The organism is Bradyrhizobium sp. Pha-3, assembly GCF_042258325.1.
Classification (GTDB): domain Bacteria; phylum Pseudomonadota; class Alphaproteobacteria; order Rhizobiales; family Xanthobacteraceae; genus Bradyrhizobium; species Bradyrhizobium elkanii.
On the sequence record NZ_CP170151.1, the window covers coordinates 5378476 to 5432941 of the forward strand.

A 54466-nucleotide genomic window follows, 5' to 3' on the forward strand; every position below is an offset into this window, starting at 1 on the left:
CGGGAGACCGCTGGTCGTCGCGCCTCCAATCATTGAACGGACCAGGCAGCCGTCTCGGGCGCAAGATCTTGCGTTCGGTGTCGAATAGCCGCCCGTTCGCACGGCGCCGGCCGAGCCGCTTCGGCACAGTGCTTCGAATGCGCAGCCTGCTCCGCTCTCAGCCGCTCGGAATCTTCCGCCGCACCGCCTCCACGCCGGCATCGGTCACGTTGTATCGGCGTCCCATCTCCGGGACAATCCAGCCCTTCTCGATCATTCCGGCAATGGTGCTCGGGCCGACGCCCGCGGGAAACGGACGGCGGTTGCGGATCGCGTCGATCGCGACCCGCTCGAGATGGGTGGCGACATGCGAGGGGCGCGCGCGAAACGCCTTTGCCATGATCAGGACCGACAGGACCTCGGCGCGCCGGCGCACGGCCGAAGCGCTGCGGGTCAATTCGTTGCTGATCTCGAGAGCGTTCTTGCCGGCCCTGGCGAGTTCCCTGAGCTTCTCGTCCTCGTCAGGGCTCCAGCGCCGCACGATCCCCATCTGCCCCTCACCGCCTGGATACCCATCTCAAACCGATGCATACGCAGGCGGCGCTGATTTGCCATGTGACTTTCGGCACCTCTTGATGCGACGTCGGGGCTGTCGCCATCAGGACGGCCGATCGCGGGTGCCGCGCGAGCAGCACAAAGAGCATGATCCGATTGAATCGGATCATGCTCTCAATCCCCTTGCTTGGTGGCGTTTTGCTTGCGCGAACCGGTATCCACTTCGCGCTGGAACGCTTCAGTGCTTGCTGGGTTCAAGCGCGATGAGCACGCCGGTCGGCTCGGGCTCGTGCGGCCGAAGCGACGTCAGCTCCGGATCGCTCCACTCGGCGAGACTGACGACCTCGCCGGTCTGCCCCGGCATGTCGGAGGTCTGGGCCGGTTCGAGCACCTTGAGCCCGCTGGTGTCGACGAAGAATGTGTGCTCACCGAACACGCTGTTCAGTTGCGCCACGGCCGGGTGATCGTCCGGAAGCACCTGGGCATTCAGTTGCGTCATGGTCTGCTTGACTTGCGTGGAATTGAGTTTCATCCGCTGCTCCTTCTCGTTGGTTCCGGCCGCGATGGCTTCCTTGACAGGTTTCCTTGACAAGTTTCCTTGGCTGGTTCCTCCCCGCCCGCACCCCGCATCGGGGGCTTCAAGGTCTCGAACCAATCAGGCAACGAAACGTTCCGCACGCGCGACGCATTGACCGCCTGCGCACTGGTTCCCCGCGGATCAGATGTGAAGTGCGGCTCTGAAGTCACGCCCGTCGCTACGAGACGGGAGGCTTCTTCCTTGCGAGCCCTTCCAGATGCACGCGGCGTGCGGCGGATTTGCGCGCGCGCTCTCTGGTGCGGCAGGCCCGGCAGCGCACCGCCGCGGTAAATACATCGCCCTTGGCGGTCTCGTACCACCATTTCTGCTGCAACGGCGTCCAGACCTCGGCAACGCCGCAGTCCTTGCAGACGAAGGGCTCCGGTCGATAGGTTCCGCGCAGCACGAAATCGGGAGTCGAATAGCTGTTCGATGGCGCGAGCCGCGTCGTATCCACGGCAACCTCGTCGCGCGCCAGGGCAATCTTGTAGTCGCGAAGCCGTTGCCGTTCAGCGGCGCGTTGCGTCTGCAGGCGGCGCCATTCCTCCGCCTTGCGCCGCCTGGCTTCGATCTCTCCGTGCGTCTGCTTGCTGCGTTTCACGTCGGCACATCCGTCTGGGTCGAATGCCTTCGGCGCATCGACGAAGTCAACACCGGGCAGCACGACTCGTCGATGATGACGTCATTGATACGCTGCTGTTCTGCCGCCAGCCTGTCATATTTGCCGTAACATTGCGCCACGACAAGATCGCGTGCGGAAAACACATAGTGGCGTTGGCCGCCGTCCGAGGCGGATGACTTCGGGATGCCCTCAGCCGAGTTGCGCCCGCCCCTGCTCCGCCGGCCGCATGTGGATCAGCGCGTCGAGCAGGAGGACAAGAACGGGGCGCTGCTCGTCGTTGACCAGCTCCGTCTTGAGGATCACGACGGCGTCGCGCCGCTCTGGCCTGATGGTGATCTTCTGGATCCGGGATTGACCGGTGAGCGTGGCGCCGGGCCGAACCGGGCTCGGCAGGCGAATCTCGAAGCTCCGCCCGACGATCCCCGCCACCTTGGTCCAGATCGCCTCCACGACGAGCCGCTGATAGATCGCAATGGTGTTGAAGCCGCTTGCGATCAGGCCGCCGAACGGGCCTGCCGCAGCCGCGACGGGATCGGTATGGATCGGCACCGGATCATATTTCCCGGCGAACTCCAGGATCTCGGCCTCCCCGATGGTGTAGCTGCCAAGCTTGAACGTCTGGCCCTCGGTGAGATCTTCCGCATACAGCATCGCGCGCCTCCATCTGTCGCGCGACGATAGACCAACGATGCGGGCTTTCCATTACCCCGGACGTCATGAACTTCGCGCGCGATACGCGAGCGACACCCGCCGCGCGCGTATCGCCGCAGGCATCCCGCGCTATTGCAGCCGGGCCGCCCTCGCCTTTGCGGCCTTCACCGTGTTTTCCATCAGGCAGGCGATCGTCATCGGGCCGCCGCCCCGCGGCACCGGCGTAATCGCGCCGGCGACCTGCACCGCCTCCTCGAACGAGACGTCGCCGCACACCGCATAGCCGCCGTCCGGCTTCTCGACGCGCGTGGTGCCGATGTCGATGACGATGGCCTGCGGCTTGATCCAGTTGCCGCGCACGAGGCCGGCCTTGCCCACCGCGCTCACCAGGATGTCGGCCTCGCGGCAGATCGTGCTGATGCCGCGGGTGTGGATATGGGTCTGCGTCACGGTCGCGTGCTCCTGCAGCAGCAGCGCGGCCATCGGCTTGCCGACGATGTTGGAACTGCCGATCACCACGGCATGGGCGCCGGTGAGGCCTGGCAGGGTCGATTTGATCAGCCGGAGACAGCCGAGCGGCGTGCACGGCACCAGCGCATCGTCGCCGTGAAACAGCCGGCCGGCGTTCAGGGCGTGCAGGCCGTCAACGTCCTTGGCGGGATCGACCGCCGCCATCACGCGCAAGGCGTCGATATGCGCCGGCAACGGCAGCTGCACGAGGATGCCGTCGATATCGTCGCGCGCATTGAGCGCCTCTACTCTGGCAAGCAGATCGGCCTCGCTGGCATCATCCGGCAGGCGTGCGACCTCGCCGCGCAGGCCGAGCCGTTCGGCCATCCTGACCTTGCTCTGCACATAGATCTGGCTCGCCGGATCACAGCCGACCAGCACGACCGCAAGCCCCGGTGCGCGGGGCAGCCGGTCGAGTTCGCCAGCAATCTTGTCGATGACAATTTGGGCATGTGCATGCCCATCGAGAATGTTCGCCGTCATGGCACCTCCGTTTCGAAGCGGTGCCCAGGCGCGCGGCGTTCAGTCTCTGCGCTCCCCGATGGTGGTCCATCCAAGCGCCAGTCGCGCAGATAGCCTCGTCATAGCCGCCCCGCCGGGCAAAGGCAATTCACGCTCACCCGCGGGTCGAACGGCGACGAATTGCCCTCACTTTTGCCGGTGGATCGGTGCCGGGCGGGTCACCTCTGGGGGTAGGATTCGGGCAAGACTTGCGTTAAGTCTCGGCGCTTGCCGGGCTTTTCCGATCCCCGGCGCCATCCTTCCGGTCATCACGCCATTTCGGACATTTTCGACATGAGACATATCATCCTCGCGCTGGCGCTCTTCTGCCCGGCTGCCGCGCTTGCCCAAGGAACCACGCCGGCCCCCGCCGACGCAGACAAGCCGGCGGCGGCGACCTCGCAGCCGATGGTCGGCGACAAGCCGCTGGTCCAGGTCGGCAAGAAGTCGGCCGCCAAGAAGGGCGAGAAGCCTGCCGCGCCCGGCAAGCCGCAATCGGTCGCCCAGAAGCTTCAAGCCTGTCAGGACATCGACGACGCCACCAAGGAACGGCTGATCTGCTACGACGAGATCTTCAAGCCGCAGCCGAAGCCGAAGGCCACCCCGGCCAAGGGCGTCAACGATTGCCGCTTCGTGAAGGAAGAGGACGAGCGGCTGACCTGCTACAACGGCTTCGCGGACAAGATTCCGCGCCTGCCGCGCTAAAGGTAGCGAGCAGCGCTCGGACGCCGTCCCGGATCCGGCCACCCGCCTGATCGCGTACATGAAAATGCCGCCGCAAGTGTTTGCGGCGGCGGACCGATTGCCGGCTGCGGCGGCCCCTTGTTACCAGGTGCCGAAGCCGCCGAAGAAGCCCATGCGCGGCTGCTGCTGCGCGACGCGGTAGGGCTGATACATGCCGGGCTGTGCCAGCCGCATCGGCTGCTGGGGATGGGCATGGTAGCGCGCGACCTTGCGCTTCTTCGGCGCCTGAGGCTGGGCCTGCGCCGGCTGCTCGGCCGGCTTTGCCTCGGCCGCGACCTTCTGCGCATCAGCCTTCTCCGGCGGAATGAACTGGGCGAACGTATTGCGGACACGGGCTTGCGCCGACGCGTCACCCGTAGCCGACGGGACGGCCGCGGCAACCGCGTTGACCTGCGCCGGAACAATGGTCGGCAAATTGGTGTCGTAGACCACCCGCTCGGGCAATTTCTGGATCGACTTGATGCGCACCATGGTCTTGTCGACACCCGGCGACGACAGGCCCTGGTTCTGGCCGGCGACCACGGCCTCCTGCGGCACGATGGCATTGACGACGAAGAGCAGCGCGAGCAGCACTCCACCAACGAACAGGAAATAACGCGCCACAGGCATTTTGGTAGCTCCCCCCGCGCAGCGGGCGCGGTTCATCTCGGCGAGACGACATCAGTCATCGCGCGGGCGATTTCATCGTCTGCGCATGATCACCCGGACGCGGTCCGCGCTCCCGGGTCGTTCACTAACGGCTGGTTTATTAGTTAGTTCCTGTCCGGCCGTTACGGTTCACCCGACAAGTCAATTCGCGGTCACTTTTTCGAGATGCCGGGAATTAAAGGCGGCTCGCCGTCACGACCGAGCATTTCGCCTTGTTTGCGTTCACATTGACGAACCCGACCAACATCTGCGAGTAGGTCTTGCGGCTTTTCATGGCGATGGTGTCGGAGATCAGCCGCTTGCGCTCGGTCAGCGGCCGACCGTCCCGGCGGATGAAGGCGCAGGCGATCTCGATATCCTTGACGGCAAAATCATTGGCATTGCGCAGCGTCAGGGTGACAAGCGCCTTTGAACCCAAGCCGCCGCGCCGCCACGATTGCGAGGCGATCCGCAGCTTGTCCAGCGGCGACCTTTCAGCGCCAGGCCCGGACGGCCTGGCCTCCTCTGCCGCCTGTGGGGCAGTGGCCACGCCGACGGTGGTCGGCTCGTCCGCCGGTGCGGCCAGCGCATCCCTCGCGGCCTGATTTGTGATTTGGGCGGGTTGCGCGCCGATCGAGGCGTTCTGCGCGGTGCGGACGATGCTGGACGACACCGGCCAGACATCCTGGTCTCCGGCGTCGCTCGGCTCGGGGAGCATGAACCAGGCGGCGATCCCGGCGAGCGCAATCAGCGGCAGCAGCAGGCTGGCGTAGAAGCCGCCCTCACCGAGACGTCCGGCGGCCAACCTCCGAAACGACGCCAAGCCGATCCGCATCGTCGTGCCCTCACCCTGGCGACCTGATCGGGCCGCCCCCACACAGAGAAGGAAGCCGCACCGCGCGGCTTCCGGGGCGGCCGCAGGTCGAGCGGCCACGCGAGGACAATCGCCGACGGCCGCAATGGTTTCATTCCGGGACGACAATCTTGCGGCCCGCAGCACGGAGGGATGGCCTCACGGCCGGGCGCTCGCTAAGTTCGCGTCGCCTGAGAGCGAGTGCCGCGCGCCGAAGCGGCGCGAGAACAACAAGGAGATCGCAATGCCTGTCGTCACCTGGGACCACGTCCACCTGCGCAGTCCCGATCCCGAGGCCACCGCGACCTGGCTGCGCGACATTCTCGGCGGCGAGATCATCCGCGGCCCCGGCCGCATCGACGTCCAGCTCGGCGGCGCCAAGGTGTTCATTGCGGAGGTGGCCCAGGGCGACGGCGTCAACGCCGCGCCGGTGACGCCCTATCAGGGGCTCGATCATTTCGGGCTCACGGTGAAGGACATCGACGCGGTCGCGGCCGAGATCAAGGCCAAGGGCGTCGAATTCACCAAGGAGCCGACCACGATCCGTCCCGGCGTGCGGATCTGCTTCATCCGCGGCCCGCAGGGCATCTCGATCGAATTGCTCGAGCGCGACCAGAAATACGTGTGAGCCACGCGTGCGGCGCTAAGTCATGCTGCCTGGCATGAAGCAGCGGATCGTCACGCCCATGTAGCTCGGAATCGGCCAGACCATGGCGCGACCGACCCGGTTGGGCTCGGTGACCACGGCCTCGTCGGGGACATCGATCCACGCCCCGTCGAGGCGGACACGATAGTGCCCGTCCTTGGATTCCCAGTCGACATCGCTGACCGCTGTGCCGTCCGCATCCGAACAGCACGGCCCTTTGCCGCTGCGCAGGCCGTCGAACCATTCCTTCAGCGGCGAATTGGCGTAGCGGCCGTCGGGATCGCGCGCCTGCGCGATTCGCGCGGCCGCGACCAACACCAGCGTTATCAACCCGAGGAATACGATGACGTGGCCCGCATGACGGGCCGAAGTTCCATTGAGCCTGCGAGGGCGTGCCCAATGGCCACCGGATTCAATCCAGTCAGACATGTGTTTGCTCCAGCACTCACCGGCCAGTGCAACCAGAGCTATGCATTTCGCGGGCCACTTTGATTCGCGCGTACGGTCCGCTGTCATCGCGCCGTCACACTGCCTGGCAGGAACCGAGGGTGTCACCCGAACGCGGGACACCCGGGAATCAACCTGCCGCATTGCACGAGGTTGCTCGCTTTGGCATAAAAAACCAACTGGCTTGCCGTGGGCGCGGCGGCCAGCAATCGGGACGTCATGAAGAACGGACTTTACTCAATTCACGTCACCCTGCTGGACGGTCGCGTCGGTAAGGGCAGCGGCGTCATTCTCTTCCGCGACGGCCAGATTCTGGGCGGCGACGCCTATCTCTACTACACCGGCAGCTACACGGTGAAGGGCGATGCCTTCAAGGGCGAGGTCCTTGTGCAACGCCACACGACGCCGCGCGACACCGACAACCCGCTGTTCGGCGGGCCTGCGCCCGTCGGCATCGGCGTCTCCGGCACCTTCACCGACACCCGCGGCACCATGAGTGGGACCGCACTGGTCGGCAAGGCGAGCCTGATCTTCGGCGCCACGCTGCACAAGCTCGCGGATATCAATTAGCGGTGTGAAGCTAGCTGCTAGATCCGTCACCCCCGCGCAAGGCGCGGGGATGACGGATCGAGAGCAAACGCGCGCTTGGCACTACGCTTCGTGCCTACTCCGCGGCCTGCTCCAGCGGTGCGACGCGCGGCAGGATCATCTGGATGCGGGTGCCGTTGCCCGGTGCGGAATCCAGCGAGAGCCGGCCGCCGAGCCGCGTGGTGACGATGCTGTAGACGATGTGCAGGCCGAGCCCGGTGCCGCCCTGATCGCGCCGCGTCGTGAAGAACGGATCGAAGGCGCGGCGGCGCACGTCGAGGCTCATGCCGCAGCCATTGTCGGCGAAGATCACCTCGACATTGTCGCCGCCGGCGGCGTGGACCTGGATCTCGACCTCGCCGGCCTTGCCGTCCGGGAACGCATGCGCGACCGCGTTGAGGAACAGATTGGTCAGCACCTGGCCATACGGTCCCGGATAGGAGTTCATGATCAGGTTCGGCTCGCAATCGATGTTGAGCGTCAGGTTGTGCTTGCGCAGGCCAGGCCGCAAGCTCATCACCACCTGCTCGGTGAGATCGCCGAGATCGAAGGTGCGCTGGTCGGAATAGTTGCGGTCGGCGGCGACCTGCTTGAACGACTGGATCAGCTCCGCGGCGCGGTTGAGATTGGCGACGAGTTGCGAGGAGGCATCGCGCGCCGTGTTCAGGAAATCGTTGAGGCTGGAGCGGCGCAGGTCGCCGCGCTCGACCTGGGTGGCGAAATTCGCGGTCTTGCGCTCCAGCGCGGACGCCACCGTCAGGCTGATCCCGACGGGATTGTTGACCTCATGGGCGACGCCGGCCACCAGGCGGCCGAGCGCGGCGAGCTTCTCGGCCTCGATCAGCGAATTCTGGGTTTCCCGCAGATTGCGCAGCGCGGCCTCCGCGGAATCCCGCGCCTTGCGCATCTCCTGCTCGGAGCGCTTGCGCTCGCCGATGTCGAGCGCGACCGTGACGATGTTCTCGATGTCGCCCTGCGCGTCGAGGATCGGCAGCTTGTTAACCAGCCACTGCCGCATGTTGCCGGCGACGTCCTTGTACTCCTCTTCATAGAAGCCGAGCTCGCGGCGGGCCGACAGGACGCGCTTGTCGTTCTCATCAGTCTTGGCCGCGCCGTAGCGCGACATCAAATCGCCGGTGGTCTGGCCGATCGCGTCCTGCGGCTCGATGCCGAAGATCCCCGCCATGTAGCGGTTCATCAGCACGTAGCGCAGGTCGCGGTCCTTGACGTTGATGACGGCGGGCACCGTGTCGATGACCATCTGCAGCAGCCGCCGGCCTTCGGCGATCGCGTCTTCGGCGCGCTTCTGGTCGGTGATGTCGCGCACCGTGCCTTCGTAGCGGACCACCTCGCCCTCGTCGTTGCGGACGACGGTCGCCGAATCGGACAGCCACAGCACCGTGCCGTCGCTCGCGCGCACCTGATACTCGTAGTCACGCACCATGCCATCGCGCTGCATCAGCTGCTGGTACTGCTCGCGCGCCGCCGGATCGACATAGACGGTGGTGGCGATGTCGTCGATGCCCTTGATCAGGTCTTGCGGCGTGCCATAGCCCATCATCCGCGCCAGCGCCGGATTGGCGTTGAGCAGCGTGCCGCCCGGCGTCGTGACGTAGATGCCCTCGACCGATGCCTCGAACAGCTTGTGGTAGCTCTCCTCGGCAAGCCGCTGCTCGGCGAGCGCGCGCAGCGCAGCCTCGCGCGCGCTGTCGGCGTCGACCAGGGTCTGGCGGAACACTTCGGCAGCGCGTGCGATGTCGCCGATCTCGTTGTCGAGGTCGGCGCCGGGAATGAACGCGCTCTTCTCGCCGCCGGCGACCTTGCGGATCGAGCCCGCGATCCTGGCGAGCGGACGGACGGTGCGGCGAACCACCAGCACCGACGCGAACAGGCCGATCAGCACGCCCGCCGTGCCGAGCACGATGCTCTGCCATTTTGCTTCAGCCAGCGTCCGGGCAAAATCGCGCGACAGCACGTGGCCGCGGCGAGAGCTGAGCTCGCGGAGCAGCTCGGTGACCTTCTGGATCAGCCGGCCTTCGGCGCCGAGCACCTCCTTGTCGATGTCGGCGATCTGGCCCTCGCGCACCGAGACCGCGATGATCGCCTCGGCATAATTGTCGACGGCGCCGCGCAGCGCGGGATCGGAGATGGTCATCGCCCGCATGCTCTGCGCGGCCTGCTCGGCGGCGGACGTGTTGTGTGCCAGCAGCGCGGTGGCAATCCGGCTCTGGGATTGCGACAGCGCATTGGCCAGCGCCGCGTCGTTGCTCGCGGCGATCGCCTTGTCGAAGACGTCGCGCAGCGGCGGCAGCCCGGCGACCAGCTCGGCTCGGCGACTGAGCAGCGCCGAGATGCGCTCGATGCCGTTGCGATAGGTCGCCAGACGCTGGGTGACGCCGTCGATCATGTCCTGCTGCTCGGGCGCCAGCTTGATACGGGTCTTTTTCAGGATCTCGCTCAGCGACTGGGCCGCCTCCGCGACCTGGACCGACTGGCTGCCCGGCTCGGTGACGAAATCGCGCGCCGCGAGCCGCAGCTCGTTCATGCGGCGGTCGATATCCTCGGCGATGTCGCCGACGCTCTGCAGCCGCTGCAGCTCGGCGAAGGTCGTATCGATGTGACGGATCGCGATCACGCTGGCGGTCGATGTGATGATGATCACAGCCAGGACCAGCAGGAAGCTGCCGAACGTGAGCTGGCCAATGGAGAGGGAGAACGCACGCGGCGCTTGCGAATTCGGCGGCAATTCAGCGGTCATGTCATCAAGGCCGGGGTCCAATGGGCCCCAATATACGGGAAATTACGGGCTTTGGGGAAACATGCTGCAGGCCGGTGTGACCGGTGTCACCCCGGGGCGGTCGCTGGCCTAATCCGGCACAGGGCGGCGGGGCTCAGTCCGGCGGGATGCCGGCCTCCTTGACCACCCTGGCCCACAGCGCAACGTCCGCCGTGATGGTGTCGGCGAACTGCTTCAGCGGCGCGCTCCGGGCGTCGCAACCGGCGACATCCAGCTTCTTGCGCACCTCGGCGGAGGCCAGCGCGGTTTCCAGCGCCGCGCTGATGCGTTCGACGACCGGCTGCGGCGTGCCCGCCGGCACCACGAAGCCGAACCACGGCGTCACCTGCGCCTCGGCAAAGCCCTGCTCGGCCACGGTCGGCACGTCGGGAAAGTATTTCGAGCGGCCGTCGCTGATCGCGCCGATGATCCTGATGCTCCCGGACTGCACCTGGGCCAGCGCCTGGTTGGCCGACAGGAAGCTCGAGGTGATCAGGCCGCTCGCGATATCGGGCACCATCTGCGGATAGCCGCGATAGCCGATCGCGGTGACGTCGATCCCGGCGAGCCGCTTGAACAGCTCGAAGCCGAGATGGCCGGTCGAGCCCTTGCCGGGATGGCTGTAGTTCAGCGTGCCCGGCTTGGCCTTGGCCAGCGCGACATAGTCGGCGACGGTCTTCACCGGCAGCGAGGTCGGCACGATGAAGAAGTTCGGAGCGAGACAGATCTGCCCGACCGGCACGAAGTCCCTGACCGGATCCCAGCGCAGCTGCGTGTTCAGTGCCGGGCTTGCGGTGAAGAAGGTCGTCACCAATAGCCATGTGTAGCCATCGGGCGCGGCGCGTGCGACCTCCTCGGCCGCGATCGAGCCGTTGGCGCCGGACTTGGCCTCGACGACGATCGTCCCCTTCCACTGCTCCTGCATGTCCTGCGCCATGATGCGCGCGAACACGTCGGCGACGCTGCCCGGCGCGTAGGGAATGACGATGCGGATCGGCCGGCTCGGGAAGTCCTGCGCGCGCACTGTGCCAGCCATCGCCAGCAACACCATGCACACACCGGCAATGAGGCTGATCCGCCGCAACATCGTCCCGTTTCCCGCCCTGTGATTTCTTTGCGGGCAGCATGCAGGGATTGCCTGACGGCAGCAAGGCGCCGGTTTCAGCGGGCGAAACTTCAGGCGGTGGCGACGATCTTACGCGCAGGAATCGTCATCGCGGCGATGACGTCAGGCTGTGGCGATCCTTCGTGCAGGAATCGTCATCGCGGCGACGCCGATCACGACGCAGGCGAGCCCGATCCACGCCGTCGGGCTCAGCCGTTCGCCCAGCAACATGACGCTGAGCGCAACCCCGATCGGCACCCGCAAGTAGGCTTGCGCGGTGGTGCCGACCGAGCCGAGGGTCTGGATCAGGCGGAAGTAGATCACGAAGGCGATCGCGGTCGAGAACACCGCCAGCGCCAGCAATGGGGCGAGCGACGTCGTCGACGGCGACAGCGTCCAGGGCCGCTCGACGACAAGGCTGAGCGGAACGAGGATCGCGGCGCCCGCGATCAGCGAACCCGCCGCCGGCGCCATCGGATCGAGCCCTTTGAAGCCGCGGCTGAAGATCGCGGCACAGGCGTAGCAGATGGTGGCGGCGACGATCGCGACCTCGGCCACGATCCCCTGCCCGAGATCGCGGAACGCATCGACGCCGACGATCAGGCAGATTCCGGCCATGCCTGATATCACCCCGAACAGCTTGCGCGGGCTCGCGGCCTCGTGGCGGGTGATCGCGGCGGTGAACAGGAAGGTGAAGATCGGCGAGGCCGAATTGAGGATGGTGGCGAGCCCGGCGTCGACGAAGCGTTCGCCCCAGGCGATCATCGTCCACGGGATCACGCTGTTGAGGCAGGCCTGGAGGATGAAGCGGCGCCAGGTCGCGCGATCGGTCGGCATCGTCACACCGCGCATCCGCATGATGACGAGCAGCAAGAGCCCCGCGATCGCGGTGCGCGCCGCGATCAGCGTCATCGGCGGGATGGTCGCGACACCAAGCTTGATGAAGCTATAGGAGCCGCCCCACAGGGTGGCGAGCGCGAGCAGCAAGGCGAGCTCGAAGCCCATGTTGGGCTGGTGTGGGGTGGTAGTCATTGGCGGGATTCCGTCTCGATGGTTGAGACGGACTCTACATCGCCGCAACGTGATGATCCTTCGGTGCAGACCGAAGTGTGGTGAGAAAGCGATCCTCCTTCCCATCGTCGTCCCGGCGAAAGCCGGGACCCATTACCACAGGGTTGTGTTGTTGGAGGAAGGTGCGGCCACAGCGTCGCGCAACGATGAAGATCGGTGGTTATGGGTCCCGGCTTTCGCCGGGACGACATCGAGTATGTTGCGCCGCCTGCAAATCATGCACTCGCCGTCTCTCAGGATAACACGCTACCCCAGCGCCCCGACGTCGAACACCTCGCCGTCGTAGCCCGCTTCCTTGGGGATGCGCAGCTGGCGGCCGGTGGCGGTCTTGGTCATCACGGGCATCACGGCGACGATCGGCTTGCCCTTGCTGTCGGTAAGCGCGGCGCCGACGTTCGGCTGCTTGCCGAGCCGGATAAGGTTGCGCGTGGTCGGGAACGGCAGCTTAAAGCGGCCGGTCTCGCCGCCCTCCAGCGCCTCGCGGGTCGACACCCAGATCGAGTCGGTCGATTCCTTGCCGTCATGAGCGCCGAGCTGCTCGGGTGGCGCGGCGGCGAGGAAGAACCAGGTGTCGAAGCGCTTCGGCATGCCCTCCGGCGTGATCCAGTGCGCATAGGGCACGAGCTCGTCGAGCGCGAGCACCATGCCGTTGTCGGTCAGCACCTTGAGGAAGCTGATCTTGCCTTCGTTCAACGCCGCGCGATGCGCGGTCGCGATCTCGTTCGCACGCTTTGCATCGACCAGGTCCTTCGAGCCTACCGGCCGCGCCAGCAGGATGCCGCTCTCCTCGAAGGTCTCGCGGATCGCCGCGATACGGAAGCCGAGCGCGTCGCCGTCGAGCCCTTCCCCGCCGGAATAGAGCGCGGGATCGGCCGCGATCTCCTTGTCGTTCTTGTCGACGCTGCCGCCCGGAAACACCAGCGCACCCGAGTTGAACTCGATCTGGTGATGGCGGACCATCATGAAGACTTCGATTTCACGTGACGCCGTGCCGTCACGCAGCAGCAGCACGGTCGAAGCAAGACGCGGGGCAACGATCTCGGTCATGATTAGCCTGCTGCACTGGATTGCGGTTGCAGATTGGCGCGGCGGTCGACGCGCGCCACACGGGACAAGAGATAGTCGACCTCCGCCCTTGCCTGCGGCGTGATGACAGCTCCGGGCTTGCGCTGCGCGCTGGAGGAGATGATGCCGCGCTTCTGCAGCACGTATTTGCGCACGGTGAGACCGACGCCGGGCTGCTGCTCGTAGCGGATCAGCGGCAGATGCGCGTCGAACAGATCATGCGCCGCATCGCGTTTTCCTGCCTTGGACAGGTTGACGACGTCGATCAGGAGCTCGGGGAAGGCATAGCCGGTCATGGCACCGTCGGCGCCGCGCTCCATCTCGAAATCGAGGAACAGGCCGCCATTGCCGACCAGGATCGACAGCGGCCGCAGCGAGCCGTCCTTCTGGAAGTTGCGCAAGGTCGAGATCTTCTCCAGGCCCGGCCAGTCCTCGTGCTTGAGCATCACGCAGGACGGCGAATCCATCACGATCTTGCGGATCACCGCCGGCGTGAACACGACGGTCAGCGTCAGCGGATAGTCCTGCAGCACCCAGGGAATATCGTCGCCGATCGCTTCCTGCGCCTGCTTGAAGTAGCCGATGATCTGGTCGTCGGTGCGCAAGTGCGGCGGCGGCGCGATCATGACGCCGGCGGCGCCCGCATCCATCGACTTCTTCGCCAGCGAGCGCATCGTGGCAAAGCCCGGCGCCGAGACGCCGACAATGACCTGCAGCTTCTTGGCACGCTTGACGAAGCGCAGCGCGACCTGCTCCGCCTCGGCGGCATCGAGCTTCGGCGCCTCGCCCAGGATACCCAGCACCGTGACGCCGTCGCAGCCGACATCGGTGTAGAAATCGGTCAGCCGGTCGATCGACGCCTCATCGATGCGGCCGTCATCGTGGAACGGGGTCGGCGCGATCGCAAAGGTTCCTGCGGCCTGGGCTGTGAGTTTGGTCATTTGGCATCTATCCTCTGGTCCGTCGTTCCGGGATGGTGCGCCAGCACCAGACCCGGAACCTCGAGATTCCACAATGCGCAATTGCGCATTGGGGTTCACGCTTCGCGTGCCCCGGAATGACGGTATACATCAGAACCGGCGCGCGCCCATCTTGATCTGCTCCTCGGAGAAGAAGATGTCCTTGGCGTGGGTGACGATGTCCTCGGCCTTCCAGCCGGCAAATGGCGGCTTCCAGCCCTCCATTTCCATCATCCTCATCTCCCGGACGCCGCGCGGGCCCGAGACGCCGAGGACCTTGCCGGTCTGGTCGCCCGACAAATCGCTGACCATGTAGAGCACGGCCGGCGCGATGCCGTCCGGGCCGAGCGCCGCCCCCGGGTTCTCCTTGTAGCGGGGCAGGTCCGCGGTCATGCGGGTCAGCGCGCCCGGCGCCAGGGTCCAGATGCGGATGTTGTACTTGCGGCCCTCGATCGCCAGCACGTTGGACAGGCCCCAGATGCCGCCCTTGGCCGCGCCGTAATTGGTCTGGCCGAAATTGCCGATCAGGCCCGAGGTCGAGGACGTGTTGACGATGACGCCGCCGCCATTGTCGCGCATCCATTTGAACACCGGCTGGGTGCAGCAGAAGGTGCCCTTGAGGTGCACCTTCATCACCCTGTCCCAGTTCGCTTCCTTGGCCTTGTGGAAGGTCTCGTCGAGCAGGATGCCGGCATTGTTGACCAGGATGTCGGCGCGGCCGAAATGCTTGATGGCATCGTCGAACACCGACTGGCCGCCGGCCAAGGTCGAGATGTCGGCGCCGTTGGCGACTGCACGGCCGCCTTCGGCCTTGATCGCGTCGACCACCTTGTCGGCCATCGACTTGTCCGAACCCGAGCCGTCGCGCGGGCCGCCGAGATCGTTGACCACCACGGCCGCGCCCTCGCGCGCGAACAGCTTCGCATAGGCTTCGCCAAGTCCGCCGCCGGCGCCCGTGATCAGCGCCACCTTGCCGTCGAGTAATCCCATGGTTGTTTTCTCCGTTTTGTTCTTTCTTCTTCACCTCTCCCCGCCTGCGGGGAGAGGTCGGATCGCCCTTGCGATCCGGGTGAGGGGGTACAGGTCTGTCCGCAAGACCACCGTTGCGGAGAAGGCCCCTCACCCCCACCCTCTAAGCGCGAGCTTCGGTCGTCTCGACCCCGCAAGAGCGGGGCGAGGGAGCCGACGGCCGTCGAGCGTTGCTACGCCAGCACCGTCTTGCCGCTCTTGATCACGGTGACGCCGCGCGACTTCACCTTGGCCTCGAACGACACCACATTGCCGTCCTTCCACAGCTCCATGGTCACGGTCTCACCGGGGAACACCGGCGAGGAGAACCGCGCCACGTGCTGCTTGAAGGCCGACGGATCGTAGTCGGCATAGGTCTGCAGCACGCCGCGGCAGGTGATGCCGTAGGTGCACATGCCGTGCAGGATCGGCCGCGGGAAGCCGGCCTTCTTGGCGAACTCCGGATCGGAGTGCAGCGGGTTGCGGTCGCCGCACAGCCGATAGATCAGCGCCTGGTCGGGCCGCGTCGTGATATCGACGATCTTGTCCGGCGCGCGCTCCGGCACCTTGTGCGGCTCGGGTTGGCCGTCGGACGGGCCGCCGAAGCCGCCATCGCCGCGGGCGAAGCGCGAGGCGACCAGCGTGGCGAGCTTCTCGCCCTTCTCGTCTTTCAGCACGGTCTGGTGGCGGATCACCGCGCCCTTGTCCTTGCCCTTGTCGAACACGTCGAGCACGGTCGAGTCGGCCGTGATGTGTGCCGCGGTCGCGAACGGCTTGTGGAAGGTGATGTCGCGCTCGCCGTCGACCACCATGACGCGGTTGAGGTTCATCTCGCCGGGACCGGCGCCCCACGCCGCGACCGACGCAAACGTCGGCACCACCTTGAGCGGGCGCGGCGTCAGCACGCCCTCATTGACGAAGGCGAGCTCGTTCTCGTCCATCGGATCGGCCCCTAGGCCGATGCCATAGGCGTAGAGCATCACGTCGCGGTCGGTATAGCTGTATTTCTGGCCAAGATTCTTCAGGGCCATCAGCTGTTCGTACACGATCGGCATTGTTGTTTTCTCCCCGAACTGTTGTCTCTTCAGCGCTGCCCGTTATTGCGCCCTCTCCCCTTGCGGGAGAGGGCCACATCGGTTGCGCAACAAACTCACTTGGGAGAGGGGTTGCTTCCGCAGAGAGACTCGATCCGTGGAGAGACACCCCTCTTCCGGCAGCTGCGCTGCCACCTTCCCCCGCAAGGAGGGAAGGTACTTTTGAGGCTAGGCCGGCGTGAAGAACGGCAGCGGGGCGCCGTCGGTCGGCTTCCACACCACCTTGACCTTCTGGCCGATCTTCACCTTCTCAAGATCGCAATCGACGATGTTGGTCTGCAGCGACGGACCTTCCTTCAGCGTCACATAGGCGATCGCATACGGACCGGTCGGCGACTTCCGCATCAGGCTGTAAGTGTAGACCGTGGCCTCGCCGCTCGACTCTTCCCACACCGTCTTGTCGGAGAAGCAGAACGGGCAGATCGCGCGCGGGAAGTAATGTGCCTCGCTGCAGGTGTTGCAGCGCTTGATCATGAACTTGCCCGCCTTCGCCGCTTCCCAGAACGGCGCGGTCTCCGGGTTGGTCACCGGGGCATTGTACTTCTTCGCTTCAGACATCACGCACGCTCCAGAATGCAGGTTGAGGCGGCGTGGCGAACGCCGAGCAGACCGCCGGTGCCGTGGGCGATCGCGAGGTCGCAGTTCTTCACCTGCACCTTCGGATGCGCCTCGCCGCGCAACTGGCGCACAGCCTCGAGGATTTTCGTCATGCCGCCGCGATTGACGGGATGGTTGCTGCACAGGCCGCCGCCATCGGTGTTGAACGGCAGCTTGCCGACGCCCGAGATCAGATTGCCGTCGGCGACGAACTTGCCGCCCTCGCCCTTCTTGCAGAAGCCGAGATCCTCGAGCTGCATCAGCACCGTGATGGTGAAGCTGTCATAGATCGAGGCGTATTTGATGTCCTTCGGCGTCACGCCCGCCTCCTCGAAGGCACGCGGACCGGACCACACGCCGGCGGAGTAAGTCAGATCGAGATCCTTGCCGCCGCGCGGGCCCTTCATCGCCTCGCCATGGCCGATCAGGCGCACCAGCGGCTTCTTCAGGCTCTTGGCGATCTCGGGCGTCGTGACGATCATCGCGCCGCCGCCGTCGGTGACGACGCAGCAATCCATCCGGTGCAGCGGATCGGAGATCATCGGCGAGTTCAGCACGTCCTCGACGGTGACGACCTCTTTCAGCATCGCATGCGGATTGTATTGCGCATGATGCGAGGCCGCGACCTTGATCCAGGCGAGCTGCTCGGAGGTGGTGCCGTAGTCGTGCATATGGCGCATGGCACACATGCCATAGGCATTGTGCGTGGTAGCCCCGTAGGCGGATTCGAAATCGGCCTCGGCGCCCGAGGCGCGCAGCGGCATCGGGCCGGTGCGCGGTTTGCCCGCCAGCGTGACCAGCGCGACCGAGCATTTGCCCGCGGCGATCGCCTCGGCGGCGTGGCCGAGATGGATCAGATAGGAACAGCCTCCGGTCTCGGTTGAGTCGACGTGACGCAGCTTCCTGGTGTTGAGGCCGAGATAATCGACCATCGGCCACAGCCCGCCCGGCGCATCGCCGGCGCAGAAATAGCCGTCGATATCGTCCTTGGTGAGCCCGGCGTCCTCGATCGCGCCCTTGGCGACCTCAGCGTGAAGCTGTGCTGTTGATTTATCGGGTGCGTGCCGGGTGGGATGTTCGTAGATCCCGGCAATGTAGGCCTTGCCCTTGATGGTCAAATCGCTCTCCGCTGGCGTTTCTTCGCTCGAGCGTTTTTCTGAACCGGACGCGCGACCTTGGCAAGCGCGGAAATATTCCGTCAGGCGAGACTGCAGCATGTGCACAGTGCGCGCGCCCAAAACACAGATGTCGTCCCGGCGAAGGCCGGGACCCATAACCACAGGATTGTGTTGCGAGGCCAAGCTGCGGCCACGGCCTCGCGCAACAACGAACAACGGTGGTTATGGGTCCCGGGTCGCGCTTCGCTTGCCCGGGACGACACCGAACTTGTGGCTACACTACTCCGCCGCCATCTGCCGCGGCGCGGGCGGCGGGTTGGCGAGGTCGGCGGCGAGTTGCGCGTAGCGAACCTTCGCCTCCTTGATCGCCTTGTCCTTCACCGGCCCGTAGCCGCGGATGCGATCGGGCAGCGCCAGCAATTCGACCGCAATATCGTGGTTGAGTGGCGACAGCAGGTTCAGCACGGTCGCGACATCCTTCTCGTAGCCCGCGATCAGATCGCGCTCGAGCTTGCGGTCGGCGTTGTAGCCGAAGATGTCGAGCGGCGTGCCGCGCAGGAAGCGGAATCTTGCCAGCACCCTGAAGGCCGACATCATCCACGACCCGAAGGCGCGCTTTTTCGGCCGGCCCTGCGCGTCGAGCCCGCCGCCGAGGATCGGCGGCGCCAGATTGAAGTTGAACTTGAACTCACCCTCGAACTGGTCGCGCAGCTGCTTCTCGAAGCGGCCGTCGGTGAACAGCCGCGCCACCTCGTACTCGTCCTTGTAGGCGAGCAGCTTGGCATAGTTGATCGCGACCGCACGCGGCAGCGCCTCGCCATAGCCGCCCTTGGCGGCGGCCTCGCGGACCTGGTCGACCAGCTTGCGGTAGCGTTTTGCCAGACGCGCGCTCTGATAGTCCGTCAGAAGCGCGATGCGGTGGGTGATGATCTCGTCGAGCGACATCGCATCCAGCGCCTTGACCGGGGCTGCGTCGTCATCCTGCCCCTTCATCATCTCGGCGAGCCGCGCCGGATCGGCCGCGGCCAGACGCCCGAGCTGGAACGCCTGCGTGTTCATCTTGATCGAGACGCCGTTGACCTCGATCGCCTGCTTGATCGATTCCGCCGACAGCGGCAGCAACCCGCGCTGATAGGCAAAGCCCATCATCATGATGTTGGTGGCGATGGAGTCACCGAGCAGCGCCTCGGCCGGCTTGGTGAAGTCGAAGAACGCGGAGTCCTTGCGCAGCTCGGTCTCCAGCACGCTGTTGACCTTGCGGCTCTGGAAGTTGAAGTCGCGGTTCAGGATGAAGTCCGCGGTCGGGATCACGTGGCTGTTAATGATGCCGACGGTGCGGCTCGCATCGCACAGCGTGATGGTGTCCTTCGACGCCGCCACGACCTCGTCGGCCGCAAGTACCAGATCGGCCGTTCCGGTCACGATGCGCGAGCAGGTCACGTCGGCGGTGTGCTCGGAGAGCCGGACGTGGCTCAGCACAGCGCCGCCCTTTTGCGCGAGACCTGACATGTCGAGGATCATCGAGGCCTTGCCCTCGATATGGGCGGCCATGCCGAGCAGCGCGCCGATCGTCAGCACGCCGGTGCCGCCGACGCCGCCGACCGCGATGTTGTAGGGCCGGTCGAGCGCGGGCTTGGAGGCTGGCTCCGGCAGATTATCGATGCTGCCGAGCTCGGGCGGCGCGCGACGCCTGAGCTTGCCGCCATCGACCGTGACGAAGGACGGGCAAAAGCCCTTCACGCAGGAATAATCCTTGTTGCAGGTCGACTGGTTGATGGTGCGCTTGCGCCCGAGCTCCGTCTCCAGCGGCTCGACCGAGATGCAGTTCGACTGCACCGAGCAGTCGCCGCATCCTTCGCAGACGGCAGGATTGATCAGCACGCGACGCTGCGGATCCTCCATCAGGCCGCGCTTGCGGCGACGGCGTTTTTCGGCGGCGCAGGTCTGCACGAACACGATCGCCGACGTGCCCTTGGTGTCACGGCACATCTTCTGGACGTTCTCGAGCTCGTCGCGATGGAACAGCTTGACGCCGGGCGCGATCGTATCGGCCGGATAGGCGTCCGGATTCTCCGAGACCAGATAGATCTCGCGGATGCCTTCGGCATGGAGCTGGAAGGTGATCTGCTGCGGCGAGAGATCGCCGTCGTGGCGCTGGCCGCCGGTCATGGCGACCGCGTCGTTGTACAGGATCTTGTAGGTGATGTTGGCCTTGGAAGCGATCGACTGGCGGATCGCGAGAATGCCGGAGTGGAAATAGGTGCCGTCGCCGAGATTGGCGAAGACGTGGTTCTCGTTGGTGAACGGCGCGATGCCGACCCACGGCACACCCTCGCCGCCCATATGGGTGAAGGTCTCGGTCGAGCGGTTCATCCACAGTGCCATGAAGTGGCAGCCGATGCCGGCCAGCGCGCGGCTGCCTTCCGGCACCTTGGTCGAGGTGTTGTGCGGGCAGCCCGAGCAGAAATACGGCGTGCGGCTGACGGGCGCGGTCGCCTGCATCTGCGTCGACTGGCGGCCGTTGAACCAGTCGGCCTTGGCGCGCAGCATCTCGGCGATTTCAGGATTGAGATTAAGTCGAAGCAGCCTTTCGGTGAGCGAGCTCGCAAGCGAGGCCACGCTGAGCTCGGCGGCGAAGGTCAGGAAGCGCTTGTCGTGATCGTCCATCTTGCCGACGATGCGCGGGCGCACGTCGTCGCGCCAGTTGAACAGCTCCTGCTTGACCTGGTTCTCGACGATCTCGCGGCGTTCCTCGACGATGAAGATCTCCTCGAGGCCGACGGCGAAGTTGCGCACGCCTTCCGGCTCCAGCGGCCATGGCATGCCGATCTTGTAGAGGCGGATGCCGATCTTGGCGGCGATCTCTGGCGTGACGCCGAGCTCGCGCAGCGCCTGACGGATGTCCTCGTAGCTCTTGCCCGAGGCCATGATGCCGTAGCGCGCGTTCGGCGAATCCATCGTGATCCGGTTGACTTTGTTGGCGCGGGCGAAGGCGATCGCGGCAAAGCCCTTGTAGTCCTGCAGCCGGCGGTCCTGCTCGAAGCGGTCGTCCGGCCAGCGGATGTTGAGGCCACCAGGCGGCAGCTCGAAATCGGTCGGGATGATGAACGGCGTCATTTCGTCGGTGAGGTCGATCTCGGCGGTCGTCTCGACCGTCTCGGTGATCACCTTCATGCCGACCCAGCAGCCGGAGTAGCGCGACATCGCGATACCCAGGAGGCCCATCTCGATCATTTCATGGATGCTGGAGGGGTAGAGGTAGGGCATCAGCGCGGAGATGAAGGCGTGGTCGGACTGATGCGGGACGGTGGAGGATTTCGCGCCATGGTCGTCGCCCGCAAGGCAGAGCACACCGCCATGCTTGGCGGAGCCCGCCGCATTGCCGTGGCGGAACACGTCGCCGCAGCGGTCGACGCCAGGGCCCTTGCCGTACCAGATGCCGACTGCGCCATCATACTTGGCGCCCGGCGACAGGGCGAGTTGCTGCGAGCCCCAGATCGCGGTGGCCGCGAGGTCCTCGTTCACGCCGGGCTGGAATTTGATGTTGTACTGCTCGAGATGCTTGCGGGCGGCGAACAGCTGCTGGTCGTAGCCGCCGAGTGGGGAACCGCGATAGCCGGAGATAAAGCCTGCCGTGTTAAGACCCGCGGCGCGGTCGCGCCTGATCTGCGCCATGGGCAGGCGGACCAGCGCCTGGATGCCGGTCATGAAGACGTGGCCGGTGCCTTGGGTGTATTTCTGGTCGAGGCTGATAGGCCCTTGGTTGATTCCCATTTAGCCCTCTTTTCGCTGGTCGCGACGACTGCTTTTTAGCTAGTCATCCGAGCTTGTTAGAACCAGTCTATGTCGGATTTTCCGGCCCGCGCAGCACAATTCTGGGCGACCAGGCCCATCGCTCAAAAATCGCAATTTCGTGCCGGGAATATTGCAGGGCCGTTTCGGTTTCTGTCGCAGGACAGGCCCGCGGCGAAATGGCGTAACGCGTCTTGTGGACCGGAAGGTGATTGGATGCGGCGACGATTTCGAGCGACGGGTGCGATTCTGGTCGCCGCGCTGTTGTGCGGTGCGCTCACGCCAAGCGAATGTGCCGCCGCGCCGGCCGACGACGTCATCGCCCGCGGCAAGGCGCTCACGATCGCCGGCGACTGCGCCAGCTGCCACACGGCTGATCCGGCAAAGCCCTTTGCCGGGGGCAAGCGGATCGACACGCCGTTCGGTGCGGTGTTCTCGCCGAACCTCACCCCCGACCGAGATACCGGCATCGGCGGCTGGAGCGACGACGATTTCCTGCGCGCGCTGCGGATGGGCGTCTCGCCGAGCGGCGCGCATTATTATCCCGCCTTCCCCTACCCGTATTTCACGAAGCTGATCCGCGACGACATCCTGGCGATCCGCGCCTATCTCGCGACGCTGGCGCCGGTCAGCAACAAGGCGCCGCCGCCGGAGTTGCGCTGGCCTTTGAACTACCGCGTGTTGATGCGGGTCTGGAACGCGCTGTTCTTCACGCCGGGCATCATCCAGCCGGATCAGGGCAAGGCTTCGGAATGGAATCGCGGCCGCTACCTGGTCGAGGCCCTCGCCCATTGCGGCGCCTGCCACACGCCCAAGAACGCCTTCGGCGCCGACAGGCGCGACCAGGCGCTCAGTGGCAGCGTGGTGCAAGGCATGTTCGCGCCCAGGCTCGATGGCGCCGCGCGCAGCGGGCTGAAATCATGGAGCGTAGCTGACATCGCCGAATATCTGCAGAGCGGCCGCAACGGGCACAGCCATGCCGGCCCCCTGATGTCCGAGGTGGTGCTCAATTCGACCTCGAAGATGAGCGACGCCGATGTGCGCGCCATCGCGGTCTATCTGAAGGGCCTGCCCGCCGGCGCGCCGGAGCCGGAGGTCACCCCGCCCTCGCCGGCGCAGATGAGTAATGGCGAACGCATCTATCGCGGCGCCTGCATCGCCTGTCATGAGCTCGACGGCTCCGGCGCGCCGCGGATCTATCCGCCGCTGCCCGGCAACGCCAATCTGCAATCGGCCAATCCGGCGAGCACGCTGCGCATCATCCTCGACGGCGCGCAGACCGTGACGACGCCGCGCGCGCCGAACGGCGGCTCGATGCCGGCCTATCCGAAGCTCACCGACCAGGAGGTCGCGGACGTTGCGACCTACATCCGCAATGCCTGGGGCAACGCGGCGCCGGCCGTCACCGCGCACGAGGTCGCGAAGGCGCGGACGGCGAAATAGCCGTTTAGCGCCCCTCGTCGCTGAACACGAATTTCGGCATCTCCCATCGGTAGCGGATCGCAAACATGCGGAACGTCAGCCCGAGCGCGAAGGTCAGCGCGGTCCAGAGCTGGGCGTTCACCTGTAGCCCGGAGCCGGTCACATAGAACAGTCCGGTCACCACGGAGACGCTGGCATAGAGCTCGCTGCGAAACAACAGCGGCACCTCGTTGCAGAGGATGTCACGCAGCACGCCGCCGGCGCAGCCGGAGATTATGCCGGCGACGATCACGATCGGCAGCGGGACGTCGACTTGCGAGGCCACGTCGCAGCCGGCCATGGTGAACACCACAAGTCCGATCGCATCGAGCACCAGGAATGCGAGGTTGAGCCGGTGCACCAGCCGCGCCAGCAGGATGGTGGCGAAGGCGCCCGCGGCTGCGACCGCAAGGTAGATCGGGTGCGCGACCCAGAGCAGCGGATAATGCCCGAGCAGCACGTCGCGGATGGTGCCGCCGCCGAGGGCGGTGATCGCGCCGAGCATGCAGACGCCGGCCCAATCCATGCTGCGCCTGCCGGCCGCCAGCGCCGCCGTCATTGACTGCGCCGCAACCGCAATGAACGAGAGCACTTGCAGCACCGAATCGGTGGGCGGCATGGTCCACATTGAAAAGGCCTCATGAAACAGATTGGAACCCAAGGAATCGACGGTTCCTGCATGAACAGGTTGCAACATTGGCGCGGAACATCCTTGCGCGCCAGCCATTGTCCCATGCGTTTAGCTTTGAGGTGCTAACGGAGGAACTTTGCAATGGCCCATCAACCTGACGATCCGTATCGCGCCAACCTGACCGAGGACGAAATGCGCCGTCAGGCGCGCTTCAACAGCCTGGACAACGAGCTGCAGCCGGATCCGGAACTCCAGGAGGGACCGGCCAGCACCACCAAGATCGCGATGTTCGCAGTCGCGGTGGCCGTGGTGCTCGGTGCGTTGTTCTACGGCTTGAACAATACGTCGGTGCATGAGGCGGGCACTACGCCGTCAGCGCAGACCGCGCAGCAGCAGCCGGCCAATCCGGCCGCGCCGCCGGGCATGCGCGACGTGACGCCGAAGCCGAACAGCCAGCCCGGCATGACGACGGGCGCAGCGCCGGCACAGCCGGCCTCTCCGTCGGCCAACAAGCCGACCGGGCAGGAGATCGACCGTTCGGCGAACCCGTCCGACTCGACCGGCGACAAGAACAAGTAATCCGCGTCCGTCCCCGGAGTGGTGAAGCAGCGGGCCCGGCGGCCCGCTGCTTTTTGTGACGTCTACTTGAACATCTTGTTGAGCTCGCCGCCGGGATAGCCGTTGGCGAACTCGGAGAAGGTGCCCTTCTCGGCCATCTCCTTGGCCGCCTTCATCACGCCGGCCCAGGCCATCCGCGCCAGTGCCCCGCCGACGCTGATCCGCCGCACGCCGAGATCGGCGACGGATTGCAGCGTCAGCTCGGACGCCCCGCCGATCAGAAGATTGACCGGCTTTGGCGCGACCGCCTTCACGACCGCGGAAATCTCCTCCTTGGTCGCGATGCCCGGCGAATAAAGGACGTCCGCTCCTGCTTCCGAATAGGCCTGCAGCCGTTCGATCACCAGATTGAGGTCCTTCTTCCCCCACAGGAATGCCTCACAGCGGCCGGTGAGCAACACGCCGCTGTTGTCGGCATCGATGGCTTTGCGCGCCGCCTTGATGCGCTCGACCGCAAGCTTGTGCTCGAACAGCGGGTTGGCGGCGTCTCCGGTGGAATCCTCGATCGAGAGCCCGGCGACGCCGGTCTTGACGCCGCGCGCGACATTGACCGCGACCTTGTCGGGCTCGACCGCGAAGCCGCCCTCGAAATCCGCATTGACGGGAATATCGACCGCCGCACACAGCGCGGTCAGGTGGTCGCAGACGTCATCGACGGTGACGCGGTTGTCGGCCTTGGCGATGGTCCAGGCAAAGCCCGCACTGGTCGACGCCAGTGCCTTGAAGCCGAGATGTTGCAAGGCGCGGGCGCTGCCGACATCGAACGGATTCGGAATGATGAAGCACCCGCTCTCATGCAGCTTCTTGAAGGCGGCGCGTTTGTCAGCAGTTGGCAGTGGCATTGGTCGCTCCCTGGATTCGTTGGCCGCGCACAGATAGGCACCCACGCATCCGCCCGCTAGTGCGGCTCATGCACCGCGCGGCTGTCCTTCGGCGCCTGATCGCGTTCGTTCAGGCCGTAGTCACGGATCACGCTCGCCACCCGCAGCCGGTAGTTCTCGAAGATCCGCGCGCGGCCCTTGGCCTGGGTACGGCGATGCTCGATCGTGTTGCGCCAGGCTTCCACCGCGGCCTCGTCGCGGAAGAATGACAGCGATACGAACTTGCCCTTCTCGGTGATGCTCTCGAACCGCTCGACCGAGATGAAGCCGTCGATCTCCTCCAGGATCGGCTTCAGCTCGGCGGCAAGGTCGAAATAGAGATCCCGGTGCTCGGGCTTCGGCCAGACTTCGAAGATCACGCCGATCATGGGCGCCTCCCGCACATTGCTGTTGTGGCCCCACTATAACTCGACCTTGCGGAGAAATGTCCGTTCCTCGGCGAGGATGAAACGGTTTTCTTCCGCGAAGTTGAAGTTCGCGACGCCCTCCTTGTCCTGGCGCAGCCGCGCGCGATAGGCCTCATAGGCGGCAAGGCTTTCGAACGAGATCAGCGCGAAGGCGATGTTGTTGGTTCCCTCATGCGGCATCCAGTAGCCGATGAGATCGCCGCCGCAGCGCGGGATGATCGAGAGCCAGTTCCGCGAATACTCCTCGAACATCGCGCGCTTGAACGGATCGAGCTGGTAGCGGATGAAGACGGTGACGGTCATTGATAGCCTCCGGTCATGTTTCCGCCATTGCGAGCGTCAGCGACGCAATCCTCGCAATGACGGCACGGTGAACAATAGCGGCTTGTCCGACCTCGATGCTTCGGCTATCATCGAACTATGAAAGCAGGACCCGACATCTCCCGGATCGCCGCTCTGGTCGGCGATCCCGCACGCTGCAACATGCTGACCGCGCTGATGACCGGCCGGGCGTTGACCGCGAGCGAGCTGGCGCAGGAGGCCGGCATCACGCCGCAGACGGCGAGCTCACATCTTGCCAAGCTCGAGGCCGGCGGGCTGATCGAGCCCGAGAAGCAGGGCCGCCACCGCTACTACCGCCTCTCTGACCCCGACGTCGCCGACGTGCTCGAAGGCCTGCAGGGCATCGCCGCCCGCGCCGGCCATATGCGGGTGCGGACCGGGCCGAAGGATCCGGCGCTGCGCCGCGCCCGCATCTGCTACGACCATCTCGCCGGCGATCTCGGCGTGCAGATGCTCGACAGCATGAAGCGGCAGAAGCTGGTCCGCCAGAGCAAGCAGGCGATCGAGCTCACCGGCGAAGGCAAGCGCTTCATGGCCGAGGAGCTGCAGATCGACGCCGATGCGCTGACGCATCCGCGCCGTCCGGTGTGCAAGGCCTGCCTCGACTGGAGCGAGCGGCGGCATCATCTCGCCGGCACGCTGGGCGCTGCCATGATGGACCGCTTCACCGAACTGAAATGGGCCGCGCGCGATGCTGCGCCGGGCAGCCGCGTGGTCAATTTTTCGCGCAACGGCGAGAAGCGATTCGCCGCGCTGTTCGGCCCGGGCCAATAGCGGCGCGCCTTCCGGCAAGCGTCGATGAACCGCCGGTCTCGCTTGCCTCGTCTTCCGATGCATTTTCATTCACATGCTCGCCATTAGCGCGCGGCTGTCGCGTCTGCGAAATATTTCGAAGTGATGCTGAGCCGACTTGCGGCGCGCTGACGCAGGTGTGAGCTGCAACATTCATGTCGCATTCAGGCCGCAACATTATGGTCGGCGACATCGGGCACGGCTTCTGCAATGATCCGGCCGGGCGAATCGGTAGACGAAAGTTTGTTGCGGTGCCGCAGCGCGGCCCAAATAAAAAGGAGAAGACATGAAGTATCTTTTTGCTGCAGCAGTTTTGCTGACGACCGCATTCGCCGGCATCAGCGCCGCTGATGCGGCCGGTGGCTGCGGCCCCGGCTGGCACCGTGGCCCCTATGGTGGCTGCGTCAGGAATCGCGGCGTCGTCGTCGCGCCGGGCGCCGTCGTCGTGCGTCCGCCGGTCGTGGTCGAGCGCCCCGTCGTGGTGGCGCCGCGTGTCCGCGCCTGCCCTTACGGCTTTGCCTGGCGCTACGGCCGTTGCCGCCCGATCTGATCGCGGCACATTTCGAACTAACAAAACCCCGCCTGGTGCGGGGTTTTTCTTTTCGTCATGGAGTCGGTATCACCAGCGGCGCCAGTGATGACGGCGCCAATGGTGGCGGCGCCAGCCCCAATGCCTGCGGTGCCAGTGCCAGTGACGCCAACCCCAGTGGCGATGATGCCAGCGTACTTGCTCGGGCTTCATGCGGCCGACCTCGTCGCCCGTGGTGACGGCCGGATGCGCTTCGCCAGCCGCTGGTGCGCGTGCATCCTGGTCGAGGGGAAGCGGCGCGAGCGGCGCCGCCTGCGCCGTCGCGGCGAAGGTGACGGCTCCGGCGGCGACACCGAAGGCCATCTTCAGAAAATCCCGGCGTTCCATGAGCGTTTCCCTTTGTTGCTGAGCTGGACCAACTGCGGCAGCGAGTTTTTGCCTCGCGACCTGAACGCTCGCGGAACCGCGCGTTCACGTTTCATGGAACTCGAGGGTCGTCGACGTCGTGACGTCACGCAACCATCATGCCGCCGTTGCCTCCTCCGCCAGCACCAGGAGATCGCGCGTACGCGTCACCTCCGGCCAGTCGCGGTTGAAGTCGGCGACCAGCCGCTTCATGTCATCGCTGTTCACCGCGCGCTCAAGCGCCTTCTCGTCGGCGAACTGATAGGTCGCCTGGTGCAGCGACGGATCACTCAGGCTCCAGCATCGCCAGGCGCGCTCGGCGCCGAACGATTTCATCGCGTCGGGTAGATGCTCGCGCGAATACCAGGCATCGAAGGCGGGACGCCTGGCGGCATCCGTGACGGTGGCGCGGACGACGAAATAGGCTGCCGGCATTGTTTCCTCCATGGTTTCAATTTCGTACACGCGGCCGGTCCATGCTCCGTGATATGTCGGTCTGCTGACAATGCCTGATCAGGGGGATCACCCATGCTTGCCCGTCACCGCGCCGCCCTGCTCGCGTTCCTGTTCGCCCTCGGCTCCGCGCTGCCGGCTGCCGCCGGGGAGATCGCGCTGCCGCGCGAGGCGCAGCTCGGGCCGCGCCCGTTCTATCTGGTCGACAAGATGAAGGACGGGCCCCTGAGGCAGCAGCTCAGCCAGTGCACCGGGCCGTTCCACAAGACCGACTTTTCGATCGGCCACCGCGGCGCCGCGCTGCAATTCCCCGAGCATAGCCGCGAATCCTATCTCGCCGCCGCGCGGATGGGCGCCGGCGTGATCGAATGCGACGTCACCTTCACGCGAGATCGCCAGCTGGTGTGCCGGCACTCGCAATGCGACCTGCACACCACGACCAACATCCTGACGGTGCCGGATCTCGCCGCAAAATGCACGCAACCCTTCAGCCCGGCCGATCCCGCCACCGGCAGGAAGGCCTCGGCTAAGTGCTGCACCAGCGACATCACGCTCGCCGAATTCAAGCGGCTCACCGCGAAAATGGACGGCTTCAATCCGGATGCGAAGACGCCGGAGGACTACCAGAACGGCACGCCGCGCTGGCGCACCGACCTCTATGGCAATTCCGGCACGCTGATGAGCCACGACGAGAGCATCGCCTTGATCAGAAGTCTCGGCGCAAAATTCACGCCCGAGCTGAAGGCGCCGGAGGTGGCGATGCCGTTCGACGGCGACTACACCCAGGAGACATATGCGACCCAGATGCTCGCCGCCTACAAGGCCGCCGGCATTCCGCCGAGCGACGTGTTCCCGCAGAGCTTCAGCCTCAAGGACATCCTCTATTGGGTGAAGACCGAACCCGATTTCGCGAGCCAGGCGCTCTATCTCGAGGACCGCTACGAGAAAGCAGGCCTCGATCCGAACCGGCCGGAGACCTGGAAGCCGTCGATGCAGGAATTGAAGGCCTCCGGCATCGCGATCCTGGGGCCGCCGATCTTCGCGATGCTGGCGCTGAACGACAAGGGCGAGATCGTCCCGTCGGCTTACGCCAGGGCGGCGAAGGCGGCTGGCCTCGATCTGATCGGCTGGTCGCTGGAGCGCGACGGCCCGCTGAACAAGGGCGGTGCGTTCTACCACAAGTCGGTGAAGGCGGCGATCGACCGCGACGGCGACACGTTGGCCGTGCTCGACGTGCTGGCAAAACAGGTCGGCGTCCGCGCGATGTTTTCCGACTGGCCGGCGACGACCACATTCTATGCGAACTGCATGGGGATGAAGTGAGGTCTTGCCGGGCGCGTTACGGCCGCCCCGCCCTACGCACCGTGCGCGCCCGCCATGACCATTCCGGCCGTTCCGCGCGCGGCAGAACAGGACTAGCATCATCGCCTTCCCGCCCGACGGGACAACACCACAGGGAGGCCGCCATGAAGCCAGGACAACCGGTCAAGGACGCCAGCCATCTCTACGAAGTCGAGCGCCGCGCCCAGCACGCCGCCCGCCCCGGCTTCCGCATCATGGAGCTGCAACTCTCGCCGACCCAGAAGGTGCCGTGGCACACCCACAGCAACATCTCCGACACCTTCTATGTGCTGGAGGGCCAGATGCGGCTGTTCCTGCAGGAGCCGAAGGAGGAAGTGAACCTGAAGGTCGGCGAAGTCTATGCCGTGAAGCCGACCCGTCCTCACCTCGTCACCAATGCCGGCACGACGTCGCTGACCTTTTTGATCCTGCAAGGCGTCGGCGAATACGACTACGTGCCGCTGGCGTCGGGCTGAGGACACGCGTCGCTTGCTGCGCCGTCGTCCCTGCGGAAGCAGGGACCCATAACCACCGCGTTACGTTGTTGAAGCAAGCTGTGGCCCCAACGTCGTGCAACAAGATCGAGCTGTGGTTATGGGTCCCGGGTCGCGCTCCGCTTGCCCGGGACGACGTGGGTGAGATTCCGATTCACATCTCAAACAGCCTGTACGGTGTCAGCACCCGTGCATGCGGAATCCAGTTTCCCAGAGACGCCGGCGTTTGAGTCGAGAAGCCGCTGTCTTCCTGGCGAAAGCCAGGACCCATATGTGGACGGCCCCCGTGGCACAAGAGCTGTTTGGTGAGATCGGATCGCTTGCATCCATATGTCCGGCCTGTTGGGTGCGATCGAATGGATCGCTGGCCAAGATGGTTTGCGCGATGCGAGTTCCAAACAACCACGCGGCCTTTTGCCGATGGGTCCTGCGGACTGTCTCGCATCGTTGCTCGATCGTCGCTCCATCTGCTCTTGCAGCTCCGGGTCGGCTGACGAGCGAGCCCGCCGGCCGGCCAATCGATTAGGCGGCGGCTGTCATGGGCTTGATCCGTGCCGCCTCGTAACTCTCGCCCGTCGCCATCAACTTCCAGGCGATACGGGCTACTTTGTTGGCAAGCGCCACGGCCGCAAGCTTCGGCGGCTTGCGCTGGATCAGGGCCAGCAGCCAGCGCGAGTGATGACCGCGTCCCCGCCTGGCCTGCTGGATCACCGCTGTGGCCCCGATGACCAGCAGACGGCGCAGGTCCTCATCGCCCGCCCGCGTGATCTTGCCAAGCCTGGTCCTGCCGGCGGTAGAGTGGTCCTTGGGTGTCAATCCCAGCCAGGCCGCAAAATGACGACCAGAACGGAACGCGTGCGGATCAGGTGTCTTCATCACCAGCGCGGTTGCAACGATCGGACCGACCGAGGGGATCTCAGCCAGGCGCCGGCCCGTGGCATCGCCGCGGTGCCAAGCCATCAGCTTGGCCTCAACCGCCTTCAACTCACCCTCGAGCCTGGCGCGCTCCCGGCCCAGCACCACAAACAGCTCGCGCGCCAGGGTGGGAAGCGTCTCGTCCTGCGCAATCCGCGCCAGCAGTGGCTCGATCGCGTCCAGTCCTTTGGGTGCGATCAGGCCATACTCCGCCGCATGGCCGCGGATCGTATTGGTCAGCTGGGTGCGCCGGACGATCAATCCGTCGCGGACACCCATCAGCATCAGCGCAGCCTGCTGCTCGGCCGTCTTCACCGGCACGAAGCGCATGCTCCGCCGGCTCATCGCTTCACACAGACCCTCTGCATCCCGCCCGTCATTCTTGTTCCGCATCACGTAGGGTTTAACCAATTGCGGTGCCATCAGCTTCACTTCGTGACCGAGCTTGGAAAGCTCCCGCGCCCAATGTTGCGAAGCCCCGCAGGCCTCCATCCCGATCACGGTCGGCGGCAATTTGGCGAAGAACTCCAGCACCTGTTTGCGCGACAGCTTCTTGCGCAGCACCACCTGCTCCGCCGCATCAACCCCATGCAGCACAAAAATATACTTCGACGTATCAATCCCAATGCGGATAATCTGGTTCACGGACGGCTCCCATGTATGAGATCTAGACAACCTCATTCTGGCACACTGATGCCGTAGGGGGCCGTCCACACCATCAACCACCGCATTTGATGATGAACGGGATCGCGGCCCCAGCATCGCGCAACAATTGAGATTTGGGGTAATGGGTCCTGGCTTTCGCCGGGACGACACTGAGTTTGTGGCGCCGCTTTGCGCGCCCGCTGCCCCCTCACATCAGCTTCAGCGGCGCATCGTGAACCAGCCGCAGGTCGATATCGCCGATCAGACGCGCGCGGCGCGCCTCGGCGGTGCTGATCGCAGCCTCGGTCTGCCGCAGCGTGCTGACATTCGATCCGAGCGACACGATGCCGCCGAGCACCAGTGCGATCGATCCGAGTGCCGCAGTCTGACCAGCGCCTAACAGCCCAAGCAGCGCGACGGCCAGCAACGCAAACCCGCCTGCGATCGCGACCTTCGACCCGAGAATGATCCGCCGGGAGCGCTCGGCGCTCTCGGCAAGCTCCTCGATCTGCGCCTCGATCTCGGAAATCTCGTCGGTCGGATCGTCTTCGGTCATCAGGCTCGAACCTGTCGGGCGGGTTAGCGAAGCCGTAACCCGCCGCGCTCGTCGCCACAAGATGGTTTACGTTTTGCCCGTCCGCCTTGCGCGTTGTTCTGCAAGCTCAAGCGCCAGTTTGAGTCGACGGCGTCCTATTTTCATAAGGTGCTCCCGAGTGTTCAGGTCCTCCTCAATACCAAATATCTCGAACACAACCTCTTCGGTACGCGCATCGCGTGGCAGCTCGATATGGACGACCAGCTTGCCATCGACGAGGACGTCAAACAGGCCCTCAGCCTGTTCGGGGATATGCCGAACTATGTAGATGTTTTGAGTGATGGATTGCAGTCTGCGCCGCAAACTCATCAAGAGCCTTTGTGACGCGGGCTCCAGCAGTAAATGTTCGCGCCCCGTCTCTAACTCAGCAATCGTCAGCTTGTCGGATAACGAAAGCCGGGCCACGATCACACTCCAGTGTCGTCCTACACGCTACCGTTCACTTTATTCATCACGGCGAGCCAGTCTGAGAATTCAAATGACCACCGCATCCGCGAAGGGCTCGCATGCAGATCGATGAATCGCTTGCCGTCAGCACCCGGCGCACTTCCGCAACCAACTGCTCATTCTACCAGACTTCAGTCACCAACTCATCACGATCGGAAGCGCTGGCAACTTGCAGGACGAAGCTCATGGTCTTGGTCCAAAAGTCGGATGGGTTGTAGGGCGGGTTAGGCGACGGCGTCCGCCGTAGCTCAACGAGCGAAGGCGGAAGCCGTAACCGCCGCGGATCATGAACGAAGATGGTGGGTTGCGCTTGCGCCAACCCACCCCACGCTCTCCTCACAACGGCAAATTGTCGTGCTTCTTCGCCGGGATTTCCACCTTCTTGTCCTTCAGCATCGCAAGCGCCCGTGCGATCCGGCGCCTTGTCGAATGCGGCATGATGACGTCGTCGATGTAGCCGCGTTCGGCGGCGATGAAGGGGGACAGGAAGCGGTCTTCGTATTCCTTGGTGCGGGCGGCGATCTTGTCGGGGTCGCCGATGTCACTGCGGAAGATGATCTCCACCGCGCCCTTGGCGCCCATCACGGCGATCTGTGCGGTCGGCCAGGCGTAGTTCATGTCGGCGCCGATCTCCTTGGACGCCATGACGTCGAAGGCGCCGCCATAGGCCTTGCGGGTGATGATGGTGACGAGCGGCACCGTGCACTGCGAATAGGCGAACAGCAGTTTCGCGCCATGCTTGATCAGGCCGCCATATTCCTGCGCGGTGCCCGGCAGGAAGCCCGGCACGTCGACGAAGGTGACGATCGGGATGTTGAAGGCGTCGCAGAACCGCACGAAGCGCGCGGCCTTGCGCGAGGCGTCCGAGTCGAGCACGCCGGCCAGCACCATCGGCTGGTTGGCGACGAAGCCGACGGTGCGGCCGGCGATGCGGCCGAAGCCGGTGACGATGTTCCTGGCGAAGGTCTCCGAGATCTCGAAGAAGTCGCCCTCGTCGACGACCTTCAGGATCAATTCCTTCATGTCGTACGGCTTGTTCGGATTGTCGGGGATCAGCGTGTCGAGCGACATATCGACCCGGCCGATATCGTCGAAGCTCGGCCACTCCGGCACGCCGTCGGTGTTGTTCGAGGGCAGGAAGTCGATCAGGCGGCGCATCTGCAGCAGCGCGTCGACGTCGTTCTCGAACGCGCCGTCGGCGATCGAGGAGCGCGTGGCGTGCACCGAGGCGCCGCCGAGTTCCTCGGCGGTCACCACCTCGTTGGTGACGGTCTTCACCACGTCGGGGCCGGTGACGAACATGTAGCTGGTGTTCTTCACCATGAAGATGAAGTCGGTCATGGCGGGCGAATAGACGTCGCCGCCGGCACAGGGGCCCATGATGACGGAAATCTGCGGGATCACGCCCGAAGCCTGCACGTTGCGGCGGAACACGTAGGAATAGCCCGCGAGCGCCGCGACGCCCTCCTGGATGCGCGCGCCGCCGGCGTCATAGAGGCCGATGATCGGCGCCCTCGCCTTCATCGCCATGTCCTGAAGTTTCGTAATCTTCAGCGCGTGGGTTTCGGAGAGCGAGCCGCCGAACACCGTAAAATCCTTGGCAAAGACAAACGTCTTGCGGCCGTTGACGGTGCCCCAGCCCGTGACGACGCCGTCGCCCGGGATCCTGGTCTTCTCCATGCCGAACTCGATCGAGCGGTGCTCGACGAACATGTCGAACTCCTCGAACGAGCCCTTGTCCAGCAGGAGCTCGATCCGCTCGCGGGCGGTCAGCTTGCCGCGGGCGTGCTGCGCCTCGATGCGCTTTTCGCCGCCGCCCAGCTTGGCGCCGGCGCGCCGCTCTTCGAGGGTATCGAGGATATCTTTCATTTGTTTCCGCCCGTGTTAGCTACAGTCCGCGTCCCGGCGCGAGCCGAGGTCCGCTTCGTTCGGAAATGGCTTTAGCACGGCCGTTTCGGAACCGGAAAGCCGCTTGTGAGCGGGTTCGGGCGCAAAAACGGTAGGATTTTCCGACATCTGGGGAGACAGCGATGACAGATACGACCACGGCCGAGACCGGTGCCGCGACCGGCGGGGTGCGCACCCTGCTCCGGCTGGAGGGGCTGGTGCTGTTCCTCGGCATGACCGTGCTCTACTACAAGTGGGAGGGTTCCTGGCTGGTCTACGTCCTGCTGTTCCTGGTACCGGACATCAGCTTCGCCGCTTACTTGATCAGCCCGCGGGCCGGCGCCATCGCCTACAACGCCGCCCACACCTATCTGGCGCCGGTGGCGCTGATGACGCTGGGTTTTGCCGGCGAAGGACCGCTGGTGCTCTCGATCGCGATGATCTGGCTCGCCCATATCGGGATCGACCGCGCGCTCGGCTACGGGCTGAAATATTCTGTTGGTTTTGGCTTCACCCATCTCGGGCGGATCGGGAAGGCGCAGGAGCCCGCCTAGCGCCGGCTTTCTGACGTCACGCACGGCCGGTCAAATTGACAGCGTGCGCGTCGATTGCTGTAGTCGCGGCCAATCAAGACAACCTCCGGGGGAATCGATGCTGACAGACTGGCGCCTGGCCGCGACCGCGATCCTGTTTTGCTGCGCCGTGCTGTTCACCTGCATCGAGACCAGCGCGCAGCAGATTCCGAAGGAGATCGCGGCGCGCACCGAGATCTACGGCATCCCCTCGCTGACGATCTCCGACCAGCAATTCCTGAACGGCGACGGCAACGGCAAGGCGGTCACCGTCGGCGGCGAATTCCGCATCGCGCAAGGCAGCGGCCGGCTGCCGGTCGTGGTCTTGATGCATGGCTCGAGCGGCGTCGGCGCCGGGATGGACGGCTGGGTGCGCCATTTCAACGGCATGGGCATCTCGACCTTCGTGATCGACGGCTTCTCCGGCCGCGGCCTCACCGCAACCGGACCGAACCAGGCGCTGCTCGGCCGCCTCAATTTCATTGTCGACATCTATCATTCGCTGGAGATCCTCGCCAAACATCCGCGGGTCGATCCCGAGCGCATCGTGCTGATGGGATTTTCGCGCGGCGGCCAGGCCACGCTCTATGCCAGCCTCGACCGCTTCAACAAGCTCTGGAACAAATCCGGCGTGCAGTTCGCGGCCTACATCCCGTTCTATCCGGATTGCTCGACCGGCTATCTGACCGATACCGAGGTCGCGGCGCGGCCGATCCGGATCTTCCACGGCACGCCCGACGACTATAATCCGGTGGCGAGCTGCAAGGCCTATGTCGCGCGGCTGCAAGAGGCCAAGCGCGACGTGGTGCTGACGGAGTATCCCGATTCCGCGCACGGCTTCGACGCCGGCCTGATCGGCAACAACACGGTGGTGGAAGCGACGGGATCGCAGACCGTGCGCCACTGCACCATCAGGGAAGGCGAAGGCGGCGTGCTGATGAATGCATCGACCCAGGCGCCGTTCAGCTACAAGGACGCCTGCGTCGAGCTCGGCCCGCATGTCGGCGGCAACCCGACCACCGCGCTCGAGGTCCGCAAGGCGGTCAGCGATTTCCTGCAGGCGCTGTTCAAGCTGAGCTGACGAGGCCCGAACTCTATGTCCTCATCCTGAGGAGCCGCGAAGCGGCGTCTCGAAGGATGCAGGCCCGCCTGTGGCCTCATGGTTCGAGACGCGCGTTCCGCGCTCCTCACCATGAGGAGAGACAGACGTCAGGCGAAGCGGCGCGCGAACACCACGCAGACCACGACCAGCAGGGTCGCCGCGATCATCGACCATGCCACCTGCTCGTGCAGCAGCAAGCCGGCCAGCGCGAGGCCGAAGAACGGTTGCAGCAGCTGCAATTGGCCGACGCTGGCGATGCCGCCGATCGCAAGGCCGCGATACCAGAACACGAAGCCGACCAGCATGCTGAAGATCGAGACATAAGCGAGCCCGAGCCAGGCCGGCGCGCCGATGCCCTGCCAGCTCGGCGGCAGCGTCATGATCGTCATCAAGAGCACCACCGGCGCCGAGAGCACCAGCGCCCAGGAGATCACCTGCCAGCCGCCGAGCCGCCGCGACAGCGCAGCCCCCTCGGCATAGCCGAGGCCGCAGACGATGATGGCGGCGACCATCAGGAGGTCGCCGGTCAGCGACGCCGATCCGTCGCTCGACAGGGCGAACGCGCCGACCGTCGCGCTGCCGATGCAGGAGAACAGCCAGAACAGCGGCTGCGGCCGCTCGCCGCCGCGCAGCACGCCGAACACGGCGGTCGACAGCGGCAGCAGCCCGATGAACACGATCGAGTGCGCCGAGGTGATGTGCTGGAGCGCGAGCGCAGTCAGCAGCGGAAAGCCGATCACGACGCCAAGCGCGACGATCGTCAGCGACACCAGGTCCTTGCGCTGCGGCCAGGGCTGCCGCAGCACCGCCAGCAGCGCGGCGCCGAGCAACGCCGCGATCGCCGCCCGCGCCGAAGTCAAAAACAGCGGCGAGAACCCGGCGACGGCCACGCGGGTCGCCGGCAGCGAGCCGCTGAAGATAATCACGCCGAGCAAGCCGCTGCCCCAGCCGTCGATCGAAGCCTTGTCCATTGTACCTCACCTTCGGGACGCGTCGCGAGTTGAGGTCGAGCCGCGAACTGCTCCCTCTCCCGCTTGCTTGCGGGGGAGGGTTGGGGTGGGGGTTTCTCCACGAAGAGACTATCTCTACGTGACAAGAGCCCCCACCCGCATCGCATCTTCGATGCGATGCGACCTCCCTCGCAAGCGGGAGAGGTGCAGCGAGATTGCGGCCGGACCGATTCAACCGAATCTCACGCGGCCTTCGCACCGACCATAGCCAGCGGAGGCTCGCCAAGGCAGCTACAGATCAGTACAATATCGCAAAACTGTATGGGCAAAGGTAGGCATACACTTGCAACAGCAATCCGATGCACCAAAGGCGACGCGGACCACCGACGTGATGAACGCGATCCGCGCCAAGGTGGCGAGCCGCGCGCTGGTCGCCGACGACCGCCTGCCCTCGATCCGCGGCCTGGCCGCGACCATGGGCGTGTCGCCCTCCACTGTCGTCGAAGCCTATGACCGCCTCGTCGCCGAGGGCCTGATCCGGGCCCGGCCCGGCTCCGGCTTCTACGTCTCGTCCGCGGCGCTGCCGCCGCTCGCGCTCGCCAAGGACCAGCCACAGCGCGACCGCGCGGTCGATCCGTTCTGGGTGTCGCGGCAATCGCTCGATGCCGAGACCGGCGCGCTCAAGCCCGGCTGCGGTTGGCTGCCGGCCGAGTGGATGCCGACGGAGGCGCTGCGGCGCGCATTGCGCGGCCTGGCGCGGGCCGACGACGCCGTGCTCTCCGACTATGGTGCGACACGCGGCTCGCTCGCGCTGCGGCGGATCCTGATGGCACGGTTTGCCGATGAGGGAATCGAGGTGCCGCCCGAGCAGCTCTTGCTGACCGCATCCGGCACGCAGGCGATCGACCTCGTCTGCCGCTTCCTGCTGCGGCCCGGCGACACCGTGCTGGTCGACGATCCCTGCTACTTCAATTTCCGGGCGCTGCTGCGCGCACATCAGGTGCGCATCGTCAGCGTGCCCTACACGGCGTCGGGACCCGATGTCGCGAGCTTCGAGGCGACACTGGCCGCCGAGCGGCCACGGCTCTATGTCACGAACTCGGCGCTGCATAATCCGACCGGAGCGACGCTGTCGCCGCAGACCGCGCACCGCGTGCTGAATGCGGCGGCGGCCTACGATCTCACAATCGTCGAGGACGACATCTTTGCGGACTTCGAGCCGGAGCCTTCGGCGCGGCTCGCTGCGCTCGATGGCCTGAGCCGCGTGATCCGGATCGGCAGCTTCTCCAAGACGCTGTCGGCATCGGTGCGCTGCGGCTTCATCGCCGCGCGCGCGGGCTGGATCGAGGATCTCGTCGATCTCCAGGTCGCGACCGGTTTCGGCGGCCCGAGCGCGGTCGCGACCGAGATCATCGCCAGCGTGCTGTCGAGCGGCTTCTATCGCAAGCATGTCGAGGAGCTGCGCCGGCGCCTTGCCCGCGCCCGCCGCGACGTCGGCGACAAATTGCAGCGCATCGGCGTCACACCCTGGCTGATGCCGCGCGGCGGCTTCTATCTGTGGTGCCATCTGCCCGACGGGTGCGATTCCGCCGACGTGGCGCGCGCCGCGCTTGCCGACAACATCGTGCTGGCACCAGGCAACGTGTTCAGCGCCTCGCAGACGGCCGCCGCCTTCATGCGCTTCAACGTCGCGCAATGCCGCGACCCGAAACTGATGCCGACCTTGCAGCGGGCGATCGGGCGCTAGACTAAGGATGAGTTGGGATGAAGGTCTCGAGGCAGAGTGGTTCCACCTCTCCCGCCTGCGGGGGTCGAGACGAGCGAAGCTCGCTCTTAGGTCGTATTGCATCGAAGATGCAATTCGGGTGGGGGCTCTCTCCACGATGTGACTCCTGGAGAGAGCCCCCACCCCAACCCAACCCTCCCCCGCAAGCGGGAGAGGGAGCACACCGCCTTCGTGACTGTGCTGGCAGTCACCCGACGCAGCGGCGCCCTACTTCTCACCCACCTTGAACGGCTCCTCCTTGCCCGGCGGCACGGTCTCCTCCGCCATCGCCAGGATCATCGCCACCATCACGTAATTGCCGGCGACCGCGGTGAGGTCGACGATCTGCTGATCGTTGAAGATCTTCCTGGCGCGCGCATAGGTCTCGTCGGAGACCTTCTTGGTCGTGGTCAGCTCGGTGACGAAGTCGTACACGACCGCCTCGTCGTCGGCCATCTTCGACGGGCGGTTGCCGGCCTTCAGCTCGGCGATGACGTCGGGCGGCAGGCGGCCTTGGCTGCGAGCGGCGCATGCGCGAACCACTCGACCTGCGAGCGCCACTGCCGGCCGATGATCAGGATCGCGAACTCGTTCAGCCTGGTCGGCACCGAGGTCTGCCAGCGCAGATAATAGAACAGATCGTAGAGGCGCTGGCCGAGCACCGGGCTCCTGATCATCGGATTGTAGGGTCCGCCGATGCCGACGCTCGACACCTTCATGATCTGCTCGCCGAGCGGTTTTTGCAGGTCGCTGAGCTGCTCCATCGTGAGCTGCGGGAAGCGCGGCTCCTTGCTGGTGGCCGGCGCCGAGAACACCGTCGCCGCGAGCCAGCCGCCGGCCGCGGCCAGCGTGAGCGACGAGAGCCAGACTGTTGCTGAATGCATGATTCCTCCGCTTGATTTTATCGGAGGATGCTAGTCGAGCTACGTAGCGCCAGCCAGCGATGAACACGCAGATCAGCTCATCACAGCGCGACGATATCGGTGAGGCATTGCTGCGTGACGCTCATCCGCGCATCGATCTGCGCCTGCGTCTTGCAGTCCATGTTCATCGCGAACACCGTGATGTCGGTGCCCTTCTCGGCCCAGCCGACCAGCCAGCCGAGCGAGCCGTGCTCCTTGTCGGTCAGGCCGGTCTTGGCGCGGATGACGGTCTCGCCGACCTTCGTGACGGGGAGGATGTCGCACACCAGCTGCTGGCTGTGCTTGCCGACCGGCAGCACGCCGCGGCGCAGCCGGTCGAGGAAATCGATCTGCTGCACCGGATCGATCCGCAAATTGCCGGTCACCCAGAACTGGTCGATGCCGCCGCCGATGTCGCGGTTGCCGTAGTCGATGATCTCGAGATATTTCTTCATCCGCTCCTCGCCGATGCGGCGGGCGATCTCCTGGAACACCGGAAACGCCGACACGGCGAGCGCGGAGCGCAGCGTGTGATCCTTGTTCCAGGCCTCGATGCTGCGGGTTGTGCCGTCCCACTTGAAGACGTCCTTGTCGGGGTCCTGCACCACCCCCGTCTCGAGCGCGATCAATGCGTTCGGGATCTTGAAGGTCGAGGCCGGCAATTTGCCCTCGCCCGAGCGGACCTTGTCGCTGGCGATGATTAGATAATCGTCGACCTTGTAGCCGACGAAGGTGCCCTCGGTGCCGAGATCGAAGAACCGCTTTTGCAGCTCCTCGCGAAACTCGCTGCGCTGGTAGGACACGTTGGCGAAGCTGCGCGACGGCAGGATCGTAGCGGCAGCAAGCAGACCGAGCGCATGGCGGCGATGGATCACGACAAGTCCTGGGCAGGTTCGGATTGACGACGATGCTGATGCCATCGTGGTGAAAGGATGGCAATAAGACTCCGTTCTTGACGCGTTTTCTTCACGCGAACCGGTGTCCACTTCGCTCGGAAACGCGCCCGCTACCGCGCCCGGCCCGACATCCGCAGCACGAACACCAGCACCTCGGCGACGGCCTTGTAGAGCTCGGCCGGAATCTCGTCGCCGAGCTCGACATTGGAGAGCGCGCCGGCCAACACCTCGTTCTCCTCGATCGGGATGTCGTTGGCCTTGGCGACCTCGATGATCTTGGCGCCGATCGCGCCCTTGCCCTTTGCCACCACGCGCGGCGCGCCGGCGTGGTCGTAATGCAGCGCGACCGCGAGCTGGTTGGTGGCCTCGCTCATGATGCGCGGTCCAGGAAATGGCCGGCGCGGGCGGGTGCGGGTTGCGGCGGGCTGCCGTCGCGGATCTCGATGTCGCCGGGCGTAAGCTCGGCCCTGGTCAGCGCCTGGCTCAGCTCGGACGCGCCGGCGCGCAATTGCGCGGCGGTCGAGGGCCGCTCGGCCCACATCCGCACCGAGGTGCGCTCGCCGTTCAGCGAGACCAGCGCGTGCACCGGGCCGGCCGGCTCGACATCGAGCGTAAAGCGCGCGCGCCACACCCGCTTGGCCGCCTCGACCTCATGGCCGCCGCCATCGCGGGAAATCTCGAACTGCGCCATCGCCGTGCCCTGCTGGGTCAGGAACGGGATCTCGAAATTCCAGCGCGGCAGCATGGCGTCGAGCTGCGGGCGCGCAGCGTCGCCGCGGTCCGGCAGCGAGGCGACCTGCAGCAGCGTCTGCCGCGCCAGCGCCGCATCGGTGTTTTCCAGCAGGCGATGCGCGGTGGTCGCGAGCGGCGCGCCCGGTGCGATCGACGGCTCCGCGACGGCCTGGGCCGACGGCAGCGCGCCGTGAAATGGCGGCGGCGGCGTATTGCCGCGTGCGGGCACCTCGCCCGGCAGCATCTCCCTCGGCGCGGCGCCTTGCCGTGCCGCGTTGCCGAGTTCGTGCAGCGCTTCCTGAATGAGATTGAGCGCGCCGCCGGAGGACGGGCCGGCATCGAGCGCATCCGCGAGTGCTCCGGCGAGCCCTGCGGTGCCGCGGCTGAGATCCTCGGCGACCGGCAGGCGGGCCTGCGGCAGCAGGATCTCCTGAACGTCGAGGTCTGGCGTGCCGGATTGCACGGGGCTCGGCGCCGTGGCGGCGCTGGCCAGCGCCGGTTGCTGGAGCGGTGTGGTGGACGCCGGCCTGCCGGCATCAGCGCTCTCGAGCGAGGTCAGCGCCTGGCGCAGCACGATCAGCGCGGCCTTCAGATCGGGCGCGCTGCCGCTCGCGGGCGCAACGCCCGCGGCCAGCGTCGCCTCGAACAGCAGGCCGGATTTCTGCAAGCCGGCCTTGACCGCATCGCCGCTCAAATTCGCGTCGAGCCCGGTCTGCTGCGCCAGCACCTGCGCGATCGCAGCCTGCAGCTTCGGCGGCAGATTGGCCGAGGCGACCGCGGCGAGATTGGCAAACAGCGGCGCCTGGCTGCCCTGCACCGCCGCCGCATGCTGTGCGGTCGCGGTGATGGTGACGCGCTCCAGCGGCGTCAGCACAGCCTTCGGTGCCGTGGCGACGGGCTGGGCGGCATCGGTGGCGCTGGCCGCCGGCGACAGCCGTACGGCATCGCCGGTGTCCGGGCCCTGCCCGACCAGCTGCAGGCGGATGCCGTCCTTGGTCTGCGACACCGCGAGCTGCAGGTTCTGGCCCTGCTGCAGCGGCACCTCGGTCTGGACGTCGATCGAGAGGCTCGCGATCGCGATCCGCACCAGATCGGCGGACAGCACTTTCAGCACCTCCGCATTGACGACGCTGCCGGCCTCGAGCGTGAGATCCGGCGCAACGCTGTCCGCCTCCTTCGAGGCGAGCACCGGCAGCACGGGATTGATGGCAAGTGCCATGTCGGGGGTCTCGGCCAGGCGCGAGGAACGTGCCGCAGGCTAGCCCGGCGCCGTAAACCCCTCGTTAACCGGCGGCCGGCTTGAGCTCCCTGAGCACGCCCGCGGCGGCCTTGAAATCGAGCTGGCGGGCGGCGCGGCGGGCGGCGACCTCCTCGTCGACGCCCCATTTCTCGATGTTCCAGTCCTCGTCGACATGGGCGGCGGCCCAGACCTGATCCTCGTCGCGGACACCGTGCGCCAGCGCCAGCGCCAGCAGCGCCGAGCCGGTCAGCGTCGTCACCACATGGAGCGCCGCGACCGACCATGGGTCGGTCGGGAACGCCGCCCGCGCCGCCTTGATCGCAGGCTCGGGCTGGCCGACATGCATGACCCCCTCGGCCATCACGAAATGAGCGCCGAGCGCGTCAGCGGCCCAGAACAGGATCGGATCCCAATGCCGTGCCTCGCGCGCCACCAGCGTTTCGGGATACCCGGCGCGATAGAACAAGAGGTCGCTGCCGAGGAACTTGGCCGCATCCTCGGCTACCTCGCCGACGCGATCGATCACCCCCTCGATCACGCTGTTGGCAAGGCGCGTCAGCGGCATGCTCATGGGATCGATGGTCTCGCCCTGCGCATTCCATTCCGCCGCCACCGCGTCCGCAAGGGCCCGCGTCGGCACCGCGATCGGCTTGCCGGACGGCGAGCGGATCGGCTTGCCGTCGAGCGTGATCGAAAATCCGCCGTCGGCCTCCGCGACGCCGGCGCTGGTGTAGAACCGCTTGCGCTGGGGCGTGCGGATGTGGCGCCGCACCGCCTCCCGCGGATCGAACGGAGATTGTACTGGGACATCGTCGAAAAGTTCGCGCATCGCGCCGGCCGGCTTTCGTTCGGAAGGATTTCCCTGCAAGATATGTCAGGGGCAACGGCAAATAAAGCTGATGGGACGCGTCAAGATCCTCGCGGGTTTCTCGCTCGTTGCGGCCGCCCTGGGCGCCCCCACCGCCGACGCCGGGTTCCGCACACCGGAATCGCTGATCCGCAACGTCTACGCCTATTATGGCAAAGGCAGCCCTGCGTTTTCCAATGGACTGCCGCACGACGAGGACGCTGCCCGGCAATTCTTCGATTCGTCCCTGCGCGCGGCCTGGTCCGCCCCGCACGATGCGCCGTACGATTTCCTGGTGCAGAGCCCGACCTGGCGGCTCGGCCCGATCTCGATCGCCGTCCTGCGCCGGCAGTTCGACCGGACCGATCTGACCGTCTCGTTCGATAATGAGGGCCGCGCGGTCACGCTCAATTTTATCGTCGTCAACAGGCCCGACGGCTGGGTGATTTCCGACGTCGAGAGCCCGCACGATTCCCTGCGGATGTTTCTAACGCAATTCAAGCGCTAGAAGACCGTCCTTGCACTTGTGCGCTCCGGGGATCAAGAACGCATATCGCGCCACGACCTCGCCTCTGTGGAGATTGCTCAATGACGGACGTCGCCTTCCGCCGCGCCGAACTTGCCGACCTTCCAGCGATCGTTGCTCTACTGGCCAACGACATCCTGGGCCAGCAGCGAGGACGCGAGCTCCCCGCCGAACCCGAAATATGTCGAAGCCTTCCGGGCTATCCTTGCCGATCCCAACCAGTTGCAAGTCGTCGCGACCTTGAACGACGCGGTGATCGGCACGCTTCAACTGACCTTCATTCCCGGATTGGCACGCATGGGCGCCTGGCGCGGGCAGATCGAGGCGGTCAGAATTGCCGAGACGCAGCGGGGCTCAGGCGTCGGGCAGCAGATGTTCGAATGGGCGATCGAGCAATGCAGGGCCAGAGGCTGCAATCTCGTGCAGCTCACGACCGACAAGGCGCGCCCCGACGCGCATCGCTTCTATGAACGGTTGGGATTCGTCGGCAGCCATATCGGCTACAAGCTGACACTCTGAGGTGGCCGCCAGGCCCGCTTTCTCATCATGTCCGTCTACTTGTTCCGGTCACCACCAAGAAGATTCTTGTAGATCTTTCCATCTTTCATGATCAACAGGAAGTTCTTTGCCGGATCTTCGATCAGCTTGATGTTGTCGATCGGATTGCCTTCGACCAGCAGAAGGTCGGCGAGCGCACCTTCCTCCACCACGCCCAGCTTGCCCGAATATGGATTTCGAAGCCCGGACAGAGCGAGCAATTCGGCGTTCGTGGATGTCGCCATGATGAGCGCTTCAGCCGGCGTGTACCATCGCGTGAGGGCTGTCAGCATGGCGCCTTGCCGGTCAGCGAGCGCCTTCGAGAACAAGACGTCGGTACCGAAGGCCGTCTTCAACTTGTACTTCTTGGCAAAGCCGTAGACCCTGTCGGTGCCGGCAACGACCTGCCGCATCTTGTCCTGCTCCGCAGGTCCAAGAGCACTCGCGCCCGACAGATCGAGGAAGGGCTGGGTGCTCAGCCAAATTCCCTTCTCGGCCATCAGGCGGGCCGACGCGTCGTCCATCAAATGACCGTGCTCGATGCACTTGACCCCCGCTGCGATCGATCGCTGGATCGCGACCGGCGTGTAGGCGTGTACGGCGACATAGGTACCCCAGTTCTCGGCAGCCTCTACCGCGGCACGCAACTCCAGTTCAGTAAACGTGGACACATCGAGCGGACTGAACGGCGACGCCACCCCGCCGCCCGCCGTGAGCTTGACCTGCGTAGCCCCTTGCATGAGCTGCTCGCGCGCGCGCACGCGCACTTCATCCGGGCTGTCCGCGACGATGGCGCCGCCTATCCTCTCCATGCGGCTGAGCATGCCGCCGATCGTTCTGGGCAGATCGGACAGCTGCCGGAAGTCGCCATGGCCGCCGGTGATGGTAATCATGGCACCGGATGGGTAGATGCGAGGACCGGCGACGAGACCCTCGTCGATCGCACGCTTGAGGGAAAAGGCAGGCCCGCCCATGTCGCGAATGGTGGTGAAGCCTCGCATGAGCGTGGCCGTTGCCTCGGCGGCCGCAAGAAGATTGGTGTAACCGACGTCGCTGGCGATCACGGCCGCCGGCGTCGGGCGTACCAGTATTGCATGCCAATGCGCGTCGATCATGCCCGGCATCAGCACCCGTCCGTCGCCGGCGATCACCTGAGCGTCGGCGGTGATCGCCGCATTCGAAATCTTCTCGATCTTGTTGTTCCGGATCAGCACATTGGACGGCCCGGACAGCGCACCATTCTTGCCATCGAAAATGCGTACGTTCTGGAACAGCACGCCGCCATCCTGCTGAGCCGGCGCCGGCCGCGAGGCGACGAGGCTCATCGCAATCGACGCAACCAGCGCCGAAACCCTGACGCTCTTCCTCAAACCCGACATGTCCACTCTCCGCCGATGGCGCATCGCGCGAGACCTTCATTGATCTCGCCGTGCGCGAGGGACCGACTTGATTTCAGCAATTGGTGAGAGTTCCGCTGCTCCCTGGAGGATCGACGACCTATTGAGCCGCCCTGGCGGCTGGCTGCAAAGCGTAGCTCAGCCATCCGATGCCATGGGACAACAGATCGATGCCCAGCAGCAGCCCGAGCACCCACAGCCCGGTGGCCGGAAATCCGGTCAGAATGATGAGGCCGGCCAGGACGCCAAACAGGCCGGACGCCAGCATGATCCAGCCGGACTGCTGCCAATGGCCGATGCCGACCAGCATGCGCACAATCCCGGAGACCAAAAGCATGAGACCGAGGGCATAGGTCAGGAGCAGCGCACTCGCCACCGGCTGGCTGAGCAGGACGATTCCGCAGGCAAGGTAGAGCACCCCGAGCAGAAGCTGCCATACGAATCCACCCCAGCCCTTGGTCCAGAAGGCGTGCAGGATTTCGAACCCGCCGGCAACGATGGCGGTCCAGCCGATAAAGATGGCGCTGATCACGGTGAAAAGCACGACATCTCCCAGGACCAGAAGGCCCGCGGCGATCAGGACGAGGCCTAACAGAACGCAGACCCATAAAGGCGGGCCAGGCAGCCCGCGGAGCATCGTGGAACTGTTCTCATAGGTAGCCATGTCGTCCTCCTTGATCCCAGGCGGCCATGGCCCGATCGCGCGCAACCGGGCCACTCGAGCAGCCGAAGCTTGTGCCTGCCGTCACCAGCGCCATCCGCAGCGGCGGCGACCTCTGTGCCACCAACAGGTCCAGCGGCGCCGGCGATGCCAGCGGCGGCGCGGTGGCGGAGGACGCGGGCGCGGTGGTGGCCGGGCGACGACCATATGAAGCGGCCGACCCGGATCACCCGTCTTCGCGACGAGGGCATCTTCAGGAGCCAGTGGCAGCGCCCTGGCCGCCTGCGTCAGCAATCCGGTTCCGAGACCAGCGGCTGCGACGCCGCCGAGCATTCTCCGGAGCACGATGCGACGATCGAGCTCATCCATATCTGGCACCTCGTTGCTGTTGCAGAGACCTTCTCCAGCGGCGGCCAACATCCCGATCAGGCCGATCGCTCGCCGGTCGCTCCTCCGTCGTCCGGTATTTCGCCCGGCCGGTAATTCGGCAACCGCCCCGCCGGAATGACCGCAAGAAGTGCGAGGCCGGCCATGATCAACAATCCGATCTTCAAAGCGCGCAGACGCGCTTCGGTGTTGACCCGGACGGCTTCCTCGACCTGCTGCGGCGTACCGCTCGTGCCTTCGAGCACACTGCGCAGCCGGTCATTGCTGACGAAGGTGATGTTGCCGAGGTCAACCTGGCTCTGAAGCTCCTTGGTCAGCACCGGACTGGCCGCGATCCTGCCGAGCGCGATCGTGCTCAAAAGACCGACCAGCAGAGCTCCGGCCACCGCGGTGCCAACGGCAGCCGCCAGATTCTGCGTGGTTCCGCGCAAAGACCCGACATCCCCCGCCAACGCCTTGGGCGAAGCCGTGACCAGAACGTTGAACAGCAGTGTCACCAGCGAGCCCTGGCCAATGCCGAACAGCACAAGGCCAAGGAGAACGGGAATCTCGCTCCAGTCATTGCGCACGACGAAGGCGAGCCACAGCAACGCAACGGTGCAGAGGCCGAAGCCAAAGCGTCCGATCTGGCGGGGCGTCAGTTTGTCGTAGAGATTGACGATCAGCATCGCCGAGAGAAAGACGGTCAGATTGAACGGCATCATCGCGATCGCCGTCGCGATTGGTGAACGTCCCTGCACGATCTGGATGTAGAGCGGCACCGTGAAGTTCAGCGCGGCCTCGAGCGCCACGACCGCGAATAGCGCGTAGACCGCACACCGCTCCTCCGGCGAGTCGAGCACCTCCAACGCCAGCAGGGGCGTCTTCCCCGCGGCCTGCTGCCGATGCGTCCACATCAGGAATCCCTGCCCGAGCACGATGCCGAGCACGATCAGGATCGGCGCCGGCGAGACGCCGAGCAAGTCAAACGGCGCGTTGGGGGTCGCCAGGATCACTCCCCAACCGTTCAGATTATTGAATCCGAAGCTGATGAAAATGATTGCGCTCGCTGCGAGAGCGACTCCGATCAGATCGATCTGGACATCCGCGCGACCGCGGTCCGGCCGCAGGCGGAAACTCAGAGCGAACGCGATCGCCGAGGCGACGATGAGAATTGCAAATGCCGGGCGCCAGCCGATATAGGTGCCGAGCAACCCACCGACGACAAATGCCAGCACGCCGGCGGCGGCCCTTGCCGAGCCCAGCGCACCAAGGGCGGTCGCCTGCTGGCGTCCAGCATAATTCTCGGCAATCAGCGCGACGAGCGAGGGCACGATCACCGCGCCCGCAGCGCCGCAAAGCGCCTGAGCGGAAATCATGACGGAGGCCGTGGGGCTGAACGTCATCGCGATCTGCGCTATCAGGAAAAGCACGACGGCACCGCGAAATACCTGCACCGCCCCGAACCTCTGGGCGAGCTTGGCGCCAAGCATCACGAACCCGGCGACAAGCATCGAGTAGGCCACGATTCCGGTCGCGACCGTGGTCGGCGGCACGCCGAAGCTGGCCACCATTCCCCCCATCGCGACCGGCAACGACGCGACGTTGAACGACATGATCATCTGGCCGACCGCAATCGCGATCATGGGCACCCATGATGCGCGCTCTTCCTGTTGAATGTCGCCGATCGAGATCGCTTGCGTTGCCATCGCGTCCTCCAACCTGCCCGGTGTTGCGATCGATCGAGCGACAGCTCCACCGATCCTCACAGCATCTGGTTTCACTCGTCCGGTTGGGACACGAACAGATCCATGCCCAGTCTTTGCGACAGGAACTTCGCGGCGAGCTGCCCCCGCACGCTGTTGCCGGCCGCATCCAGTGGCGGCCCGAAAGTGCCAAATCCACCTTTTCCCGGAGACACCGCGACGATGCCGCCACCGATGCCGCTTTTGCCGGGCAGACCGATGTCGTACAGCCAGTCGCCCGACGTCTCATACAGTCCGGCCGTGACCATGACGGCCAATGCATAGTGGCACACGGCCGCATCGACCACCCGCTGCTGGGTCACCGGATTCACGCCACCATCGGCCAGCGTCGCACCCATCACGGCCAGATCCCTGGCGCTCACATTCAGCGAACACTGCCGGGTGTAGAGATCGGTCGCCTGCCTGGCGTCGCAGTAGATCCGGTCATAGCTCTCCAGCAGCCGCGCGATGCTTCGGTTGCGAAAATTGGTCTTGGATGCCGATGCGTAGACTTCCTCGTTGAGCGAAAGCTTGCGGCCCGCGAAGCGCGAGAGGCCGTCATGGATGAACCGCCACTGCTCTTCCGCGCTCGAACCCGGCACGAGGCTTGTGGTCGCGATCGCGCCTGCGTTCACCATCGGGTTGGTGCGCCCGGCGCCATGCTCGATCGCCGCCAGCGAATTGAACGGCAGCCCGGTCGCATTCGCGCCCAGTCTTGCGCGAGCCTCTTCAGGGCCGATGGCCTCGCACACCAATGCGAATACGAATGGCTTCGATACACTCATGATCGAGAATTCGTATTCGATATCGCCGGCGCCGTAGACGCGCCCGCTGGTACCGGCCACGCAGACGCCGAACAGTTCACTCGGCACCCTGGCCAGGGCCGGATAAACCTGCGAATTGGTCCCTTCGCTGTTCGACTTGAAGCGCAGATGCGCTTGAGACACGAGCTCCTGCACCATCTCGGGCTTGGGCAAGTGCCCAGTCGAGATGTAGGGCCGCTCCGCTTGTTCCGCGATCGAAGGCGGCCACATTGGCACTCCTTCCGGATTTCGACCTTATTGCTTCAGGTCTTCTAGTCGGCAACCAGAAGTAGGCTCCCAAAAAACTACGGAGTCAACGATCCGCCCCCACAGCCTTTGCAATGCTTGCGTTGGTCCAGACCACTTTACGACAAATGCGCTGATCGCATTGCATGTCGCGGAATTGCAGCTCCGCTGCGCGATGCGACACTCGATTGATCCATGCCGCGGCTAGGTAAGCAAGATTGTCCAATCGCCCGCGACGCAATTGAATCAAAAAAGAAGTCATCAGCAACGAGCGATTTCCATCGTGGGCCCGCGAGAGTACGATCATCCTGTGCGGATGTGAGCCCGCCGCTTGTCCAAGCAACACCGGCCCGCGGCGATGGTGGAATGACCGCATCACTTGCAGAGTGAGGTTGATCATGGTGGCGCGCGCAAGCGACGGACAGCTTCTGCTGGTAAAGAAGCTGGGTGGGCTCATCGCTATCGTTGTTGGCTGCTTGCTGACAGCAGTCGGCGTGACATTCGAATCGACAAGCACAATTGTCGTCGGTGTCCTGCTTCTTATGCTCGGAGCGGCCCTGCTCACGCTCAAGATCATGAGACGCAATCAAAGTGGGCCGTTTGGATAGCCAAACGGATTCGCGCGTTGGACGGCCTTGAACCAGATCGCCGCGCCTCCGCCGGCCGATGCCGCTTGTCCGTTCGAGCTCGCACCGGCGTGACCACAATTCCGTGCAAGGCCTGTCTAGCAGACCACGCCCTGCCCTAATCCCGGTGGTTGGCGCAGGATCGCGAATAGGCGGCACGCTCGGCCTGGTTCAGGCCGGCGGCGGCGGCCTCGTCGAGGCACCGGCTGACGCGGTCGCCGAACGAGCTGCGCGGCCGCGAACGCAGGCTCGGCTGCGTCGGTGCATCCATCCTCGGGATGGCCGGCACCTCGATCCGCGGCGGCGGCGGAGGCTGGGGCACCGGCGGGGCCCACATCGAGCGGCCTGGCGGAGGGATTTGCGCAACGGCGCTCGCCGCGCCGATGGCCCAGAGCAAGGTGCAGGCAACAATCAAGGATCGCGTCATCAGCCATATCTCGTGACGCAACGGCACAGGTTCAAGTGATTGCGGCGCACGTCAACGCTTCGCTTGATGTGCGAGTTCCCCGCCCTCGTCACGGCTTCTGGTAGATCACGTGACCGGCGCGGATGGTGGTGCTCACTTTCGCGAGATTGCCGACGTCGCCGAGCGGATCGCCGTCGAGCACCACGAGATCGGCGTCGAAGCCCTGCTCCACCCGTCCCTTCCTCGCGGCCTTGAAGAACCGCGCCGGATTGGTCGTCAGCGAGGCCAGCACCTGCCGCTCCGACAACACGCGGTGCATCAGCTGAAACTCCTGCGTGGTGTCGTACAGCGTGGTGAAGCCGACATCGGTGCCGAACAGCACCGTGCCGCCATTCTCCGAAAACTGCTTGAGCTGGTTGACGGTCGAAGCCACCAGACGGTTGGTGACGTTCGGATCGAGCACCACGGTGGTGAACAGCGACAGTGTGGGAACGAGCGCAGTCCCCTGCGCCTTGAACCGCGCCAGCTGATCCCCAGTGTAGCTGGGTTCGCCGGGTGTGGTGTGCGCGAGCACGTCGACGCCGGACTCGATCACCGTTTCGACGCCGACCTTGTTCTGCGGATGCGCGAACACCGGCCTGCCCTGCGCGTGCGCCACATCGACGGCTGCTTTCGCAATCGCCGGGTCCATGTTGACGACGGGCTTGTCGCCCATGAAGGCGCCGGTGAACAGCTTGATGCCGTCCTCACCCATCGCCAGCCAGTCGCGCGCCCATTTTGTGGCCTCCTCGGGCGTTGCGACTTCCGGAAGCTGCACCTCACGCGGGATGTAGACGGGGTGCCCACCCTTCGGGAAGATGTTGCCGGCAAACAGGATGTTGGGGCCGGCGACTTCGCCTGCAACGATGCGCTTGCGCAGCGGCAGTGTGTCCCTGGGATCGGAGCCGAGATCCCAGACCGTCGTAAAACCCCAGCGCGTCAGCATCTCCTGCATGTGCTGCGTCAGCGCCGCGGCCGGCGCTGCGCCTGAGTTGCGCCAGACATTCTGCGTGAAATGGACATGGCTGTTCCAGAAGCCGGCGACGATGGTCTTGCCGCTGCAATCGATCACGCGGGCATCCGGCGGCGCCTGGATGTCGCCGGACTTGCCGACCGCGCTGATGACACCGTCGGTCATCACGATCACCGCATCCGGCAGCGCTTCCGCATCGGCCGATGCGTAGAGCGTGCCGCCGCGGAGCACGACGGTCTCGGCCTGTGCCGTCACCGAGGCGACAGCCGAGCCAATCAGGAAAAGCGTGACGCGCAGCCAGGTGCCGATCATGGAGAGTCTCCGTTGCAGGCCGGCAGAGGCCGGCGCGCGAAGATAGCCGCAAAGCGCGGAGCCGTTTGATCGTTCTTGCTGTCCGCGCCGGATAACGGCGCCCGACCGTCACTCCTCGGGCGCGTTCTCGATCGGGTCGAACCGGTCGGCCTCGAGCCCGAGCAGATTCCAGGATTGCAGCATGTGCGGCGGCAGCGGCGCGGTGGCATCGATCACGCCGCCCCTCGGGTGCGGAATCACGATACGGCGGGCGAGCAGATGCAGCCGGTTCTGCAGGCCGCCGGGCAGCTGCCAGTTCTCCTTGTTGAAGTATTTCGGGTCACCGACGATCGCGTGATCGATGTGCGCCATGTGGGCGCGCAATTGATGGGTGCGGCCGGTCACTGGCTTGAGCGACACCCAGGCGAGCTTGGTCGCCGAGGTCTCGACCACGGCATAATAGGTCACCGCGTGGCTCGCGCCCTCGTCACCATGCTCGGCGATCCGCATGATGCTATCCTCCTCGCTCTCCTCCTTGGCGAGATAGGTCGAGATGCGGCCCTGCTTCGGCTTCGGCACGCCGGCGACCAGCGCCCAGTAGATCTTGCGCGCGGAGCGATGGCGGAATGCGCCGGTGAGATGGGTGGCGGCGAAACGCGTCTTGGCAACCAAGAGGCAGCCCGAGGTCTCGCGGTCGAGCCGATGCACCAGCCGCGGCTTCTGCCCCTTGGCGTCGCGCATCGCCTCGAGCATCTGGTCGACATGGCGCGTCATGCCGGAGCCGCCCTGCACGGCGAGACCGGCCGGCTTGTTCAGCACCAGCACGTCGTCGTCTTCGTAGAGCGTCATGTCCTTCAGCGCCTGCAGCGTCTTCGCCTCGGCCTCGGAGAGCGCGCCGGCCGTCTTCGGCGTGTCGAGCCGCAGCGGCGGAATCCGCACGCTCTGCCCCTCCTCGAGCCGGTCCTTGGAATCGGCGCGCTTGCCGTTGACCCTGAGCTCGCCCTTCCGGACGATGCGCTGGATATGGGAGAACGAGAGGCCCGGAAACCGCGCCTCGAGGAAACGGTCGACGCGCATGCCGTTCTCGTCGGCGGTGACGACAACGGTCTGAACCTTGGTCGGCAATGGCTGCTCGGCCGCGGCGGTCTTCGACATGGCGGGCTCGGCCCGCTCCTGCCGGTCGCGGCGCGGCTCGGCAAAGCGCGGCGGCTTTCCGGCCGCGTGCGCGAACGGACGGTCGCCGGACTTGCGCTCACCGGATTTGCGCTCACCGGATTTGCGATCGTCCGGCTTGCGGCTGCGCTGTGCCGATCCGCTCTTGCCACGATCCTTGCCACGATCGCCGGCGCGGTCCCGGTCGCGGCCCTTGTCGCGCCCTTTGGCGCGGTCGCCGGGCGATGTGGTTCTCTTGATGCGACGGCTCATGGTGATTTTTCGGCTCCAGACCTGCATTGTGCCTAGCGCAAATGCCGCGAATCGTCACGGCGAAATCGGTGTGAATCCGGTGCAGCATCGGCCATGTTCGGCCGTATACGCAATCGACGGGGGCCCTGGAATGAGACTGGCGATATCGGCTTTGGCGGCGACCCTGATGCTCACGGACCCTGCGCTCGCCCAGCAAAGCCCGATGCCCGAAGCCGCGATGCCGGAAGATCTGGCCTGGAAGCTCCTGGAACTTGGCCGCGTCATCGACCCGCCCAAGACCGCCGCGCTCTACGCGTCGCTGCAACAGAAGGAGCCCTATCAGGGCGTCAAGGTCGAGCGCGACGTCAAATACGGCCCCGCCGACCGGCATCTGCTCGACGTGTTCACGCCGGAGACGGCGGCGCCGGCACGGCCAGTGCTGATCTACATACATGGCGGCGGCCTCATTGCCGGCAACAAGCGCGCCCCCGGCAGCCCGTTCTACGACAACATCATGCTGTGGGCGGTGAAGAACGGCTTCGTCGGCGTCAACGCCACCTACCGCCTGGCGCCGGCCTTTCCGTGGCCGGCAGGCATGGGCGCGATCGTGCAGTGGGTTTCGGAAAACATCGCCTCCCGCGGCGGCGAGCCCAGGCGCATCTTCCTGATGGGCCAATCGGCCGGCGCGATCCACGTCGCGAGCTATGTCTCC

The 54466-nt window shown here is 65.4% G+C and carries 59 protein-coding genes, 1 pseudogene and 1 riboswitch (1 of these 61 cut by a window edge); of the genes and pseudogenes, 17 read left to right on the top strand and 43 right to left on the bottom strand.

What is annotated here, in order from left to right; genetic code table 11:
- Positions 1 to 157: 157 nt before the first annotated feature.
- The 5 genes from ACE10X_RS25405 to ACE10X_RS25425 all read right to left on the bottom strand — a co-directional run bounded on the left by ACE10X_RS25405 (position 158) and on the right by ACE10X_RS25425 (position 3377).
- Complete coding sequence (locus ACE10X_RS25405) at positions 158 to 529, bottom strand: hypothetical protein (protein ID WP_016846479.1); 372 nt, start codon at positions 527 to 529, stop codon at positions 158 to 160.
- Positions 530 to 772: 243 nt separating this feature from the next.
- Complete coding sequence (locus ACE10X_RS25410; RefSeq protein ID WP_016846480.1) at positions 773 to 1066, bottom strand: hypothetical protein; 294 nt, start codon at positions 1064 to 1066, stop codon at positions 773 to 775.
- A gap of 223 nt (positions 1067 to 1289) precedes the next feature.
- A complete protein-coding gene (locus tag ACE10X_RS25415) occupies positions 1290 to 1712 on the bottom strand; it encodes a zinc-ribbon domain containing protein (RefSeq protein WP_063709691.1) in 423 nt (140 codons plus the stop codon).
- Between the two features lie 210 nt (positions 1713 to 1922).
- Positions 1923 to 2384, bottom strand: a complete 462-nt coding sequence (locus ACE10X_RS25420) for a MaoC/PaaZ C-terminal domain-containing protein (protein WP_038385873.1) — start codon at positions 2382 to 2384, stop codon at positions 1923 to 1925.
- Positions 2385 to 2513: 129 nt separating this feature from the next.
- Positions 2514 to 3377 (bottom strand): bifunctional 5,10-methylenetetrahydrofolate dehydrogenase/5,10-methenyltetrahydrofolate cyclohydrolase, encoded by an 864-nt coding sequence (locus tag ACE10X_RS25425; protein ID WP_038385874.1) that lies wholly within the window; start codon positions 3375 to 3377, stop codon positions 2514 to 2516.
- Between the two features lie 15 nt (positions 3378 to 3392).
- A riboswitch (ZMP/ZTP riboswitch) is annotated at positions 3393 to 3472 on the bottom strand.
- Positions 3473 to 3689: 217 nt separating this feature from the next.
- Between ACE10X_RS25425 and ACE10X_RS25430 the strand changes: the two genes are divergently transcribed.
- Complete coding sequence (locus ACE10X_RS25430; RefSeq protein WP_304557815.1) at positions 3690 to 4100, top strand: hypothetical protein; 411 nt, start codon at positions 3690 to 3692, stop codon at positions 4098 to 4100.
- 120 nt (positions 4101 to 4220) lie between these two features.
- Here the strand turns inward: ACE10X_RS25430 and ACE10X_RS25435 are convergent, their stop codons facing one another.
- Entirely contained in the window at positions 4221 to 4748 is a 528-nt protein-coding gene (locus ACE10X_RS25435; RefSeq protein ID WP_038385879.1) for a hypothetical protein, read from the bottom strand.
- 214 nt (positions 4749 to 4962) lie between these two features.
- Positions 4963 to 5766, bottom strand: coding sequence for a hypothetical protein (locus tag ACE10X_RS25440; RefSeq protein ID WP_375763022.1), 804 nt, complete (start codon positions 5764 to 5766; stop codon positions 4963 to 4965).
- Positions 5767 to 5863: 97 nt separating this feature from the next.
- Here ACE10X_RS25440 and ACE10X_RS25445 point away from each other — a divergent pair, with 97 nt between their 5' ends.
- Positions 5864 to 6247 carry a VOC family protein gene (locus ACE10X_RS25445; RefSeq protein ID WP_028339253.1) on the top strand — a complete coding sequence of 128 codons (384 nt, stop codon included), beginning with the start codon at positions 5864 to 5866 and terminating at the stop codon, positions 6245 to 6247.
- Between the two features lie 15 nt (positions 6248 to 6262).
- Here ACE10X_RS25445 and ACE10X_RS25450 read toward each other — a convergent pair whose 3' ends face one another.
- On the bottom strand, positions 6263 to 6694 hold the full coding sequence (locus tag ACE10X_RS25450; protein WP_244435862.1) for a hypothetical protein: 432 nt from the start codon (positions 6692 to 6694) through the stop codon (positions 6263 to 6265).
- A 237-nt stretch (positions 6695 to 6931) separates the two neighbouring features.
- Between ACE10X_RS25450 and ACE10X_RS25455 the strand changes: the two genes are divergently transcribed.
- Positions 6932 to 7282 (top strand): GrlR family regulatory protein, encoded by a 351-nt coding sequence (locus ACE10X_RS25455; protein ID WP_026192881.1) that lies wholly within the window; start codon positions 6932 to 6934, stop codon positions 7280 to 7282.
- Positions 7283 to 7376: 94 nt separating this feature from the next.
- Here the strand turns inward: ACE10X_RS25455 and ACE10X_RS25460 are convergent, their stop codons facing one another.
- From ACE10X_RS25460 to ACE10X_RS25505, 10 genes are all read right to left on the bottom strand, one after another.
- Positions 7377 to 10058 carry a PAS domain S-box protein gene (locus ACE10X_RS25460; RefSeq protein ID WP_375763023.1) on the bottom strand — a complete coding sequence of 894 codons (2682 nt, stop codon included), beginning with the start codon at positions 10056 to 10058 and terminating at the stop codon, positions 7377 to 7379.
- 133 nt (positions 10059 to 10191) lie between these two features.
- On the bottom strand, positions 10192 to 11163 hold the full coding sequence (locus ACE10X_RS25465) for a tripartite tricarboxylate transporter substrate binding protein (protein WP_038385881.1): 972 nt from the start codon (positions 11161 to 11163) through the stop codon (positions 10192 to 10194).
- A 141-nt stretch (positions 11164 to 11304) separates the two neighbouring features.
- The gene (locus ACE10X_RS25470; protein ID WP_375763024.1) at positions 11305 to 12213 is read right to left on the bottom strand and encodes a DMT family transporter; all 909 of its coding nucleotides are present in this window, start codon (positions 12211 to 12213) and stop codon (positions 11305 to 11307) included.
- 285 nt (positions 12214 to 12498) lie between these two features.
- A complete protein-coding gene (locus tag ACE10X_RS25475; protein ID WP_038385883.1) occupies positions 12499 to 13299 on the bottom strand; it encodes an NUDIX hydrolase in 801 nt (266 codons plus the stop codon).
- A 2-nt stretch (positions 13300 to 13301) separates the two neighbouring features.
- A complete protein-coding gene (locus ACE10X_RS25480) occupies positions 13302 to 14258 on the bottom strand; it encodes a dihydrodipicolinate synthase family protein (RefSeq protein WP_018272087.1) in 957 nt (318 codons plus the stop codon).
- A gap of 129 nt (positions 14259 to 14387) precedes the next feature.
- Positions 14388 to 15266: an SDR family oxidoreductase gene (locus ACE10X_RS25485; protein WP_038385884.1), complete on the bottom strand. Its 879-nt coding sequence runs from the start codon at positions 15264 to 15266 to the stop codon at positions 14388 to 14390.
- Between the two features lie 212 nt (positions 15267 to 15478).
- The gene (locus ACE10X_RS25490) at positions 15479 to 16339 is read right to left on the bottom strand and encodes a MaoC family dehydratase (protein WP_038385885.1); all 861 of its coding nucleotides are present in this window, start codon (positions 16337 to 16339) and stop codon (positions 15479 to 15481) included.
- A gap of 207 nt (positions 16340 to 16546) precedes the next feature.
- Positions 16547 to 16936, bottom strand: a complete 390-nt coding sequence (locus ACE10X_RS25495) for a Zn-ribbon domain-containing OB-fold protein (protein WP_038385886.1) — start codon at positions 16934 to 16936, stop codon at positions 16547 to 16549.
- Entirely contained in the window at positions 16936 to 18093 is a 1158-nt protein-coding gene (locus ACE10X_RS25500; RefSeq protein ID WP_375763025.1) for a thiolase domain-containing protein, read from the bottom strand. Before ACE10X_RS25500 ends, ACE10X_RS25495 begins: the two co-directional genes overlap by 1 nt.
- A 279-nt stretch (positions 18094 to 18372) precedes the next feature.
- Complete coding sequence (locus ACE10X_RS25505; protein ID WP_375763026.1) at positions 18373 to 21867, bottom strand: indolepyruvate ferredoxin oxidoreductase family protein; 3495 nt, start codon at positions 21865 to 21867, stop codon at positions 18373 to 18375.
- A 234-nt stretch (positions 21868 to 22101) separates the two neighbouring features.
- Here ACE10X_RS25505 and ACE10X_RS25510 point away from each other — a divergent pair, with 234 nt between their 5' ends.
- Positions 22102 to 23328, top strand: coding sequence for a c-type cytochrome (locus tag ACE10X_RS25510; protein ID WP_375763027.1), 1227 nt, complete (start codon positions 22102 to 22104; stop codon positions 23326 to 23328).
- Between the two features lie 4 nt (positions 23329 to 23332).
- Here ACE10X_RS25510 and ACE10X_RS25515 read toward each other — a convergent pair whose 3' ends face one another.
- Entirely contained in the window at positions 23333 to 23974 is a 642-nt protein-coding gene (locus ACE10X_RS25515; RefSeq protein WP_304557811.1) for a trimeric intracellular cation channel family protein, read from the bottom strand.
- Between the two features lie 144 nt (positions 23975 to 24118).
- Between ACE10X_RS25515 and ACE10X_RS25520 the strand changes: the two genes are divergently transcribed.
- Positions 24119 to 24556, top strand: coding sequence for a hypothetical protein (locus ACE10X_RS25520; protein ID WP_304557810.1), 438 nt, complete (start codon positions 24119 to 24121; stop codon positions 24554 to 24556).
- A 62-nt stretch (positions 24557 to 24618) separates the two neighbouring features.
- Here the strand turns inward: ACE10X_RS25520 and ACE10X_RS25525 are convergent, their stop codons facing one another.
- The 3 genes from ACE10X_RS25525 to ACE10X_RS25535 are packed head-to-tail and all read right to left on the bottom strand — an operon-like array spanning position 24619 to position 26186.
- Positions 24619 to 25437: an oxaloacetate decarboxylase gene (locus ACE10X_RS25525; RefSeq protein ID WP_375763028.1), complete on the bottom strand. Its 819-nt coding sequence runs from the start codon at positions 25435 to 25437 to the stop codon at positions 24619 to 24621.
- A gap of 56 nt (positions 25438 to 25493) precedes the next feature.
- A complete protein-coding gene (locus tag ACE10X_RS25530; RefSeq protein ID WP_080583412.1) occupies positions 25494 to 25844 on the bottom strand; it encodes an antibiotic biosynthesis monooxygenase in 351 nt (116 codons plus the stop codon).
- 33 nt (positions 25845 to 25877) lie between these two features.
- Positions 25878 to 26186, bottom strand: coding sequence for an NIPSNAP family protein (locus tag ACE10X_RS25535; RefSeq protein ID WP_016839914.1), 309 nt, complete (start codon positions 26184 to 26186; stop codon positions 25878 to 25880).
- 117 nt (positions 26187 to 26303) lie between these two features.
- On the opposite strand from ACE10X_RS25535, the gene ACE10X_RS25540 reads away from it, so the two are divergent.
- On the top strand, positions 26304 to 26999 hold the full coding sequence (locus ACE10X_RS25540) for a helix-turn-helix transcriptional regulator (protein WP_051003077.1): 696 nt from the start codon (positions 26304 to 26306) through the stop codon (positions 26997 to 26999).
- Between the two features lie 304 nt (positions 27000 to 27303).
- A complete protein-coding gene (locus ACE10X_RS25545) occupies positions 27304 to 27567 on the top strand; it encodes a GCG_CRPN prefix-to-repeats domain-containing protein (protein WP_016839912.1) in 264 nt (87 codons plus the stop codon).
- A gap of 69 nt (positions 27568 to 27636) precedes the next feature.
- Here ACE10X_RS25545 and ACE10X_RS25550 read toward each other — a convergent pair whose 3' ends face one another.
- Both ACE10X_RS25550 and ACE10X_RS25555 read right to left on the bottom strand, forming a co-directional pair.
- Positions 27637 to 27933, bottom strand: coding sequence for a twin-arginine translocation signal domain-containing protein (locus tag ACE10X_RS25550; RefSeq protein ID WP_375763029.1), 297 nt, complete (start codon positions 27931 to 27933; stop codon positions 27637 to 27639).
- Between the two features lie 135 nt (positions 27934 to 28068).
- Positions 28069 to 28386: a hypothetical protein gene (locus ACE10X_RS25555; protein ID WP_375763030.1), complete on the bottom strand. Its 318-nt coding sequence runs from the start codon at positions 28384 to 28386 to the stop codon at positions 28069 to 28071.
- A gap of 93 nt (positions 28387 to 28479) precedes the next feature.
- Here ACE10X_RS25555 and ACE10X_RS25560 point away from each other — a divergent pair, with 93 nt between their 5' ends.
- Complete coding sequence (locus tag ACE10X_RS25560; RefSeq protein WP_375763031.1) at positions 28480 to 29727, top strand: glycerophosphodiester phosphodiesterase family protein; 1248 nt, start codon at positions 28480 to 28482, stop codon at positions 29725 to 29727.
- Between the two features lie 143 nt (positions 29728 to 29870).
- A complete protein-coding gene (locus ACE10X_RS25565; protein WP_028339273.1) occupies positions 29871 to 30221 on the top strand; it encodes a cupin domain-containing protein in 351 nt (116 codons plus the stop codon).
- A 540-nt stretch (positions 30222 to 30761) separates the two neighbouring features.
- Here the strand turns inward: ACE10X_RS25565 and ACE10X_RS25570 are convergent.
- The 4 genes from ACE10X_RS25570 to ACE10X_RS25585 all read right to left on the bottom strand — a co-directional run bounded on the left by ACE10X_RS25570 (position 30762) and on the right by ACE10X_RS25585 (position 34710).
- On the bottom strand, positions 30762 to 31799 hold the full coding sequence (locus tag ACE10X_RS25570; protein ID WP_038388997.1) for an IS110 family transposase: 1038 nt from the start codon (positions 31797 to 31799) through the stop codon (positions 30762 to 30764).
- 208 nt (positions 31800 to 32007) lie between these two features.
- Positions 32008 to 32355 carry a hypothetical protein gene (locus ACE10X_RS25575; RefSeq protein WP_038388507.1) on the bottom strand — a complete coding sequence of 116 codons (348 nt, stop codon included), beginning with the start codon at positions 32353 to 32355 and terminating at the stop codon, positions 32008 to 32010.
- Between the two features lie 66 nt (positions 32356 to 32421).
- Positions 32422 to 32799, bottom strand: a complete 378-nt coding sequence (locus tag ACE10X_RS25580) for a hypothetical protein (RefSeq protein WP_157788182.1) — start codon at positions 32797 to 32799, stop codon at positions 32422 to 32424.
- A 378-nt stretch (positions 32800 to 33177) separates the two neighbouring features.
- Positions 33178 to 34710, bottom strand: coding sequence for an acyl-CoA carboxylase subunit beta (locus ACE10X_RS25585; protein ID WP_028339274.1), 1533 nt, complete (start codon positions 34708 to 34710; stop codon positions 33178 to 33180).
- 161 nt (positions 34711 to 34871) lie between these two features.
- Here ACE10X_RS25585 and ACE10X_RS25590 point away from each other — a divergent pair, with 161 nt between their 5' ends.
- On the top strand, positions 34872 to 35282 hold the full coding sequence (locus ACE10X_RS25590; protein WP_038388512.1) for a DUF4260 domain-containing protein: 411 nt from the start codon (positions 34872 to 34874) through the stop codon (positions 35280 to 35282).
- 97 nt (positions 35283 to 35379) lie between these two features.
- On the top strand, positions 35380 to 36381 hold the full coding sequence (locus ACE10X_RS25595; protein ID WP_038388513.1) for a dienelactone hydrolase family protein: 1002 nt from the start codon (positions 35380 to 35382) through the stop codon (positions 36379 to 36381).
- Positions 36382 to 36509: 128 nt separating this feature from the next.
- On the opposite strand, the gene ACE10X_RS25600 is transcribed toward ACE10X_RS25595, so the two are convergent.
- Positions 36510 to 37373, bottom strand: a complete 864-nt coding sequence (locus tag ACE10X_RS25600) for a DMT family transporter (protein ID WP_038388514.1) — start codon at positions 37371 to 37373, stop codon at positions 36510 to 36512.
- Between the two features lie 370 nt (positions 37374 to 37743).
- On the opposite strand from ACE10X_RS25600, the gene ACE10X_RS25605 reads away from it, so the two are divergent.
- A complete protein-coding gene (locus ACE10X_RS25605) occupies positions 37744 to 39099 on the top strand; it encodes a PLP-dependent aminotransferase family protein (protein ID WP_051003358.1) in 1356 nt (451 codons plus the stop codon).
- 246 nt (positions 39100 to 39345) lie between these two features.
- Here ACE10X_RS25605 and ACE10X_RS25610 read toward each other — a convergent pair whose 3' ends face one another.
- From ACE10X_RS25610 to ACE10X_RS25635, 6 genes are all read right to left on the bottom strand, one after another.
- Complete coding sequence (locus tag ACE10X_RS25610) at positions 39346 to 39660, bottom strand: carboxymuconolactone decarboxylase family protein (RefSeq protein WP_375763032.1); 315 nt, start codon at positions 39658 to 39660, stop codon at positions 39346 to 39348.
- On the bottom strand, positions 39597 to 40001 hold the full coding sequence (locus ACE10X_RS25615) for a hypothetical protein (protein WP_244436068.1): 405 nt from the start codon (positions 39999 to 40001) through the stop codon (positions 39597 to 39599). The genes ACE10X_RS25610 and ACE10X_RS25615 overlap by 64 nt, the downstream gene beginning before the upstream one ends.
- 80 nt (positions 40002 to 40081) lie before the next feature.
- The gene (gene blaOXA / locus ACE10X_RS25620) at positions 40082 to 40894 is read right to left on the bottom strand and encodes a class D beta-lactamase (RefSeq protein ID WP_038388517.1); all 813 of its coding nucleotides are present in this window, start codon (positions 40892 to 40894) and stop codon (positions 40082 to 40084) included.
- A 131-nt stretch (positions 40895 to 41025) separates the two neighbouring features.
- Entirely contained in the window at positions 41026 to 41289 is a 264-nt protein-coding gene (locus tag ACE10X_RS25625; protein WP_038388518.1) for an EscU/YscU/HrcU family type III secretion system export apparatus switch protein, read from the bottom strand.
- On the bottom strand, positions 41286 to 42866 hold the full coding sequence (locus ACE10X_RS25630) for a flagellar hook-length control protein FliK (RefSeq protein WP_038388519.1): 1581 nt from the start codon (positions 42864 to 42866) through the stop codon (positions 41286 to 41288). Before ACE10X_RS25630 ends, ACE10X_RS25625 begins: the two co-directional genes overlap by 4 nt.
- Before the next feature lie 64 nt (positions 42867 to 42930).
- Positions 42931 to 43716 (bottom strand): ATP12 family chaperone protein, encoded by a 786-nt coding sequence (locus tag ACE10X_RS25635; protein ID WP_375763033.1) that lies wholly within the window; start codon positions 43714 to 43716, stop codon positions 42931 to 42933.
- A 70-nt stretch (positions 43717 to 43786) separates the two neighbouring features.
- Between ACE10X_RS25635 and ACE10X_RS25640 the strand changes: the two genes are divergently transcribed.
- Together ACE10X_RS25640 and ACE10X_RS25645 are read left to right on the top strand one after the other, a co-directional pair.
- On the top strand, positions 43787 to 44242 hold the full coding sequence (locus ACE10X_RS25640) for a hypothetical protein (protein ID WP_038388520.1): 456 nt from the start codon (positions 43787 to 43789) through the stop codon (positions 44240 to 44242).
- Positions 44243 to 44322: 80 nt separating this feature from the next.
- Positions 44323 to 44779, top strand: a pseudogene (locus tag ACE10X_RS25645) (GNAT family N-acetyltransferase).
- A gap of 35 nt (positions 44780 to 44814) precedes the next feature.
- On the opposite strand, the gene ACE10X_RS25650 reads toward ACE10X_RS25645, so the two are convergent.
- Together ACE10X_RS25650 and ACE10X_RS25655 are read right to left on the bottom strand one after the other, a co-directional pair.
- Positions 44815 to 46122: an amidohydrolase family protein gene (locus ACE10X_RS25650; protein WP_375763034.1), complete on the bottom strand. Its 1308-nt coding sequence runs from the start codon at positions 46120 to 46122 to the stop codon at positions 44815 to 44817.
- A gap of 172 nt (positions 46123 to 46294) precedes the next feature.
- The gene (locus tag ACE10X_RS25655; RefSeq protein WP_038388523.1) at positions 46295 to 46858 is read right to left on the bottom strand and encodes an HdeD family acid-resistance protein; all 564 of its coding nucleotides are present in this window, start codon (positions 46856 to 46858) and stop codon (positions 46295 to 46297) included.
- A gap of 204 nt (positions 46859 to 47062) precedes the next feature.
- Here ACE10X_RS25655 and ACE10X_RS25660 point away from each other — a divergent pair, with 204 nt between their 5' ends.
- Positions 47063 to 47338, top strand: coding sequence for a hypothetical protein (locus ACE10X_RS25660; protein ID WP_038388524.1), 276 nt, complete (start codon positions 47063 to 47065; stop codon positions 47336 to 47338).
- Here ACE10X_RS25660 and ACE10X_RS25665 read toward each other — a convergent pair.
- The 3 genes from ACE10X_RS25665 to ACE10X_RS25675 form a co-directional block, all read right to left on the bottom strand.
- Positions 47281 to 48930, bottom strand: coding sequence for an MFS transporter (locus tag ACE10X_RS25665; RefSeq protein WP_193375462.1), 1650 nt, complete (start codon positions 48928 to 48930; stop codon positions 47281 to 47283). The two genes, ACE10X_RS25660 and ACE10X_RS25665, sit on opposite strands and share 58 nt — an antisense overlap.
- Positions 48931 to 49001: 71 nt before the next feature.
- A complete protein-coding gene (gene glsA, locus ACE10X_RS25670; protein ID WP_375763035.1) occupies positions 49002 to 50000 on the bottom strand; it encodes a glutaminase A in 999 nt (332 codons plus the stop codon).
- Positions 50001 to 50082: 82 nt separating this feature from the next.
- The gene (locus ACE10X_RS25675) at positions 50083 to 50415 is read right to left on the bottom strand and encodes a hypothetical protein (protein ID WP_375763036.1); all 333 of its coding nucleotides are present in this window, start codon (positions 50413 to 50415) and stop codon (positions 50083 to 50085) included.
- Here ACE10X_RS25675 and ACE10X_RS25680 point away from each other — a divergent pair.
- Positions 50414 to 50623 carry a hypothetical protein gene (locus ACE10X_RS25680; protein WP_038388525.1) on the top strand — a complete coding sequence of 70 codons (210 nt, stop codon included), beginning with the start codon at positions 50414 to 50416 and terminating at the stop codon, positions 50621 to 50623. The two genes, ACE10X_RS25675 and ACE10X_RS25680, sit on opposite strands and share 2 nt — an antisense overlap.
- A 136-nt stretch (positions 50624 to 50759) precedes the next feature.
- Here ACE10X_RS25680 and ACE10X_RS25685 read toward each other — a convergent pair whose 3' ends face one another.
- The 3 genes from ACE10X_RS25685 to ACE10X_RS25695 form a co-directional block, all read right to left on the bottom strand.
- On the bottom strand, positions 50760 to 51068 hold the full coding sequence (locus tag ACE10X_RS25685; protein ID WP_038388529.1) for a hypothetical protein: 309 nt from the start codon (positions 51066 to 51068) through the stop codon (positions 50760 to 50762).
- Between the two features lie 88 nt (positions 51069 to 51156).
- Complete coding sequence (locus ACE10X_RS25690; RefSeq protein WP_051003357.1) at positions 51157 to 52371, bottom strand: amidohydrolase family protein; 1215 nt, start codon at positions 52369 to 52371, stop codon at positions 51157 to 51159.
- A 108-nt stretch (positions 52372 to 52479) separates the two neighbouring features.
- A complete protein-coding gene (locus ACE10X_RS25695) occupies positions 52480 to 53775 on the bottom strand; it encodes an RluA family pseudouridine synthase (RefSeq protein ID WP_304557808.1) in 1296 nt (431 codons plus the stop codon).
- A gap of 166 nt (positions 53776 to 53941) precedes the next feature.
- Here ACE10X_RS25695 and ACE10X_RS25700 point away from each other — a divergent pair, with 166 nt between their 5' ends.
- Positions 53942 to 54466: the 5' portion of an alpha/beta hydrolase gene (locus tag ACE10X_RS25700; protein WP_244436069.1), read on the top strand. Its footprint extends 384 nt past the window's final position; only the first 525 of its 909 coding nucleotides appear in the window; its start codon is at positions 53942 to 53944; the stop codon falls past the right edge of the window.

Bases quoted from the DNA above. Each gene is read 5' to 3' on its own strand.
- ACE10X_RS25695 (WP_304557808.1), bottom strand. From the start codon at position 53,775: ATGAGCCGTCGCATCAAGAGAACCACATCGCCCGGCGACCGCGCCAAA.
- ACE10X_RS25575 (WP_038388507.1), bottom strand. From the start codon at position 32,355: ATGACCGAAGACGATCCGACCGACGAGATTTCCGAGATCGAGGCGCAG.
- ACE10X_RS25680 (WP_038388525.1), top strand. From the start codon at position 50,414: ATGGTGGCGCGCGCAAGCGACGGACAGCTTCTGCTGGTAAAGAAGCTG.
- ACE10X_RS25630 (WP_038388519.1), bottom strand. From the start codon at position 42,866: ATGGCACTTGCCATCAATCCCGTGCTGCCGGTGCTCGCCTCGAAGGAG.
- ACE10X_RS25455 (WP_026192881.1), top strand. From the start codon at position 6,932: ATGAAGAACGGACTTTACTCAATTCACGTCACCCTGCTGGACGGTCGC.
- ACE10X_RS25650 (WP_375763034.1), bottom strand. From the start codon at position 46,122: ATGAGCCTCGTCGCCTCGCGGCCGGCGCCGGCTCAGCAGGATGGCGGC.
- ACE10X_RS25410 (WP_016846480.1), bottom strand. From the start codon at position 1,066: ATGAAACTCAATTCCACGCAAGTCAAGCAGACCATGACGCAACTGAAT.
- ACE10X_RS25490 (WP_038385885.1), bottom strand. From the start codon at position 16,339: ATGCCGATCGTGTACGAACAGCTGATGGCCCTGAAGAATCTTGGCCAG.
- ACE10X_RS25545 (WP_016839912.1), top strand. From the start codon at position 27,304: ATGAAGTATCTTTTTGCTGCAGCAGTTTTGCTGACGACCGCATTCGCC.
- ACE10X_RS25605 (WP_051003358.1), top strand. From the start codon at position 37,744: ATGAACGCGATCCGCGCCAAGGTGGCGAGCCGCGCGCTGGTCGCCGAC.
- ACE10X_RS25585 (WP_028339274.1), bottom strand. From the start codon at position 34,710: ATGAAAGATATCCTCGATACCCTCGAAGAGCGGCGCGCCGGCGCCAAG.
- ACE10X_RS25665 (WP_193375462.1), bottom strand. From the start codon at position 48,930: ATGGCAACGCAAGCGATCTCGATCGGCGACATTCAACAGGAAGAGCGC.
- ACE10X_RS25540 (WP_051003077.1), top strand. From the start codon at position 26,304: ATGAAAGCAGGACCCGACATCTCCCGGATCGCCGCTCTGGTCGGCGAT.
- ACE10X_RS25660 (WP_038388524.1), top strand. From the start codon at position 47,063: ATGAAGCGGCCGACCCGGATCACCCGTCTTCGCGACGAGGGCATCTTC.
- ACE10X_RS25420 (WP_038385873.1), bottom strand. From the start codon at position 2,384: ATGCTGTATGCGGAAGATCTCACCGAGGGCCAGACGTTCAAGCTTGGC.
- ACE10X_RS25625 (WP_038388518.1), bottom strand. From the start codon at position 41,289: ATGAGCGAGGCCACCAACCAGCTCGCGGTCGCGCTGCATTACGACCAC.
- ACE10X_RS25635 (WP_375763033.1), bottom strand. From the start codon at position 43,716: ATGCGCGAACTTTTCGACGATGTCCCAGTACAATCTCCGTTCGATCCG.
- ACE10X_RS25430 (WP_304557815.1), top strand. From the start codon at position 3,690: ATGAGACATATCATCCTCGCGCTGGCGCTCTTCTGCCCGGCTGCCGCG.
- ACE10X_RS25655 (WP_038388523.1), bottom strand. From the start codon at position 46,858: ATGGCTACCTATGAGAACAGTTCCACGATGCTCCGCGGGCTGCCTGGC.
- ACE10X_RS25425 (WP_038385874.1), bottom strand. From the start codon at position 3,377: ATGACGGCGAACATTCTCGATGGGCATGCACATGCCCAAATTGTCATC.
- ACE10X_RS25550 (WP_375763029.1), bottom strand. From the start codon at position 27,933: ATGGAACGCCGGGATTTTCTGAAGATGGCCTTCGGTGTCGCCGCCGGA.
- ACE10X_RS25505 (WP_375763026.1), bottom strand. From the start codon at position 21,867: ATGGGAATCAACCAAGGGCCTATCAGCCTCGACCAGAAATACACCCAA.
- ACE10X_RS25640 (WP_038388520.1), top strand. From the start codon at position 43,787: ATGGGACGCGTCAAGATCCTCGCGGGTTTCTCGCTCGTTGCGGCCGCC.
- ACE10X_RS25600 (WP_038388514.1), bottom strand. From the start codon at position 37,373: ATGGACAAGGCTTCGATCGACGGCTGGGGCAGCGGCTTGCTCGGCGTG.
- ACE10X_RS25465 (WP_038385881.1), bottom strand. From the start codon at position 11,163: ATGTTGCGGCGGATCAGCCTCATTGCCGGTGTGTGCATGGTGTTGCTG.
- ACE10X_RS25435 (WP_038385879.1), bottom strand. From the start codon at position 4,748: ATGCCTGTGGCGCGTTATTTCCTGTTCGTTGGTGGAGTGCTGCTCGCG.
- ACE10X_RS25515 (WP_304557811.1), bottom strand. From the start codon at position 23,974: ATGTGGACCATGCCGCCCACCGATTCGGTGCTGCAAGTGCTCTCGTTC.
- ACE10X_RS25560 (WP_375763031.1), top strand. From the start codon at position 28,480: ATGCTTGCCCGTCACCGCGCCGCCCTGCTCGCGTTCCTGTTCGCCCTC.
- ACE10X_RS25470 (WP_375763024.1), bottom strand. From the start codon at position 12,213: ATGACTACCACCCCACACCAGCCCAACATGGGCTTCGAGCTCGCCTTG.
- ACE10X_RS25675 (WP_375763036.1), bottom strand. From the start codon at position 50,415: ATGATCAACCTCACTCTGCAAGTGATGCGGTCATTCCACCATCGCCGC.
- ACE10X_RS25555 (WP_375763030.1), bottom strand. From the start codon at position 28,386: ATGCCGGCAGCCTATTTCGTCGTCCGCGCCACCGTCACGGATGCCGCC.
- ACE10X_RS25595 (WP_038388513.1), top strand. From the start codon at position 35,380: ATGCTGACAGACTGGCGCCTGGCCGCGACCGCGATCCTGTTTTGCTGC.
- ACE10X_RS25485 (WP_038385884.1), bottom strand. From the start codon at position 15,266: ATGGGATTACTCGACGGCAAGGTGGCGCTGATCACGGGCGCCGGCGGC.
- ACE10X_RS25495 (WP_038385886.1), bottom strand. From the start codon at position 16,936: ATGTCTGAAGCGAAGAAGTACAATGCCCCGGTGACCAACCCGGAGACC.
- ACE10X_RS25590 (WP_038388512.1), top strand. From the start codon at position 34,872: ATGACAGATACGACCACGGCCGAGACCGGTGCCGCGACCGGCGGGGTG.
- ACE10X_RS25475 (WP_038385883.1), bottom strand. From the start codon at position 13,299: ATGACCGAGATCGTTGCCCCGCGTCTTGCTTCGACCGTGCTGCTGCTG.
- ACE10X_RS25460 (WP_375763023.1), bottom strand. From the start codon at position 10,058: ATGACCGCTGAATTGCCGCCGAATTCGCAAGCGCCGCGTGCGTTCTCC.
- ACE10X_RS25405 (WP_016846479.1), bottom strand. From the start codon at position 529: ATGGGGATCGTGCGGCGCTGGAGCCCTGACGAGGACGAGAAGCTCAGG.
- ACE10X_RS25520 (WP_304557810.1), top strand. From the start codon at position 24,119: ATGGCCCATCAACCTGACGATCCGTATCGCGCCAACCTGACCGAGGAC.
- ACE10X_RS25615 (WP_244436068.1), bottom strand. From the start codon at position 40,001: ATGCATTCAGCAACAGTCTGGCTCTCGTCGCTCACGCTGGCCGCGGCC.
- ACE10X_RS25690 (WP_051003357.1), bottom strand. From the start codon at position 52,371: ATGATCGGCACCTGGCTGCGCGTCACGCTTTTCCTGATTGGCTCGGCT.
- ACE10X_RS25510 (WP_375763027.1), top strand. From the start codon at position 22,102: ATGCGGCGACGATTTCGAGCGACGGGTGCGATTCTGGTCGCCGCGCTG.
- ACE10X_RS25525 (WP_375763028.1), bottom strand. From the start codon at position 25,437: ATGCCACTGCCAACTGCTGACAAACGCGCCGCCTTCAAGAAGCTGCAT.
- ACE10X_RS25445 (WP_028339253.1), top strand. From the start codon at position 5,864: ATGCCTGTCGTCACCTGGGACCACGTCCACCTGCGCAGTCCCGATCCC.
- ACE10X_RS25535 (WP_016839914.1), bottom strand. From the start codon at position 26,186: ATGACCGTCACCGTCTTCATCCGCTACCAGCTCGATCCGTTCAAGCGC.
- ACE10X_RS25530 (WP_080583412.1), bottom strand. From the start codon at position 25,844: ATGATCGGCGTGATCTTCGAAGTCTGGCCGAAGCCCGAGCACCGGGAT.
- ACE10X_RS25480 (WP_018272087.1), bottom strand. From the start codon at position 14,258: ATGACCAAACTCACAGCCCAGGCCGCAGGAACCTTTGCGATCGCGCCG.
- ACE10X_RS25565 (WP_028339273.1), top strand. From the start codon at position 29,871: ATGAAGCCAGGACAACCGGTCAAGGACGCCAGCCATCTCTACGAAGTC.
- ACE10X_RS25450 (WP_244435862.1), bottom strand. From the start codon at position 6,694: ATGTCTGACTGGATTGAATCCGGTGGCCATTGGGCACGCCCTCGCAGG.
- glsA (WP_375763035.1), bottom strand. From the start codon at position 50,000: ATGTGGCCGCCTTCGATCGCGGAACAAGCGGAGCGGCCCTACATCTCG.
- ACE10X_RS25685 (WP_038388529.1), bottom strand. From the start codon at position 51,068: ATGACGCGATCCTTGATTGTTGCCTGCACCTTGCTCTGGGCCATCGGC.